General features: G+C 42.1%; 55 protein-coding genes and 8 tRNA genes (1 of these 63 running past the window's edge). 8 read left to right on the plus strand and 55 right to left on the minus strand.

The window, feature by feature from the left end:
• Positions 1 to 331 precede the first annotated feature (331 nt).
• Positions 332 to 2,254, plus strand: coding sequence for an ABC-F family ATP-binding cassette domain-containing protein (locus L1765_RS07005; protein ID WP_236405960.1), 1,923 nt, complete (start codon positions 332 to 334; stop codon positions 2,252 to 2,254).
• A gap of 8 nt (positions 2,255 to 2,262) precedes the next feature.
• Here the strand turns inward: L1765_RS07005 and L1765_RS07010 are convergent, their stop codons facing one another.
• The 7 genes from L1765_RS07010 to L1765_RS07040 form a co-directional block, all read right to left on the minus strand.
• Positions 2,263 to 4,461, minus strand: a complete 2,199-nt coding sequence (locus L1765_RS07010) for a hypothetical protein (RefSeq protein ID WP_236405961.1) — start codon at positions 4,459 to 4,461, stop codon at positions 2,263 to 2,265.
• A 433-nt stretch (positions 4,462 to 4,894) separates the two neighbouring features.
• Positions 4,895 to 5,914 carry a tRNA (adenosine(37)-N6)-threonylcarbamoyltransferase complex transferase subunit TsaD gene (tsaD, locus tag L1765_RS07015; RefSeq protein WP_407942219.1) on the minus strand — a complete coding sequence of 340 codons (1,020 nt, stop codon included), beginning with the start codon at positions 5,912 to 5,914 and terminating at the stop codon, positions 4,895 to 4,897.
• Positions 5,911 to 6,384 carry a ribosomal protein S18-alanine N-acetyltransferase gene (rimI, locus tag L1765_RS07020; RefSeq protein WP_236405964.1) on the minus strand — a complete coding sequence of 158 codons (474 nt, stop codon included), beginning with the start codon at positions 6,382 to 6,384 and terminating at the stop codon, positions 5,911 to 5,913. Before rimI ends, tsaD begins: the two co-directional genes overlap by 4 nt.
• Positions 6,385 to 6,398: 14 nt before the next feature.
• Positions 6,399 to 7,100 carry a tRNA (adenosine(37)-N6)-threonylcarbamoyltransferase complex dimerization subunit type 1 TsaB gene (tsaB, locus tag L1765_RS07025; protein ID WP_236405965.1) on the minus strand — a complete coding sequence of 234 codons (702 nt, stop codon included), beginning with the start codon at positions 7,098 to 7,100 and terminating at the stop codon, positions 6,399 to 6,401.
• The gene (gene tsaE, locus L1765_RS07030) at positions 7,081 to 7,557 is read right to left on the minus strand and encodes a tRNA (adenosine(37)-N6)-threonylcarbamoyltransferase complex ATPase subunit type 1 TsaE (RefSeq protein ID WP_236406032.1); all 477 of its coding nucleotides are present in this window, start codon (positions 7,555 to 7,557) and stop codon (positions 7,081 to 7,083) included. The genes tsaB and tsaE overlap by 20 nt, the downstream gene beginning before the upstream one ends.
• Positions 7,558 to 7,568: 11 nt before the next feature.
• The gene (gene thiL / locus L1765_RS07035; protein WP_236405967.1) at positions 7,569 to 8,564 is read right to left on the minus strand and encodes a thiamine-phosphate kinase; all 996 of its coding nucleotides are present in this window, start codon (positions 8,562 to 8,564) and stop codon (positions 7,569 to 7,571) included.
• Between the two features lie 173 nt (positions 8,565 to 8,737).
• The gene (locus L1765_RS07040; protein WP_236405968.1) at positions 8,738 to 10,243 is read right to left on the minus strand and encodes a Na+/H+ antiporter NhaC family protein; all 1,506 of its coding nucleotides are present in this window, start codon (positions 10,241 to 10,243) and stop codon (positions 8,738 to 8,740) included.
• Between the two features lie 366 nt (positions 10,244 to 10,609).
• Between L1765_RS07040 and L1765_RS07045 the strand changes: the two genes are divergently transcribed.
• The gene (locus L1765_RS07045) at positions 10,610 to 10,801 is read left to right on the plus strand and encodes an H-type small acid-soluble spore protein (protein ID WP_236405969.1); all 192 of its coding nucleotides are present in this window, start codon (positions 10,610 to 10,612) and stop codon (positions 10,799 to 10,801) included.
• Positions 10,802 to 11,002: 201 nt separating this feature from the next.
• On the opposite strand, the gene L1765_RS07050 is transcribed toward L1765_RS07045, so the two are convergent.
• The 10 genes from L1765_RS07050 to L1765_RS07095 form a co-directional block, all read right to left on the minus strand.
• A tRNA-Arg gene (locus L1765_RS07050) sits at positions 11,003 to 11,079 on the minus strand.
• A 150-nt stretch (positions 11,080 to 11,229) separates the two neighbouring features.
• Entirely contained in the window at positions 11,230 to 12,243 is a 1,014-nt protein-coding gene (locus L1765_RS07055; RefSeq protein ID WP_236405970.1) for an anthranilate phosphoribosyltransferase, read from the minus strand.
• 204 nt (positions 12,244 to 12,447) lie between these two features.
• Positions 12,448 to 12,533 (minus strand) — tRNA-Leu (locus L1765_RS07060).
• Between the two features lie 55 nt (positions 12,534 to 12,588).
• Positions 12,589 to 12,664: transfer RNA gene (locus tag L1765_RS07065), tRNA-Lys, on the minus strand.
• Positions 12,665 to 12,839: 175 nt separating this feature from the next.
• A tRNA-Asp gene (locus L1765_RS07070) sits at positions 12,840 to 12,917 on the minus strand.
• Between the two features lie 17 nt (positions 12,918 to 12,934).
• Positions 12,935 to 13,010, minus strand: a tRNA-Val gene (locus tag L1765_RS07075).
• A 38-nt stretch (positions 13,011 to 13,048) separates the two neighbouring features.
• Positions 13,049 to 13,123: transfer RNA gene (locus L1765_RS07080), tRNA-Glu, on the minus strand.
• Positions 13,124 to 13,136: 13 nt separating this feature from the next.
• A tRNA-Ser gene (locus tag L1765_RS07085) sits at positions 13,137 to 13,227 on the minus strand.
• Positions 13,228 to 13,231: 4 nt separating this feature from the next.
• Positions 13,232 to 13,306 (minus strand) — tRNA-Asn (locus L1765_RS07090).
• 151 nt (positions 13,307 to 13,457) lie between these two features.
• Positions 13,458 to 13,928 carry a SprT family protein gene (locus L1765_RS07095; RefSeq protein ID WP_236405971.1) on the minus strand — a complete coding sequence of 157 codons (471 nt, stop codon included), beginning with the start codon at positions 13,926 to 13,928 and terminating at the stop codon, positions 13,458 to 13,460.
• A gap of 89 nt (positions 13,929 to 14,017) precedes the next feature.
• On the opposite strand from L1765_RS07095, the gene cmpA reads away from it, so the two are divergent.
• Positions 14,018 to 14,137 (plus strand): cortex morphogenetic protein CmpA, encoded by a 120-nt coding sequence (cmpA, locus tag L1765_RS07100; RefSeq protein WP_236406033.1) that lies wholly within the window; start codon positions 14,018 to 14,020, stop codon positions 14,135 to 14,137.
• A 29-nt stretch (positions 14,138 to 14,166) separates the two neighbouring features.
• Here the strand turns inward: cmpA and L1765_RS07105 are convergent, their stop codons facing one another.
• From L1765_RS07105 to L1765_RS07215, 22 genes are all read right to left on the minus strand, one after another.
• On the minus strand, positions 14,167 to 16,374 hold the full coding sequence (locus L1765_RS07105; protein ID WP_236405972.1) for a methyl-accepting chemotaxis protein: 2,208 nt from the start codon (positions 16,372 to 16,374) through the stop codon (positions 14,167 to 14,169).
• A 53-nt stretch (positions 16,375 to 16,427) separates the two neighbouring features.
• On the minus strand, positions 16,428 to 18,593 hold the full coding sequence (locus L1765_RS07110; protein WP_236405973.1) for a Tex family protein: 2,166 nt from the start codon (positions 18,591 to 18,593) through the stop codon (positions 16,428 to 16,430).
• Positions 18,594 to 18,642: 49 nt separating this feature from the next.
• Complete coding sequence (locus tag L1765_RS07115; protein WP_236405974.1) at positions 18,643 to 19,104, minus strand: hypothetical protein; 462 nt, start codon at positions 19,102 to 19,104, stop codon at positions 18,643 to 18,645.
• A 37-nt stretch (positions 19,105 to 19,141) separates the two neighbouring features.
• Complete coding sequence (locus L1765_RS07120; protein ID WP_236405975.1) at positions 19,142 to 19,744, minus strand: PP2C family serine/threonine-protein phosphatase; 603 nt, start codon at positions 19,742 to 19,744, stop codon at positions 19,142 to 19,144.
• Between the two features lie 7 nt (positions 19,745 to 19,751).
• Positions 19,752 to 20,528, minus strand: coding sequence for an RNA polymerase sigma factor SigB (gene sigB / locus L1765_RS07125; protein ID WP_236405976.1), 777 nt, complete (start codon positions 20,526 to 20,528; stop codon positions 19,752 to 19,754).
• Positions 20,494 to 20,976 carry an anti-sigma B factor RsbW gene (gene rsbW / locus L1765_RS07130; protein ID WP_236405977.1) on the minus strand — a complete coding sequence of 161 codons (483 nt, stop codon included), beginning with the start codon at positions 20,974 to 20,976 and terminating at the stop codon, positions 20,494 to 20,496. Before rsbW ends, sigB begins: the two co-directional genes overlap by 35 nt.
• A complete protein-coding gene (locus L1765_RS07135) occupies positions 20,969 to 21,304 on the minus strand; it encodes an STAS domain-containing protein (RefSeq protein WP_236405978.1) in 336 nt (111 codons plus the stop codon). Before L1765_RS07135 ends, rsbW begins: the two co-directional genes overlap by 8 nt.
• A gap of 53 nt (positions 21,305 to 21,357) precedes the next feature.
• Positions 21,358 to 22,362, minus strand: a complete 1,005-nt coding sequence (locus L1765_RS07140; protein WP_236405979.1) for a PP2C family protein-serine/threonine phosphatase — start codon at positions 22,360 to 22,362, stop codon at positions 21,358 to 21,360.
• Positions 22,363 to 22,372: 10 nt separating this feature from the next.
• Positions 22,373 to 22,774 (minus strand): anti-sigma regulatory factor, encoded by a 402-nt coding sequence (locus tag L1765_RS07145; RefSeq protein WP_236405981.1) that lies wholly within the window; start codon positions 22,772 to 22,774, stop codon positions 22,373 to 22,375.
• Between the two features lie 3 nt (positions 22,775 to 22,777).
• The gene (locus L1765_RS07150) at positions 22,778 to 23,143 is read right to left on the minus strand and encodes an STAS domain-containing protein (RefSeq protein WP_236405983.1); all 366 of its coding nucleotides are present in this window, start codon (positions 23,141 to 23,143) and stop codon (positions 22,778 to 22,780) included.
• The gene (locus L1765_RS16110) at positions 23,144 to 23,974 is read right to left on the minus strand and encodes an STAS domain-containing protein (RefSeq protein ID WP_329609997.1); all 831 of its coding nucleotides are present in this window, start codon (positions 23,972 to 23,974) and stop codon (positions 23,144 to 23,146) included.
• Positions 23,975 to 24,140: 166 nt separating this feature from the next.
• Entirely contained in the window at positions 24,141 to 24,491 is a 351-nt protein-coding gene (locus tag L1765_RS07165; protein ID WP_236405984.1) for a type II toxin-antitoxin system PemK/MazF family toxin, read from the minus strand.
• Positions 24,492 to 24,494: 3 nt separating this feature from the next.
• A complete protein-coding gene (locus tag L1765_RS07170) occupies positions 24,495 to 24,746 on the minus strand; it encodes a CopG family ribbon-helix-helix protein (RefSeq protein ID WP_236405986.1) in 252 nt (83 codons plus the stop codon).
• A gap of 356 nt (positions 24,747 to 25,102) precedes the next feature.
• The gene (gene alr, locus L1765_RS07175) at positions 25,103 to 26,230 is read right to left on the minus strand and encodes an alanine racemase (RefSeq protein WP_236405987.1); all 1,128 of its coding nucleotides are present in this window, start codon (positions 26,228 to 26,230) and stop codon (positions 25,103 to 25,105) included.
• A 109-nt stretch (positions 26,231 to 26,339) separates the two neighbouring features.
• Positions 26,340 to 26,768 (minus strand): hypothetical protein, encoded by a 429-nt coding sequence (locus L1765_RS07180; RefSeq protein ID WP_236405988.1) that lies wholly within the window; start codon positions 26,766 to 26,768, stop codon positions 26,340 to 26,342.
• A gap of 233 nt (positions 26,769 to 27,001) precedes the next feature.
• Entirely contained in the window at positions 27,002 to 28,045 is a 1,044-nt protein-coding gene (locus L1765_RS07185; RefSeq protein ID WP_236405989.1) for an outer membrane lipoprotein-sorting protein, read from the minus strand.
• A 34-nt stretch (positions 28,046 to 28,079) separates the two neighbouring features.
• Complete coding sequence (locus L1765_RS07190) at positions 28,080 to 29,633, minus strand: NAD(P)H-hydrate dehydratase (RefSeq protein WP_236405990.1); 1,554 nt, start codon at positions 29,631 to 29,633, stop codon at positions 28,080 to 28,082.
• Between the two features lie 83 nt (positions 29,634 to 29,716).
• Positions 29,717 to 30,097 carry a holo-ACP synthase gene (acpS, locus tag L1765_RS07195; protein ID WP_236405991.1) on the minus strand — a complete coding sequence of 127 codons (381 nt, stop codon included), beginning with the start codon at positions 30,095 to 30,097 and terminating at the stop codon, positions 29,717 to 29,719.
• Between the two features lie 56 nt (positions 30,098 to 30,153).
• Positions 30,154 to 31,263 (minus strand): ABC transporter permease, encoded by a 1,110-nt coding sequence (locus L1765_RS07200; protein WP_236405992.1) that lies wholly within the window; start codon positions 31,261 to 31,263, stop codon positions 30,154 to 30,156.
• A complete protein-coding gene (locus L1765_RS07205; RefSeq protein WP_329609998.1) occupies positions 31,264 to 32,160 on the minus strand; it encodes an ABC transporter ATP-binding protein in 897 nt (298 codons plus the stop codon). It lies immediately after the preceding gene.
• A 184-nt stretch (positions 32,161 to 32,344) separates the two neighbouring features.
• On the minus strand, positions 32,345 to 32,500 hold the full coding sequence (locus L1765_RS07210; RefSeq protein ID WP_236405993.1) for a gamma-type small acid-soluble spore protein: 156 nt from the start codon (positions 32,498 to 32,500) through the stop codon (positions 32,345 to 32,347).
• A gap of 136 nt (positions 32,501 to 32,636) precedes the next feature.
• Complete coding sequence (locus L1765_RS07215; RefSeq protein ID WP_236405994.1) at positions 32,637 to 34,247, minus strand: gamma-glutamyltransferase family protein; 1,611 nt, start codon at positions 34,245 to 34,247, stop codon at positions 32,637 to 32,639.
• Positions 34,248 to 34,447: 200 nt separating this feature from the next.
• Between L1765_RS07215 and L1765_RS07220 the strand changes: the two genes are divergently transcribed.
• The 3 genes from L1765_RS07220 to L1765_RS07230 all read left to right on the plus strand — a co-directional run bounded on the left by L1765_RS07220 (position 34,448) and on the right by L1765_RS07230 (position 36,491).
• The gene (locus L1765_RS07220) at positions 34,448 to 34,648 is read left to right on the plus strand and encodes a CDGSH iron-sulfur domain-containing protein (protein WP_236405995.1); all 201 of its coding nucleotides are present in this window, start codon (positions 34,448 to 34,450) and stop codon (positions 34,646 to 34,648) included.
• Positions 34,649 to 34,847: 199 nt separating this feature from the next.
• On the plus strand, positions 34,848 to 35,933 hold the full coding sequence (locus L1765_RS07225) for a type III polyketide synthase (protein ID WP_236405998.1): 1,086 nt from the start codon (positions 34,848 to 34,850) through the stop codon (positions 35,931 to 35,933).
• An 18-nt stretch (positions 35,934 to 35,951) separates the two neighbouring features.
• Positions 35,952 to 36,491, plus strand: a complete 540-nt coding sequence (locus tag L1765_RS07230; protein ID WP_236406035.1) for an isoprenylcysteine carboxyl methyltransferase family protein — start codon at positions 35,952 to 35,954, stop codon at positions 36,489 to 36,491.
• A 42-nt stretch (positions 36,492 to 36,533) separates the two neighbouring features.
• Here L1765_RS07230 and L1765_RS07235 read toward each other — a convergent pair whose 3' ends face one another.
• From L1765_RS07235 to L1765_RS07285, 11 genes are all read right to left on the minus strand, one after another.
• Positions 36,534 to 37,976, minus strand: a complete 1,443-nt coding sequence (locus tag L1765_RS07235; RefSeq protein ID WP_236405999.1) for an FMN-binding glutamate synthase family protein — start codon at positions 37,974 to 37,976, stop codon at positions 36,534 to 36,536.
• Between the two features lie 9 nt (positions 37,977 to 37,985).
• Entirely contained in the window at positions 37,986 to 38,252 is a 267-nt protein-coding gene (locus L1765_RS07240) for a hypothetical protein (RefSeq protein WP_236406001.1), read from the minus strand.
• Between the two features lie 207 nt (positions 38,253 to 38,459).
• On the minus strand, positions 38,460 to 39,434 hold the full coding sequence (trpS, locus tag L1765_RS07245; protein WP_236406003.1) for a tryptophan--tRNA ligase: 975 nt from the start codon (positions 39,432 to 39,434) through the stop codon (positions 38,460 to 38,462).
• Between the two features lie 27 nt (positions 39,435 to 39,461).
• On the minus strand, positions 39,462 to 40,970 hold the full coding sequence (locus L1765_RS07250) for a leucyl aminopeptidase (RefSeq protein ID WP_236406005.1): 1,509 nt from the start codon (positions 40,968 to 40,970) through the stop codon (positions 39,462 to 39,464).
• Between the two features lie 153 nt (positions 40,971 to 41,123).
• Positions 41,124 to 41,897, minus strand: coding sequence for a DODA-type extradiol aromatic ring-opening family dioxygenase (locus L1765_RS07255; protein ID WP_236406037.1), 774 nt, complete (start codon positions 41,895 to 41,897; stop codon positions 41,124 to 41,126).
• A gap of 140 nt (positions 41,898 to 42,037) precedes the next feature.
• Entirely contained in the window at positions 42,038 to 43,033 is a 996-nt protein-coding gene (locus tag L1765_RS07260; protein ID WP_236406006.1) for an agmatinase family protein, read from the minus strand.
• Between the two features lies 1 nt (position 43,034).
• The gene (hutI, locus tag L1765_RS07265; RefSeq protein ID WP_236406007.1) at positions 43,035 to 44,315 is read right to left on the minus strand and encodes an imidazolonepropionase; all 1,281 of its coding nucleotides are present in this window, start codon (positions 44,313 to 44,315) and stop codon (positions 43,035 to 43,037) included.
• 13 nt (positions 44,316 to 44,328) lie between these two features.
• Positions 44,329 to 45,996 carry a urocanate hydratase gene (gene hutU, locus L1765_RS07270; protein WP_236406008.1) on the minus strand — a complete coding sequence of 556 codons (1,668 nt, stop codon included), beginning with the start codon at positions 45,994 to 45,996 and terminating at the stop codon, positions 44,329 to 44,331.
• A gap of 252 nt (positions 45,997 to 46,248) precedes the next feature.
• A complete protein-coding gene (locus L1765_RS07275) occupies positions 46,249 to 47,814 on the minus strand; it encodes a helix-turn-helix domain-containing protein (protein WP_236406010.1) in 1,566 nt (521 codons plus the stop codon).
• A gap of 10 nt (positions 47,815 to 47,824) precedes the next feature.
• Positions 47,825 to 49,465, minus strand: a complete 1,641-nt coding sequence (gene hutU, locus L1765_RS07280; protein ID WP_236406012.1) for a urocanate hydratase — start codon at positions 49,463 to 49,465, stop codon at positions 47,825 to 47,827.
• Between the two features lie 125 nt (positions 49,466 to 49,590).
• Entirely contained in the window at positions 49,591 to 50,889 is a 1,299-nt protein-coding gene (locus L1765_RS07285) for a YjiH family protein (protein ID WP_236406039.1), read from the minus strand.
• A gap of 462 nt (positions 50,890 to 51,351) precedes the next feature.
• On the opposite strand from L1765_RS07285, the gene glnA reads away from it, so the two are divergent.
• Together glnA and L1765_RS07295 are read left to right on the plus strand one after the other, a co-directional pair.
• Positions 51,352 to 52,704, plus strand: coding sequence for a type I glutamate--ammonia ligase (glnA, locus tag L1765_RS07290; protein ID WP_236406013.1), 1,353 nt, complete (start codon positions 51,352 to 51,354; stop codon positions 52,702 to 52,704).
• A 77-nt stretch (positions 52,705 to 52,781) separates the two neighbouring features.
• The gene (locus tag L1765_RS07295) at positions 52,782 to 53,594 is read left to right on the plus strand and encodes an alpha/beta fold hydrolase (protein WP_236406015.1); all 813 of its coding nucleotides are present in this window, start codon (positions 52,782 to 52,784) and stop codon (positions 53,592 to 53,594) included.
• On the opposite strand, the gene L1765_RS07300 is transcribed toward L1765_RS07295, so the two are convergent.
• The 5 genes from L1765_RS07300 to rbsD form a co-directional block, all read right to left on the minus strand.
• Entirely contained in the window at positions 53,591 to 53,893 is a 303-nt protein-coding gene (locus tag L1765_RS07300) for an antibiotic biosynthesis monooxygenase family protein (protein WP_236406016.1), read from the minus strand. The genes L1765_RS07295 and L1765_RS07300 overlap by 4 nt on opposite strands.
• A gap of 295 nt (positions 53,894 to 54,188) precedes the next feature.
• On the minus strand, positions 54,189 to 55,136 hold the full coding sequence (gene rbsB, locus L1765_RS07305) for a ribose ABC transporter substrate-binding protein RbsB (RefSeq protein ID WP_236406018.1): 948 nt from the start codon (positions 55,134 to 55,136) through the stop codon (positions 54,189 to 54,191).
• 55 nt (positions 55,137 to 55,191) lie between these two features.
• On the minus strand, positions 55,192 to 56,121 hold the full coding sequence (locus L1765_RS07310; RefSeq protein ID WP_236406019.1) for an ABC transporter permease: 930 nt from the start codon (positions 56,119 to 56,121) through the stop codon (positions 55,192 to 55,194).
• The gene (locus L1765_RS07315; RefSeq protein ID WP_236406020.1) at positions 56,118 to 57,629 is read right to left on the minus strand and encodes a sugar ABC transporter ATP-binding protein; all 1,512 of its coding nucleotides are present in this window, start codon (positions 57,627 to 57,629) and stop codon (positions 56,118 to 56,120) included. Before L1765_RS07315 ends, L1765_RS07310 begins: the two co-directional genes overlap by 4 nt.
• A 7-nt stretch (positions 57,630 to 57,636) precedes the next feature.
• Positions 57,637 to 57,671, minus strand: partial view of a D-ribose pyranase gene (gene rbsD, locus L1765_RS07320; RefSeq protein ID WP_236406021.1) — the end only. The gene runs 358 nt beyond the window's last position; 35 of the gene's 393 nt are visible here — the last part of the coding sequence; the start codon falls outside the window, past its right edge; the stop codon is at positions 57,637 to 57,639.

Raw genomic sequence — 57,671 nt, forward strand, 5'->3', positions numbered from 1 at the left:
GATCAGAGACAAACAGTAATTTGATATTCGTGCTCGCAGCAACAGGAATTTGTGCTCAATGATCGATGCTGTCCGTTTAGTTCGCGGGGTCTGATATTGCTACCACCATAAAGATTTACGACTTACCCATTCCCCTGTTCAATTTCAATTATGGAAAGATAACGATGATACAGTAACTAGGTATGGAAAGATAACGATGATACAGTAACTAGGTAACTACTGGATGGAATTATTTTCATGCGAATTTGTGACCCTGCGGGTCATGTAAGTTTAGTTCCTTTAATTTAGAGACAAAAAATCTCAGGTGACTTTAAAATAGCAGGTGACTATTATGATTGTATTACAAATAAAAGATATGACAAAATCATATATTGCAGATCCCGTTTTATCCCAGATTAACTTAGAAATACAAGCAGGTCAGCGGATAGGCCTTGTTGGCCCTAATGGCGCTGGTAAATCAACTCTTTTAAGATGCATTGTCGGTCAGCTTCAACCGGACCAAGGGGAAATCATTTGGGGAAAAGGAACCACCTTTGGTTACTTGGCACAAAACAGTGGATTGGATTCCCAAGCCACCATGTGGGATGAATTGTTAACGGTTTTTTCCCATTTCCTTGAAGAGGAGAAAGCACTTCGTCAAATGGAGAAACAGATGTCAGACCCAGCCATTCTCCAAAGAGAAGAAGAATACCGCGCCCTATTAGAACAATATGCCATGCGTTCTGAAAAATTTAAAGAAGACGGGGGTTATGCTTTTGAAGCAAAAGTACGGGGAATCTTATCCGGCTTAGGTTTTTCCGACTATGACCCACATACGACACGAATTACTTCGCTAAGCGGTGGACAGAAAACAAGGCTGGCCCTGGGGAAACTTCTCTTAACCGAGCCGGACCTCCTTATTCTGGATGAGCCCACTAACTATTTGGATATCGAAACTTTGTCCTGGCTGGAACAATATTTGCAAAATTATCCTGGAGCTATTTTGGTGGTATCCCACGATCGTTATTTCTTGGACCGGCTGGTGACGATCATCTACGAAATTCAGCAAACCAAAATTACCCGCTACAAGGGGAACTATACCCAGTTTATCAATCAAAAGGAAGCCAATTTGGCCCAAAAAATAAAGTCCTATGAAATGCATCAGCAAAAAGTGGAAGAGATGAAACAGTTTATACAAAAGAATTTGGCGAGGGCTTCCACCACCAAGCGTGCCCAAAGCAGAAGAAAAATGCTTGAGAAAATGGAACCTGTAGACAAACCAACCACCCGTCAACCTACGGTTTCCATTAATTTTCAAATAAAGAAGAGAAGCGGTTATGAAGTTCTTCATGTCAACCGTCTCCGTCTAGGTTATGAAGCAGAGCCCATATTAGAAGATATTTCCTTTTCCGTTTTTCGGGAAGAAAGAATCGCCCTCGTTGGTCCCAACGGAATAGGCAAGTCTACTCTCCTGAAATCGGTAACCGGACAAATAAAGCCCTGGAATGGGGACATTCGATTGGGTGCCAATGTAATGGTTGGCTATTACGATCAGGAACAAAATGAATTGGACCCGGAAAAAACCGTGTTAAACCAATTGTGGGATCTTTACCCCCACCTTAACTTAACCGATGTTCGAAATGTGTTGGGCAGATTTTTGTTTCGTGGAGATGAAGTGGAAAAAAAAGTAGCAGAATTAAGCGGAGGAGAAAAAGCCCGATTGTCATTATCTATCCTCATGCTCAAGGAGGCTAATTTCCTTCTATTGGACGAGCCCACCAATCATTTGGATATCTACAGTAAGGAGGCCTTGGAAGAGGCTCTTCAGGATTATCCTGGAACCATTCTGTTTGTCTCCCATGACCGATATTTCTTAAACAAAATGGCCACCCGCGTCATTGAACTATCTTCCAATCAAGCCACAAGCTACTTAGGCAATTATGATGATTATATCCAAAAGAAATCAGATCTACTAGAAGAAAACCTTTCCTCAGCAGAACCACAATCGAAGGTAGATGAAACCGATTTTGAATTGCAAAAAAAATTGAAAAAGGACCGGCGCAAAAAGGAGCGGCGATTGGAGGAAGTGGAAAAAGAGATAGAAATCCATGAACAGCAAATCAGCAAATTGGAGGAGGATCTCTGTTCTCCCGAGGTCTACCAGAATCACCAGCTGTCCATTGAAAAAAATGAGCAGTTACACATTCTCAAAAAATCACTGGATGAGCTATATTTAGAATGGGATAACCTGCTATCTGAACTGAATAAAGGGTGAAAAAGGGTCTACTCATGGAGTCCCTTTATTCTCCTCTCCAAATTTACATAGAGAATGGGTACTGCTGCAAAGATAATGGAAGTAGCTGCCGCAACAATTCCTGAATCATTTAAGATAAGGGCTGAAACAGCCCCCGTGAGGATCACGACCGAACCCTTCCAAATAAAGGGATAATCCTGATTTAACCATTCCATAAACCGACTTTTTCGACAAACAAATAATAACGAGATAAGTAATGAAACGATAAATACCTTGCTCCAGGATGAAACTCTGAGTAATTTCAAATTCATCTCAACTTTCCTTTTTATCAGTTGGCTAATTTCTGTCCAATCCCCTTTCAACAGATTGGAGGCTGCTCTTCCAATATGAGTTTGTTCTGAAGGATCAACCACCACATTCATCACAAGCAAAGACAACAATCCAATGGCAAAAATCATGAAGAGACCTACCCCAATCTGTTTTTTACTCCAATTGGGAAAGAAAAAGAAAATCATAAAAATGGTAAAGGTAACGGTGGCCGACAAAGCCCCGCCGGCATTGGTTCCTAAGCCAGGATAAGCAAAATAAAATATCCACAAAAGGAATAAAAGAGGAGCTGAATATCTTAGCCATTTCTTCCACTTCGGTTTCCATTCAACCAGGGCTGATACAGAAAGAATGACACTTCCGATCACAACCCCCATATATTCATTTCCTATTCCATAATAACGGGCACCTATAATCGGATCATATCCCATAAAGGAGCGCTTCATCCAATCAGCCCCATTCCATCCGTCATACAAAACCAATACCCAGTTGGATAATCCCAACAATGCTAGCATAGGAGGAATAGGAAGAATGGAAATCAGCCAACTAAGAATCAACCCCACCAATAAAAGCAGAAATAATGTCCCCCATTTTCCCAAGGAAAACGGAAGGGCAGGAAGAAGCAACATCATGAATGGAGTGAGTAAAATCGTTAACGTGATTTTTTTCACAAAGGACAAACCATCCCTATTTTTCATAAAAAAGAAGGCAAGAATAGCCGTTACTAACAGAATCACCTGATAGGTTACATAGCTGTATAAAATATCCGGTCTCTGTATATAGACCTCTTTGATCCTTTCTATTTCTCCCCAAAACTTCCCTCCTGTCAAATGTCCAGTCATCAACGGTGTCCCTACCATATTTTCGGGAACGGTCAAAGAAAAAAATGTGAGTACCGTTGGGGCAATATCCATGCTAGCTATCACTCCATCTCTCTTGGTGGTCAAGGATGTCATGGAAACAGAACTCGGATTTCCGATTTTCGCCCCATTCTGTTGATACCAAATGACAGGAGCCAATTCATATCCCCTATTCTGGGCATCCTTATTCATCAATGGTGACAAAAACAAAACCGCATCTTGCTTGGATAGTTGGCTGAGTAGTTGAAAAATAAACTGATCCATTTCTTTCAGGGACTTTTGTTTCAATTGCTCAAATCGGCCTGGCTCCATTTCATTTTTCCACTGAAACAAACGATCAAAATCTCCCAATTCCACAACAATAAATGCGGATCCCTCCATCTGTCGGATTTTTTCCAGTATCAATGGATAGTTAGTTTTTACTCCAAATGGACGGGTTGGAGCTGATAATAATACCCCTTTTCCGATTTGTCCTTCAGGGGTTCTCCCTTCCAGATCCATCGAAATCAACGGGGCCAATCGAATGATTTCTTCACCTCTATCAGCGTTTCCAAAGGCTGCCCGATGGATGCCTTTCTGTTTTAACTGTTCTCCCAACAATCCAGGAACAGCAGAATAAGGTTTTGCCCCATTGTTGTATGACAAGCGAAAAATATCAGGAACTACTACTTCCTCAGTTTTTGGATGAATTCCTGTCCGCTGTGGATAAATCCCTTCGCTACCTTCCTCATTTTTCATGCCCGAATCTGAGCCAACGGCCAAAACCCCTGTACCAATGGTCATATAACTGTTGATCTCTGTTTTTCCGCCACTTGTCCTTAGACTCATGCCTCCGATCAAACCTGACTTTAGCAGCTCTGACATGCCAGGCCATTCAGTCATCTGTTGCAGCTCCAAAAATGAAAATCCATCAACAGTTATTAAAATCAACTTTTTTCCCTGTTGATGATTTCCCTGTCCATGATGATTTTCTGTCAATCCTTCAAAAGGAATACTCATAAGAAAAAGGAAAGCTATAATGGTTATCCACAGTTTTTTCATCATTGATCCCCTGTATATCCACATTATCAACATTTTTATCCACAACAAAAGGGTGATATTCCCCGTTTTTACTGTACTTATTCACATTATTCACAAGTCAGCTCCTCATTTATCCCCAAACCATGTGGACATAGATAAATAGTTATCCACATCTTATCTAGATAATATCCACAATAGACAAAGAAAAAAAGGTATCTACTTTCCAATCTATATGGACGGAACTAATGAATTCACTAAGGACAGCCTTCGAGTTTGTACTCAGCGAAAAAGTCTAAAGAACGGGCATTAGCCCTCAAACTGACTCCACCTTTGAAATACCCAGATGTTTTTGAGAGCTCCGTTCTTTAGACTTGAAACGGACCTGAATCACTCTTGCACAAACTCGACTAGCGGACGTGTGAATCTTTAGTTGCACTTCTATAGATGAATGGACCTAAACACTTTCTTCTTCCAAAGAAATAACAGGACGGGCATTTAAGTCTAGTGAAGCAAATTTCCCTTTCTTGTATTTAGTAAAGGCTGCAGCCGCGATCATCGCCGCATTATCAGTACATAAGGAAAGGGGGGGAACTAAAAATTCAACCTTCTCTTTTTTCATTCGGTCAGTCAATGCCTGACGTAATCCTTTGTTTGCAGCAACTCCCCCTGCCAATACCACCTGTTTTACTTGATACTGCCTTACAGCCCTTGCCGTTTTTTCTACTAATACTTCTACTACTGCCTGTTGGAAACTGGCAGCCATCACTTCCCTTGGGACATCTTCTCCCCTCTGATTTGCATTATGGAGGGTATTTATTACCGCAGATTTTAGCCCGCTAAAGCTAAAGTCGTAAGAGTCCGGCTCCAGCCAAGCCCTTGGCAAAGCAAGGGATGGCTCCCCCTCCTGAGCCAATCGGTCAATATGAGGCCCCCCTGGATAAGGAAGCTTGATGGCTCGCGCCACCTTATCATAAGCTTCACCTACTGCATCATCCCTAGTTTGTCCTAAAATTTGAAATTTCCCGTCATCCTCCATATAAACCAGTTCCGTATGCCCTCCTGATACAACCAGAGCCAATAAAGGGAACTTAAGGGGAGAAACCAATTGGTTAGCATAAATATGTCCAGCAATATGATGAACTTGTATGAGAGGAATCCCCTTGGCAAAGCTTAATGCCTTGGCTGCAGCAACACCAATCAATAGGGATCCAACCAGACCAGGACCATAGGTGACCGCAATGGCAGAAAGCTCTTCAAGGGAAATCCTGGCTTTTTTTAAAGCTTGTTCAACAATATAAGTGACTCCTTCCACATGTTTTCGGGAGGCCACTTCCGGCACGACCCCTCCATAACGGGTATGTATATCCACCTGGGAAGAAATCACATTGGAGCATACGGTATCACCATTTTTTACAACGGCGGCAGACGTTTCATCACAACTGGTTTCAATTCCTAATATATACACCGTTCTTATTCCAACCTTTCATTATTCACTTCATCAAAATTGACCCACATGATGATAGCATCTTCTTGATTATCTGAATAATATTTTGGCCTTATCCCCTTTTTCTCAAACCCCAAACTATGGTATAAATGCTGAGCAATCCTATTGGAAGTCCTAACTTCAAGGGTCATTTTGGTTGCCCCCAACATATCTGCTAAAAGAATCATTTGTTTTAATAACTCTTTTCCAATTCCTTTCCCCCTCATATTTGGGTGAATGGCAATATTTGTAATATGGGCCTCATCAATAATGATCCACATGCCGCAATAACCAACAATCTGGTCTCCCACGATGGCAACGCCATAATGGGCAAACTGATTGTTTGTCAACTCATTGATAAACGCTTCCTTAGTCCACGGCACAGTAAAAGACAAGGATTCAATCTCCATAATTCGCGGCAAGTCTGACAGCACCATTTTCCTAAACTTTACTTCCTCCATCACCTGTTATCCCTTCACCCTTGTCTTTCCATCCATTTCATTTCTACCTCTGCCAATTGCAGGTACCTGGGAGCAAATTGATAAACATCTTCCCCCTGATCTCCCCCTTTACTATAGGCCAATTTTCCTAACACGGAGGGTCTGGGAACGGAGTAAAAAGAAGATAAAAAAATAGCCCTGTGATTCATTTTTTGCTGGATCAGATTTTTATGAAGAGGAAGATCCAACCCCAGAAAAACAACAGGGCCTTCCAAATCATGTAATTCATCCAACCAATCAGATAAAAGAATAATCCGATCTTGCTTTACCAAATGGATGTTTCCCATAGAATCATTTTGATACAATCCTGTGTATACTTTTCCTCTTCGGGCATCAAATATAGGAACGATATATCCCGAAAACATGGGAACATTATGGCACAGAATTTCCAAACTGGAAATCCCAATAAGCGGGATTTCCAATGCCCAAGCCATCATTTTGGCTGTGGTAACTCCGATCCTTACCCCGGTGTAAGATCCTGGACCTTGGGCAACGGCAATGGCCCCCAATTCCTTCGGAGTCACGGAGACATCCTCCATCAACCGTTGGACGGTTGGCATCAACTGAACGCTATGGTTTCTCTTTGTATTAATAATCGTTTCTCCTAAAATTTTTTCGCCCTCTGTAATGGCAACTCCTAATGGTACATTTGATGTATCAATGGCTAATATTTTCATCTTGCAACAACTCCTTAAGAAGTTGAATATATCGTTCACCCTTTGGTGTGAAAATAATTTTCCTCATATTTTCTCCTAAATGCCGAATGGAAACCTCCAACCTTTCTTGAGGAACCAGATCTTCAATAAATGAAGCCCATTCTATGACAGAAACCCCATCCCCATAAAAATATTCATCAAATCCTAAATCATCAAGGGTATTTTCCAGACGATACACATCCATATGGTATAGAGGAAGTTTCCCCTGGTATTCTTTAATTAAGGTGAAGGTTGGACTGTTCACCACATCTTTTATGTCCAACCCCCTAGCAATACCTTGGGTAAAACAGGTTTTCCCTGCTCCCAAATCCCCTTCAAGGGTGATGACATCCCCAGACTGCAGATAGGATGCCAACCTCTCCGCCAAACCCTTTGTTTCCTCAGGTGAATGTACAAGAACCCGATACTCCTTATTCATACTTTTCTCCTTCATTCTGAAAAATGATTATACCCTCTTTTTTCAATCATGTTTTCATTTCCATTCCTATCTATTAAAACGACCTTCATAGGTCCTTCCTTTACTTCCCCTACAATGAACAGGTCAAATCCCGCTTGCTGAAACTGATTCACAAGAATTTTCTCCAAGCAAGAAGGAAATGTGCCCACCAGCTGATAATCCTCTCCGCCGTAAAGAATACAGTCCAAGGGAGATATTCCATACGTTTTGCCATACGTCTCAAGCAAGGGGGATATAGGGATTTGATCTTCATAAAGGATCAGAGACACTCCGCTGGATTCAGCGATTTCCCAAGATTCGCTGGCCAAACCGTCACTGATGTCATTTAGCGCATGAATCCCGGTTTGTTGTAAAATTCGTCCTGCGATCAGTTGAGGAAACGGCTGAGTGTGTGCCTTGACTAATGGATAGTATTTGTCATCGATTCCGACATTTTTTCTTCCGTGGGCCAAAAGATAGTGCAATCCGGCGGCAGATTCACCCAGATATCCAGTTATGAATAATTTATCTCCTGGTCTTGCAGTAGAACGAAGAAGATATTTATCCTTTTCCACTTCACCTGCCACAGTGACGGACAGATGTAAATCCTTCGTGGTTCGAATCGTATCTCCTCCTATAACTGATATCTTAAATGCTTGAGCCAAATCAAATATTCCCTCATATATTTCTTCCAGCTCCTTCGTGGACCATGCTGGAGGCACAGACAAAGTGACTAATGCAAATTTAGGGATTCCTCCCATGGCAGCAATATCACTAAGATTGGAGGCCAAAGCCTTGTATCCGATTTCCCGCGGAAGCATGGTATCCCTTTGAAAGTGTATGTGTTCTGACATCCCATCACAGCAGAGAATCAAATCATGCCGAGGGTGAATAGAAACCACCGCAGCATCATCCCCAATTCCCACTTTTACCTGGGGATCACTTTTTCCCCTTGAAGTTAACCTTTTAATCAGGCTAAACTCGTCCATTTCGCTTCCATCCATTTCACCTGTTCCAATTAATTTTCCATTCCATTATATGCTCCGAATACAACAATATCAAATGTCAACGTGAAAAAGCGGCACTCTTTTCCATCTTTAGAAAGAATCGCCGCTTTTTATTTTTTCCCTTTTTCTTTATTTTTTGTTTGAATCATTTTTGTTTATTTATCATTATTTTCTATCTTTTTTTCTTCTGGTTTTATTTCTTCACCGTTTTTGCCTGTAAAACGAAGTCCCCATCCTGTCAGGGCGGCAATCAGCATCACCAGAACCAGGAACCAACCATGGAATACATAGGGGAATGCTTCTGTTGGCATCACCACGGGCAACCATGAATAGGAGGTTTCTTGAAGCTGGCCAATGGTGGACCATCCTAACAGCAATGCCGCACTCCACGGGAAGATATACCCGAGAGCTGAAGAAATAGCATCTAACATGTTGGCTCTCCGGTATGGGTGAATATCGTATTGCTTCCCAATTTCCTTGACAAATGGTGCAGCTGCAATCTCTGCGGCAGTATTGATCGTGATAAATACATTGAGAACAGAAACAATGCTCCAAATGGTAAGCTCAGCCCGACGAACGACCCCTTTGATCCAGCGAAAAAATACCTGTTTTAAGGAATTCATCGTTCCTCCAAGGGCCATTAGATGGGAAGCAGCCATAATCAGGAGAATCAAGATGGCCATATTCATGTATCCCATAAATCCATCTACCAACGGACCTTTAATCTGGCCTTCTTCAAAATAGATAAAGTCCCTTAAATCAGCCAATCCGACAAGCACCATCAGGACAATAGCGGACAATATCCCCCAGGTAAGGGTGGTAATCAAATGTTTTCCTCGTAATGCAAGGTAGATGACAAGAATAAATGGAATTAACAAAATAAGGCCATCAGGACTCGCAGATTGAGCCATAATTTGGTTTGCTTCAGCTTGAGACAATCCAATATCCTGTCCGCCGCCGCCAAAAATCAGAAAAAGAATAAGTGCAGGAACCGCAGCTATGATAGCATATTTAAAACGTGACCTTACCACTCCCGGGATATCTGCATCCTGAGTAACAGCGGATACAATCGTTGTATCCGAAACGGGCGCATAATTATCACCAAAGGCCGCGCCTGAAAGAATAGCCGCAAAAAGAACAACCGGATCTGCACCCATAATCACCCCGGCCGGATACATGAGAGTTGAAAACGCGACAACAGTTCCATATCCGGTTCCAACGGCGGAAGAAAAAACAGAGGCAAGAACGAATGTAAGTCCAACAAACATGGCTCCAGTCAGTCCTGTTACCGATCCAATCCAAACCAATCCTTCAACGAGACCACCAGTTTTCAATATTTGAGCAAACATACCCGCCCAAAACCAGGCAACAATCGCCACAATTCCAACGGGTTGGGCCATTCCGTCAAAAATTCCCTGGGCATAGTCAGACCATTTGGATTTACTAAAAAACATCCCTAAAGCCAGTCCGATTAATGCCCCCATGATTAAGGCCGGCTCACTAGATATGTTTAACAAACTAATCGTGATGGCCCAGACTACGAAAAATAACATTGGAATCGTAGCTCCCCATGCCCCCATATAGAAAGACAAGGATTTGATTTTCTTATTGCCTACCGCTTCGTCCACTTGCTCCTGTAAATGACTATGTTCTTTATTCATTTGGTTCCTCCATTTGTTTACTTTTTTCACATCCCATCTTACTACAAAAGATTATGGATGTTTATATCTAAAATACAATAGTACATTCATAGGGAACATTATTTTAAAATTTGTTTGTATTTCGTGGACAAAACAAAAAATATTTTTATTTTGAATATTTTAATTATAAATAAATAATTTTATTTATCAATGAACTCACGTGGTGTTTATTCAATTTTGGCCATCAGCAACCTTATTGATCTGTAAATCCTTTGAATAATTCATAAAAGAATGCAAAAAATTGATAATAGAAAAACTTGCTTATGCCAAGTCCTTGGGTAATGGGTGTAAGCCTTAGTTTTATCCAATGAGAAAGGAGGCTTTCCTATGAACGTTTCCCGCGCCAAAGAGATTCTGGAATCAAATGAAAAATTTAATGTTAAATTTGAGGGAGTACCTGTTTGGATTGATTCGATTGATGAATTAAGCAAAACCGCAAGGGTACACACAGAGGACAATCCAGAGGATCAAAAAACTGTGGCAATTGATGAACTAAAGGAAGTTGGAAAAATGTATTGAAAAAAGCGCCCTTTGGCGCTTTAATTTACGTAATGGTAAATTTTCATCTCTCATCGGTCTCTCAATGAAGCTGGCGTGCCCTGAGAGATACGCTCCTTCGTCGCGACTCCGACATCGACTCGCTTCGTCGCTTTACTCCTAGCTTGTCGTGTCTCCGACGAACTCCACCGTTCTCATCTCTCATCGGTCTCTCAATGAAGCTGGCGTGCCCTGAGAGATTCGAACTCCCGACCTTCTGATTCGTAGTCAGACGCTCTATCCAGCTGAGCTAAGGGCACGCGATGTTAAAAATATATATGTGCGGCAACGGCACAAATCGAATTATAAAGCAAAATGGCCTTGTCTGTCAAACCCCAAAAAATGCGTAAATACCAAGTCCCTCAATACCAAATATTTCCTCTGTCCTAAGTTATTTATTTCCGTCCCTGTCATTGCTCGCCTTTCCACTGCTTCAACTTATACCAACCTACTTTCGAATCGAGCAGTTCTTCGGCCATTTTCATCGCTGAAGTTAAATTGTTTGCCTGTTCACCAAACCATAGGCGTAATCCAGTATTTAAAATCACCATGTTTCGCATTGGACTTTCTTCACCGAGGAGAATCGACTGTATTATTTGGGCTTGAATCGATGCAGGAATCATTCCGGTAGGCATTACGTGATCCAATCCCCATTCAGCGGGCTCGATGATCATTTTTTCAACTTTTTCACCATCAAACAGTGAGATGGATGATGGGCGGCTGGTCGGTATATCTTCTGAACCGTCGATGCCCTGCACAACCATTCCTTTTTTGTACCCGAGTAGCTGAAGGAGCCCTATCGTTTTTTCTATTGCAGTATTATGAAATACACCAACGATACATGCAGGTGCATGTGTTAAATTGATAAGTTTTTCAACCGTATTAAGCAGCGTACGAACACCAAGCTCTTTTCGAATTTTTCGCAAATCGTGCAACGGTTTCACAAAATTCTCGGTTTGAATATAGGCAATACCTAATTGCCTCACATCTTTTTTGACATCTTCCATATTTTTATTGATATTTATACCTAGTTCTTCTAAAATATCGGGCAATACCACACCGTATTTCGGCGGTAAGGATGCTGCCCCGTGCAAAACTACTGGCAGCCCCGCAGCCGCACACAACAAAGCTGCAGGTATGGTCACAGCCAGTGATTTCCCCCGTCCATCGTAAGGACCGGAACAGTCTAAATGAAAGGGGATGTCTAAAGGGATCGTAATAGCATTTTTACGAAAAACGCGAATAAATCCCAATATTTCATCAATGCTTTCCAACTTCATCCGCTCCGCCAATAAAAATGCACCAACCTGAGCTTCCGTAGCTTCCCCCGTCAAAATTTTAACAGCAGCATCTTCAGCTTGCTGCAAGGTTAAATCCTTTGCCCCTTTTTTTCCACGACCTACTTCTCGTAAATAGTACTGCATTCTTTCTCCTCCTTCTGACCCGACTTTTTCCATCAAAACGTCACAATCATTCTCAACATTGGCTAATTCAGATTATCGTTCCAGTATAACCGATATTTATGGTGAAAATGTGGAGGACACTAAAACTCTCAGCTATTCATTCTTAACTATATCCAGAAAAAACAAAAAACCCTTGTGTTTCAAGGGCTCTCAGATTGTTATGTATGGTGCGGTCGGCGAGACTCGAACTCGCACGGCCAAGGGCCACTACCCCCTCAAGATAGCGTGTCTGCCAGTTCCACCACGACCGCATAATTTAATACCTATTTAATTTTTATAAGGAACAAAAAGATGAGGTAATAAAAATGGTGAGCCATGAAGGACTCGAACCTTCGACACCCTGATTAAAAGTCAGGTGCTCTACCAACTGAGCTAATGGCTCACATCACTACTTCGCACCACCTTAATGGGTGTGTGATGAAAAAAATAAAAGGGACACGAAGGATTTCATAGATGGCGGAGCTGACGGGATTCCGACGCGCTAGCTAGTCCCGCTTCCTCCTAGTTTCACTCCCCGTTGCGGGGGAACCCTTGGGTGAGAATCCGCATCATTGAAATGGCGGAGCTGACGGGATTCGAACCCGCGATCTCCTGCGTGACAGGCAGGCATGTTAGGCCAACTACACCACAGCTCCATAGAATTTGGAATAAATGGTGGACGGTGACGGGATCGAACCGCCGACCCCCTGCTTGTAAGGCAGGTGCTCTCCCAGCTGAGCTAACCGTCCATAGTTTATGAAACCTACTCGGAAGATTTTAATGAAAGTGGTGACCCGTAGGGGATTCGAACCCCTGTTACCGCCGTGAAAGGGCGGTGTCTTAACCACTTGACCAACGGGCCACAGGATCTATAATGGCGGAGAGAGAGGGATTCGAACCCTCGCGGGACTTGCGCCCCCTAACGGTTTAGCAAACCGTCCCCTTCGGCCTCTTGGGTATCTCTCCATATTGGCTCCGCAGGCAGGACTCGAACCTGCAACCTACCGGTTAACAGCCGGGTGCTCCACCATTGAGCTACTGCGGAACAATCGAGAACATTTCATATTCTAACATAAAATTTACCTTAGTTTCAATGGTCATTTTTGGGTAAGCAACAATTTCTTTTTTGCCATTTGCTTGACCCACTTCTTAATTTCACGCGACTTTTAAAAAATATCATAAAACCCTCATTAAAGTCAAGAGCCATTTTGGGGATGGATTGATCTTTGAACCAATTTACCTTTGCATTTTCCACAAACATACTGATCTACATTCATTTTTCTCTTTCGCTTATATTCTGCTTTGCAATCTTTGCATATGACAATATATCGATAAGGTTCTCTTTGTTTCTTCCCTATCGGTTTACAATATCTGCTTCCACCGACTTGTTGAAGCAATTCCTTAAAATCTTTGTCTTTATGACGATAACCTTTGCCTGAAAGGTGAAGGTGATAATGGCATAGTTCGTGCTTAATAATTCCTTCCAGCTCCATTAAACCGTACATGTCCAAATGTTTTGGATTCACCTCAATATGATGTGAATGTAATAAATATCTTCCCCCAGTACTCCTCAGCCTCTGGTTGAAATAGACCCTATGATCGAACGTCTTTCCAAAGTACTTTAGCGAAATGTCTTCTACCCATGCCTGAAGATCTTCATTGGTCATTTCCTTCACCCTTTATTACATAATTGGAACCCATTTACCTTTCCCCTCATATCATAGAGTAAATTGCGGAAAGGGAGGGATAGCCTTTGATGCCTACTTGGTTAAGAAAGCAACTGAGGCGAGCCTTCATCGGAAAAGATTCAAGACAAATAAAAATTTTGAATGAATGTTGGTTTCTCTACTACCAAAAACAAAGCCGGTCATTATGACCGGCAGTTTATTGTTTTCTCATGATATCCTATACTTTAAACCGGCTTACCAATTTCTTCAGGTCCTCTGCCATTGACAAAATAGTATCTACATTGGCCACCACTTGCTGCATCATGGCTAATGACTGTTCAGAAGAAGCAGCCACTTCTTCGGCTCCTGCTGATGTTTCAGCGGCAACAACTGCAGTTTCTCTCGATTGCTCTGCAATTTCCCCTGTTGTCGTTCTTTGCTTCTCTACTACCTGTTCAATCTCCTCGACAGACGCGATCACTGTATTCATATGTTCCTCGATCGCCTTAAGAGCTTCCCTTGATGTCTCTGCTGCGTCATTTTCCCTTTTGGCAGTCATAATACTTTCTTCCATCTGACTTACAACTATTTGGATGGCTTCTCTTACCCTTTGTATAATCTCCTCAATTTGCTTTGAAGCAGCTGAACTTTGTTCGGCTAATTGCCGAACCTCGTTGGCTACCACCGCAAAACCTTTTCCATGTTCTCCTGCACGGGCCGCCTCAATGGCTGCGTTTAATGCCAATAAATTAGTTCTCTTGGCAATTTCATTGGAAGTCTCAATAATGGAGACAATTTCCTCGGTATGGCTTTCCAAATTCTTTACATGGTTTGCTGAAGTAATGGCACTTTCCGACAAATTCCGGATACCTGAAACCAGACGCTCGAAAGCAACATCGCTTTGTTGAATGGTTTTTTGTGTCAACTCCGCATTGCTAGCCACCTCTTTGGACTTTGAGGTAATCACCGTGACTAACTCCTGAAGCATTTGAATTCCCTCATCTGTTTTTTGGCTCATCTGCGCCTGCCGCTCAGATCCCTTAGCAATTTCTTCAATGGTTAAAGCCACTTGCTCTGAGCTGCTTGACACTTCTTTGGCAATGACAGATAAGTGGGAGGCTCCATCTCTGGTTTTATCGGAAACAGTGGTTACATCCACCGCAATTTGATTCAATTGCAAAATCATTTGATCAAATGCTTCAGCTAATTGACCAATTTCATCTTTTCTCTTAATTCCTGTTTTTTGAGTTAAATCTCCCTCGCCTACCTTTTTCATCACGGCAATCAATTGTTTCATTGGATTCCCAATGATGCGGGCTAAATATAACCCAATTAGGGAGGTGATTATTGCTCCAATGAGTACAACCGTCAAAGCGATGACCTGCATATTTCTTACTGGTTTTAAAGCAATATCAACCGGAGTCTCCACAAAAATGGTCCAGTTGTACAGAGCATCATGGGCATATGCTGTTTCCTCTTGTATTCCATTATGGTCCTTATAACTATTCACATTGGTGTGAATTATATCTTTTCCCAGGTCATTCTTCATGGCTTCTTTCATTTTAACCAAGTACTGAACCGCCTCATGGTTAAGCATGGTTCTATTCAGCTGTCCATCAGGCAATTTATTGCCCTGTTTATCCAGCCACTGCTTCTCTACTTCTTCATAATTATCATGGGCTACAAGGATGCTTTGATCATTTAACATCCAAATCTTTGTTTCGCTATCTGCCGTTTTCCCCCGCATACCTTCCCACAGGTATTTCATATTAATCCGGGCGACAATGATACCTTTGGGTTCTTTAAAAACGTCAGTAACTAGATAGGCAATATCAAAATAAAACATGTTGGTGAATTTATCATTATATTGAATCGGACTAATATAATAGCCCTTCTCCAGGGTTTCTTTAAATATCGGAACATCCTTTAAATTTGTCATTTGGCTTGAAAATAGTCCTGTTTTAACAATTTCCTGTCCGCTCATATCCACATACGAGAGTTCTTTAAAACGCTCCGTCTTGTTGCCCATTTCCAAGAAGATTGAACGGATGGTGTTATCATCGTCAGCCCTAACCGTTTTAAGGGAACTGGAAAGGACCTTCAATCCCTCCATCGTTCCATTGATAAACATCCGAACATTTTGAACAGTGCTTAAAGCAACGACTTCTGATTGTATGCCAATATTTTCCGTAATGGTTTTGGAGGCATAGGGAATTAATATACCGCCTAATCCCCCGGCTAAAACAATGGTGGAAAGGAGAAATGATAAAATGATTTTCGCTCCAATACTTCTTTCAGTTTTCCTATTCTCCATATTATCTTGGTTCTTTTTTTTTGCTTTTTTGCCATCCTTACCTTTCTTTCTCTTTTTCCCTTTTTCAACATGATTCTCTGGATTTTCATTATCTAAATGAGCAAATTCTTTTACCTCCAAGTCCTCACTCATTTTTATTTCCTCCTCTCTTCCCATTGAGATATAAGATTCTAATCCAGTTATTTTTATTGTTCCTTTGGCGGAATCATAGTTAGACCTACTCTTCCCCTTTTTGTATCAATTTCCTTTACCCAAACTGTCACAATCTCTCCTACGGATACTGCATCCATTGGATGACGGACAAACTGACGACTTAATTGGGAAATATGAACAAGACCATCATTTTTTAAACCGATGTCCACAAAAGCCCCAAAATCCACAACATTTCTCACGGTTCCTTCCAGTTTCATACCAATGTATAAATCCTCCAATTTCAATACATCTGACAAAAGAAGAGGCTTCGGCAAATCATCCCTGGGGTCGCGTCCAGGTCTCTGCAGACTGTCCAAAATATCACGTAATGTCGGAGTACCCACTTTCAGTCGATCTGCCATTTCCTGAACATCAATTTGTGAACACTTTTTCTTTAACTCTTCCGTTCCCATTTGATCATAAGACAAATCCATGTATTGGAATAAGCGTTGAACGACATCATAAGATTCAGGATGAACGGACGTTGCATCCAGCGGATGATTTCCTCCAATGATACGAAGGAAGCCAATGGCTTGTTCATAGGTTTTCGGACCTAACCTGGGAACCTTTAATAAATCTTTCCTATCTTTATACCCACCAATCTCTTCACGATAGATAACAATCTGTTGAGCGACTGATTTATTTAAACCGGATATGTATTGCAAAAGGGCAACAGAGGCTGTATTCACATCCACTCCCACCAAATTTACAGCCGATTCCACCACCTGAGTTAGACTGTGTGAAAGTTTGGATTGCGTCACATCATGCTGATATTGACCAACTCCAATAGATTTGGGATCAATCTTCACTAACTCTGAAAGGGGATCCTGTAATCGCCGGGCGATAGAAATGGCACTTCTTTCTGCAACATCCAAATTCGGGAACTCTTCCCTCGCTAGCTCTGAAGCTGAATAAACACTGGCCCCTGCTTCATTCACAATGATAAAATGAATGGGTTGTTCTACCTTTTTTATCACATCAGCAACAAATTGCTCTGTTTCTCTGGAAGCGGTACCATTCCCAATGGCAATAATGTGTATTCCATAGGTATTTATCAACCGAAGAATGACTTTTTCCGCCTCTTCCTTTTTGTTCTGGGGGGGTGTGGGGTAAATCACCCCAATATGTAATACTTTCCCAATCTCATCAACCACAGCCAATTTACAGCCTGTCCGATATGCCGGATCAATACCCAAAACCACCTTGCCCCGCACCGGTGGTTGCAAGAGCAAATTCCTCAAGTTTTCGGAAAATACAAGAATCGCTTGATGTTCCGCTTTTTCAGTTAATTGATTGCGCAACTCTCTTTCAATGGCTGGGGCAATCAATCTTTTGTAAGCATCTTTAATGGTTTCAGTCAACAAATCGGCCACGATGGTCGGCTTACGTATCACCTGTTTCGTCAAATACTTGAAGATACGATCTTCATCTATTCGAATCGTTACCCGAAGAACTCCTTCCCTTTCACCCCTGTTCATAGCCAGAATACGATGGGGAACGATATCCTTTACAGGCTCTTCATAGCTGTAGTACATCTCATAAATTCCTTCAGGGTCCAAGTCTTCTTTTTTCTTCTCTGCCTTAATTTTACCATAATGGTGGGTAGCTTCTCTGATCCATTGGCGGTAATCACTTTTTTCGGATATCCATTCGGCAATAATATCACACGCCCCCTGGACCGCATCCTCTGCTGAAGTCACCCCCAGTTCTTCATTTATGTATTGGTGAAATTGTTCTGATGGCACACCCTCCTGGGGAAGAGAAATTAACCATTGTGCAAGGGGTTCCAGCCCCTTTTCTTTGGCAATGGTTGCTCTTGTTCTCCTCTTGGGCTTATAAGGAAGATAAATATCCTCCACTTCCTGAAGCTTTTTTGCTTCTGTAATTTTTTTGATCAGTGCTTCTGTTAATTTCCCCTGTTCATCAATGCTTTTGATAACCTCTTGTTTTCTTTGTTCCAAAGAACGGAGATATTTCAACCGTTCTTGGATTTGACGAATGACAGTTTCATCCATTTCCCCGGTCATTTCTTTTCGATAACGTGCAATAAATGGAATGGTATTTCCTTCATCTAACAATTGTATAACTGCCTGTACCTTATTTTGGGGCTGGTTAAGCTCCTCGCCAATCCAACCGGCCAATTGCGTTTCCTGGTTCATATACCCGCCTCCATTTATATCATAGAAAAGTACTGCCCTTTGACAGTACTTATTGATGTTTCTTCTTTACAATCCGCTTTGTTTTTCCCGGTGAGACAGAACCCCCACAATGGGGACATTTTAGCTTGGTGACGTCATAATCCAAGTCATCTATATAAAAATAAAAATCACATCCCACACAATTCAAACGTAAAATCCGATCAATGACAATTGTTGCCGCTGGGCCTTCCTGTTCCGTATCAATGACCTCTACATGCATATTATGATATGAATCATCCTCAGAAATCATCTTTCCTTCTATCTCGTCTTCCGTACGCCAACCATGTCCAAGTATGTGATGCTCCAACTCACTCAAGGATGCATTAGACAACATGGAAACAGCAATTTTCATCAGTTGATCCGGTGTAAGGGAATCAAAGTCAATTTCTTTATTTTCCTCCTCCCAGTGGCTTCTCAACTGATTTTCAGTAAAAATATACTGCACCATCTTGTTAATCGCTACATTCCTCATTCCATGCACTCCTTTTTTAATGATTCAGTTTATTTTATCATATTGTGTATCGGGCAACAATGAGAGTCAGATCATCCTTTTCATTTATATTTTTGATCAGTTCATAAATGAGTTCGGATACAGAATGTAAACAGCAGACCAGTTCTTTCCAACGGCTGGGCAAAACAAATCCATCAGAATACATCAATAAAGTATCTCCCCTCTCAAAGGTAAAAACATCTTCCCGTCCCATAACAGGGAGACCTGCCAAAAAACCGGGTGAAGGAATGCCATGCATGCACTGCGCATCATTTTTCAATATGATCAGTTGAACATTTCCAATTCCGCAAAAAGAGAGTTCCTCTTTCTGAGGGTCAATGCTGACCATGCTTAAAACCGCCCCCCTGGTCCCCTTAAGCTTCTCATTACAGTGGCCCAAGATATCTTTCGGCTTACCATCCCAATGCTTCCTTAAATGGGAAATCGTCAATACCGATGCTTTCCTGGCCATTTCCCCGCTTCCCAAACCATCAGCAATGGCAATCACGGTTCTTTCATTATATTCTCCTGCCAAAAAACTATCTCCACAACAGGGTCTCCCGTTTTTAGCCCTTTGGTAAATGCCAATTTGCAAATCTCTTAAGTTTTTCTCAATAATCATAGGGGCTTCACTCCGATGATTTCACTTTAATAGCTGATTTTAATTTTTCCAAAGCTCTTCTCTGTAAACGTGATACATGCATCTGAGATATCCCCAGTCGATCACCGGCCTGCTTTTGACTTAAATTCTCAAAAAAAGTAAGATAAATAATCTCCTTTTCCCGTTGGGTTAAAACCTTAAAAGCTTTTGACAGCAACAACTGCTTATCAACGATTTCATATCCCTCTTCTTTTTGACCAATTAAATCCAAAAGGGTGATCGTCCCGCCCTCACCATCCGCTTCAATAGCACTATCAACAGATAGAGCTTGATAACTTTTTCCCATCTCCATCGCTTCCAATACCACTTCTTCAGACAGGTTTAAATAAGAAGCAATCTCCTCTATACGCGGGGAATGTCCTAACTCTGTGGTTAAATCCTCCACTGCCCTTTTAATCTTGGGCCCTAACTCTTTAATCCTTCTTGGAACGTGAACACTCCATGTTTTATCTCGGATATGCCTTTTGATTTCTCCAATGATGGTAGGAATGGCAAAGCTCTCAAAATTTTTCCCTAAAGAAGGGTCAAATCTATCAATTGCCGAAAGGAGACCAATCATCCCTACTTGATATAGGTCCTCTTTTAATTCTTTTCCTGAGGCGAATCGAAAGGCAATGTTATCCACCAAATCAGAATAATAGGTGACAATCCTGGTTTTTATTTCTTGGCTGGGGTGGCGATGGTAATTCTCAAGCAGCTGATGCAGTTCATTACCGCCTGGGACTGGTTGCGAATGAACAGACATCACCTTCCACCTCATCCCTCCTGAGATACTTTCTCATTAAGACGATCACCCCGGTATCATGGAAAATTTCCACTTCATCCATAAGGGTCTGTATCAGAAATAGTCCCAGACCGCCTTCTTTCAGCTGATCAATAGCTGTATCCGGGGATATGGGCCCCACCAATCCTTTCACTTTCTCATAATCAAAGCTTTTTCCATGATCAATTACAGTGATTTCCAACTTCAGTTGATCTATGGCACACCCAACAATAATGGTTCCCCGTTCTGTTTCATAAGCATGACTGACTGCATTGGTGCAGGCTTCTGCAACAGCAATTTTTATATCTTCAATATCATCGTAGGAAAACCCCATTCTACTCGCTATACCAGAAATCATTAACCGAACAACCGCAATATATTCTGGCAATGCAGGAATTTTTAACTCTACAAAATCTGACGACTTACCCATTACCTTGCTCTCCCTCATCTTTAATTTCCATAACCTCCGTTAAACCGGTGATAGAGAAAAGCCGCTTCAGCCTGGCATTTAAGTTGATTAATTGGAATCGAATCCCATGTTGTTTAGTATGCTTTAACGCACCAATTAGGACTCCCAAGCCTGTACTATCCATATAGTGAACATCTCCGAAGTCTAAAATGACGTGTGTTGCTTTCTCCTGATAACAGGATTCCAGGCCTTCTTTTAATTGTGTTGAAGTAAAAGCATCTATTTCCCCTGACATATAAAGGGTAATCCGATGATCATCCTTTACCTTTTTTAATGTTAGCTGCACCATTAGCTCCACCCTCCACTTTCCGTACTTATTCCCCTTCTGACATGTGGTCAAACTTACACTGATCGTCCCATAACGATCAGTGTAAAATCATCCCTTAATTTATAGTCTGACAAATGAATCAATCTTCGGTAAATATTTTCAGCCATTTTTTGCATAGATGAATCCAATTCTTCCTTGAATATTGCGGCAAGTTGACTTCTCTCCAGATAATCCCCGTTCCATTTTATGTCAAGAACTCCGTCAGTCATCAATAAAATCTTATCCCCAGGATGAAGCTGCAAAGCAAACTCTGGATATTCCGTTTTCGGATCAACTCCGAGAACAAGCCCTTTGGTTTTCATGTCATAAAAAGAATCATCTTTCTGACAATAATAAAATCCCGGCTCATGTCCAGCTGATGCATAATGAAAGATGTACTGTTCCATATCGTAAACGCCATAAATCATCGTAATGAACATCCCAGGGTCCACGTTTTTGACGACCAATTCATTAAGCCTTTTTAATAATGCCCTTGGTTGAAATTGTCTTTCTTTCAGCCCATCAATCGCATATTTAATCATCGACATACTGAGTGCTGCAGGAACCCCTTTTCCTACAATATCAGCAACGGCAACTCCCAAATGACGAGACCCATGATAAAGAAATTGGTAGAAATCACCGCTCATTTTCTGGGCAGGCTTGCTAATGACTCCAATATCCAATCCCGGGATCACAGGAACCTCTTTTGGCAGAAGGGTCCTTTGCATTTGGGCGGCCCATTCGATTTGCATATTTAATTGCTGCTGATTATTTCGCAAACTTTGATGCTCCCGGTATGCCATTCCATATCCAACCATGACTTCAATAAGAAACGAAAAGGAATCAGATACCTTTTGAGGCAATTCCTCTTCAAAGGACTTCATGGCTTCCAAGTGCATGTGAATGATTTCTTCAGGGGTGATTTGTTCATCCATCATCCATCTGCTTAGCTTTTGTCCCATATAAAGGTGATTTTCTTTTTTTCCATGAAGATAAGACAGAAGCAAGTCCCTATATTGATCCATTAATGACCACGCCATTTTTCTCCCCCTAACTTCGCCATTTCGTCACGGAAATTTTAGTTCCTTTTCCCCGTTCAGAATGAACAGAAATGGTATCCATTAAACGCTTTACACCGGGGAGTCCGGCACCTAATCCTCCTGATGTGGAGAACCCATCCTCCATTGCCCTTTGAATATCATCTATTCCTGGCCCATTATCCACTGCATCAATCGTTAATCCTTGTCTACCATCCTCAGCAATCTGATAAATACAAATGGTTCCTTTTCCCGCATAAAGATAAATGTTCCTGGCTAGCTCTGAAATCGTCGCCGCAATCCGAGCTTGATCCACCTCGCCAAATCCCATTTTTTTCGCTAAATCTCGCCCGATTTTCCGAGCAGAGACGATATCCATTTCCGATTCAATTTGGACACAAGATGTCATTTCCATAGATTATTCCTCCACGGATTGCTTTAACTTCGCTAATCCCTGTTCCAAATTGAGTGCAGTTTTTATGTTATTCAAAGTAATTCCCAGTTCAACCAGGGTGATGGCAACGGGGGGTTGAATTCCGGTAAGTACGACATCAGAACCCATGAGCTTAGCCATGCTGACGATATCACTTAACACTCGGGCAATATAGCTGTCTATGCATTTGACGGATGTCAAATCAATGACCACTCCCTTTGCTTCCGTCCGATGGATTTCCTTTAACAAATCTTCTTGGAATCTTAATGCCGAATCATCATCCAATTCAATTTGAATGGAAGCCAATAAATAATCCTTCATCCTTAGAATGGGCATACTCTTTTTTTCCATCTACTCTCGCCCCCTATCCACAATACTTTTTCCCGTCATTTGAAGGGCTAAAGTAATTCCGTTCCTCAAAGAGCTACAGGTCATAAATTGCTGCAAGTTAATGCCTGAATGAATGATTGTCTGGGCAATTTCCGGCCGAATTCCCACCAAAATGGTCATGGATCCTATCAAACGGGCAGCCTCTGCCGCCCTAATAATATGATGAGCCACCATCGCGTCCACCATGGGTACTCCTGTTATATCAATTAACACCACTTTGGTTTCATGTCGTATAATCCCATTCAGAAGATTTTCCATAATTTGCCTAGCTCGTTCTGTATCAATAGATCCAATTAATGGGAGAACACTGATTCCTTCAAAAACCGGGATCACCGGAGCAGATAATTCCCTTAAGGCAATCTGCTGTTGTTTTACGGTATGTTCCCATGAACCAATATATTCTTTCATCAGAAGATGGGTTATAGTCCCCACCCAATCATCCACTTCATTAAACGTTTTTAGGGTAAGAGAACAAGAATTATCATCTCCTTCATCAATGAGGCGGATAAATACTTTTTTGAATAAATGCAGCCCTTGTGTCAGGTAAATAATGGGCCAGCCAAGAATAATCTTTTTCTTCGCAAAATCTTTAATCAATATATTTCTCTCTTCTCCACTTGTTGAGAGGGCCTTAATGATTAAACGAACAAATTCTTCATTACTGTTGCCAAAGTCCTCATCGGATGTGTTTTGAAGCTGTAGTTCTCCCCGATGGATGGTCATCTGTTTATTCCACTCTGAAATAATTTGTTCGGTATTTTTTTTCACTAAGGATATCAGTTGAGTCTCCATCCATAATCCCTCCAGATCACAAATCTGAAATCAGACTTCCTCCAATCGTTCCTCTTCTATAATTTCTCTATTTTCTTTCTAATCTCCTGTCTATATTACAACAAAATCGTGATCACGATTTTGTTGTAAATAAAAAAAGCCCTTACTTCTTTGTAAGGACGTCCGGTCAAAAATCAATAAGCCCCAGGCTGATTTGTAGGGCTTCATTCACTCTCATCATGATTTCATCATCAAGATGTGTAATTTTGTCAGTCAACCTCTGTTTATCAATGGTTCGAATCTGTTCAAGCAAAACAACAGAATCCCGATCAAAACCATGGGCCTTCGCGTCGATTTCTACATGCGTGGGCAGTTTTGCCTTTTGAATCTGAGCTGTTATCGCTGCGACGATGACCGTGGGACTAAATCGGTTACCGATATCATTTTGGATCACTAATACTGGTCGTACTCCACCCTGCTCAGAACCAACTACAGGTGAAAGGTCCGCAAAGTATACATCGCCACGCTTAACTATCAAGTGTTACACCCCACTAACCAAGCGGGTTAACGTGCTCTCAGCCTCTTCCTCTGCCTGAAAAGCTTCAGATGCGATGTTTAGATTAATATTTGCCATCTCCATATAACCCTTTTGCATTGTTTCACGGATAAATTTTTTCTTTCTTTCCCGCAAATACATCTTCATCGCCTGTCGAATGAGTTCACTTCGATTTGATTTTTCCTTAGCTGCTAAACCATCAACCTCTTGAAGTAAGTTTTGCGGTAAGCTAATCATAATGCGTTTCGTGTTAATGTTTGACACCTACATTGACACCTCCAACACTTCTCCATGCCACCAATCACAGAGTAAAAGAAACCAATGATTCTAATAACATTATGTCGGTTTATTTTTCAAATTATACTTTTTTAGCAGATAAGAAAGTATAACTTCACTGATACACATCACTGATACCATATTATTCGCCATTTTTAGCGAAATTCCTCCATTTCAGTCGAAGGAAAAAGTTAGCAATGTCAAAAATGCAGTTCTTTTTTACCTCTGTTGATTCTACCATGTCACTGGGACTCCTGCAACCATCATATATATCTTTTTCATGAAAAATACACCATCCTACCGGTTTACTGATCCTGTCAATAAGAATGGGTATAAATGCGAGGGACTCTTCCCGTAATGACACAGGGAATCTCATAATTTATGGTCCCTATCATCTCCGCCAATGTATCTAATGACAACAATTTATCCTTTTGATAACCAAAAAGAACCACTTCATCCCCAACCTTGACATGAGGAATATGGGTGACATTGACCATCATTTGATCCATGCATACTCTGCCCACAATGGGAGCCTCTATTCCATCAATCAGCACTTTCCCACGATTGGAAAAAAGCCTTGAATAACCGTCTCCATAACCAACCGGAATAGTGGCAATTTTTTCTATACCCTTGCTCTGATAAGTGGCTCCATAACTGATTGGAGTTCCCTTTTCCACTTCCTTGATATGAACTACTCTACTCTTTAAGGTCATTGCTTGCTTAAGGTGAAAGTTCAAACCTTTCATTACCGGGGACGGATATAAACCATACATGCTAATTCCTAGCCGTATCCCATCATGACTCCATTCGGGAAAAGCCATTGCAGCCGCACTATTTGAGCAGTGAATGATTTTAGGAGTGATTCCTTCTTCCTTAGTCCATTCAATAAATTGTCGAAACCGCTCATATTGCTGATAAGAGTAACTCTTGTCCTCTTCATCAGCACAAGCAAAATGAGTAAATAATCCTTCCAACTGCAAATAGGGTGATTGTTTGATATCTTGGAGGAGAGATAGTAATTCCCTCTTATTTGTCACACCGATTCTTCCCATCCCTGTATCCACTTTTAAATGAACAGGAATGATCTTTCCCCGTTTCTCCCCTTCTTCTGATGCCTGTTTTAACACATCCCTGTCGAAAGCGCAAGCAGACAAGGAAAACTCAGCTACTTCTCCCATTCCTTCCGGAGGAGTATATCCGAGTATTAAGAGGGGAACCGATGGAAACGTTTTTCTTAATTCTTTTGCTTCTTCCAATGTAGCAACCGCCAACCACGATGCCCCACTTTGCAAAGCGGTCTTCGCTACTTCAGCGGCTCCATGCCCATAACCATTTGCCTTTACCACAGCCATAATATTTGCTTCTTTAGGGATATGCTTGCGAAAAAGGGTAATATTGTGAGATATCGCAGACAAATTGATTTCTGCCCAGGTTCTCATCTGCATCCTTCCACTTCCCATCTTATCTTCAAAGTAAGTATAGCGGTGGAACTAAACATCCATGACTCGAAGGGTCACAAATTGATATGAAAAGTATTTTCATACTGATGTTATATTATTTTTTCCTGCGATTTCTCTTTTCAATTTCCTTCGTCAGTTGAGAAATAAATTGATCGGATACCATAAGGGGCGTCTTTTTCCCATCTATAAGAAAGAAATGTCGTAAATCATAGCTTGTATCTACCTTGGATAAAGGGATTCTCATCTTCTTATTTCTGGTTTCAATAATTAGTTCTTTCCTCGTTAGGGTATATACCGGTTTCAGCCAATAGCGGTAAAAAAATGGTGCAAGCCCTACGACCAAAGCGGCAGCTACAAACGCACCAATCTTATATGTTGTAGAATCACTGTTTAGAATGAGTCCAAGGGCAAGTAAAGCAAAGATAAAAAATAAGGTCTCACCCATCTTCATTCTCCAGCTCTTTCTAAGCAATAATGCTTTATAGGATGACTCCTCCCTGATGATGATCTCATCATTTTTCAAATGAATCACCTGCTTTTATCAATATACATATATCTAAAATCTTAGACATCCCTTTATTTTTTGTCAAACATGGAAATAGACATGATCCCTCAAACTGACTCCATCTTTCAGTTACCCAGATGTTTTTAGGACTCCGTACTTTAGTCTTAGTGTCACTTCGCCATCGGACAAAGGAACATTAAAAAAATAAAGGACAGGCGTCTCCTGTCCATTTCACTTTATGATTTACCGGACTATTTACCCGTTTGCCCAAACACGGATTTGGCGATACTCACCATCTCCACTTCAGGAAGGTCTCCTGATAGCAAATAATCTACTCCATCATAGGTCCAGGTGAGTGACGGTTTCCCGTTTAGTGACATCACTCCAATGACCGGCCCTAAATCCACAGGTGTTCCGTATGGCAAACTGACCGATATAGATTTTGGTCTTTCTTCAACCAAGGAGTAATTATAAACCCCTTTAAATTTCAAAACAACGGATGGTTCCCCGTCTATCGTCACTTCTTTTTGCTCTACTAAATCCACCCCGTCCGGTGTATAAGAGGGAATAATCACTCCAAAACTGCCCTTTGGTTTTTCCTGGGCCATGGCAGGAACAGAGCGAAGTAATCCACTGGTCATATTTCTTTCGTTGTCAAACGAATCCTTCTCAAAATCAGAAGTGAATTGAAAATCATTAAACTCTAAACCTACCAAAACATTACCATCCGCATCCATAATTTCTACTTTTGCGGGAGTTAGTCCGTCTTCATTCAACCAAATTTTCTGTTTGACCAAATTCCTATTTTGATAGTTTGCATTTACCTCGAAGGAATATACGTTACCTTCGGGTAAAAACTTTCTTTCTCCGTCATCAAAAATACTTTTTACCAGAGATTGATATAAATAAACCTGACCTTGATTGTCCGGCCAGTCACTTTGAAAACGGAAACTTTTGTTCAGATGCGGAGTTAATACAAAAACCCCATCTTCATTTTTTAAAATAATTTGGGTAATTTCCCGTTCCTTGTTATTTAAAGCAATTCGGTAAAAATCTGGTTCCTTATACCAGATTTCCACATCATATTGTTGTGGTGTATTCCCGGTATTGATGGATAACAAGGCATTTGCTTTGTATCCGTCTAATTCATCCATTTTTTTCTCCAAAGATTTAAGTATATCGGCTTCATCCTTTGTTCCACAACCTGCCAACAGGAGTGTAAAAACCAACAACAGTATAAAAACGAAGCTAAGTCGTTTCAACGAATCATCATCCCCTTCGTCTGATTTCGACAAAGGAGGGACCCATGTCAATTTCCTGGGAAATGTGTCAGCCCTGCCGTCCTTTTAAGGACAATTTTTGCATTGCTCGACCGATTTGTTGAATAAGGTCAGAAGCTACTGGCGAATATAAGGACTCGCGGCTGCTTAGCTCTCCGGCAATTCCATGAATATATGCAGCACATAACAATCCTTTTTCTACATCAGCAGATTGTGCAATCAAACCGGCAATCATACCTGTCAAAACATCTCCGGAACCACCTTTTGCCATCGATGAGTTTCCCGTATGATTTAAAAAAATTCTCTTGTCCGGAGTGGTAATCAGGGTACGATGTCCTTTTAGTAAGACATATACTCCAAATTTTTCGGAAAAATCCAGGGAAACTTCCCGTCTGTTCTCTTCTACATCCGTGACCGTGCATCCAAGCAAACGGGACATTTCACCGGGATGAGGGGTGAGAATCACAGGTCCCTGCTTCTTTCTAAGGATCGAAGGGTTTCTGGCAAGAATATTGATTCCGTCAGCATCCAAAATAAGAGGAATCTCGCAGGTTGACAGAATTCTCTCCAACCATTCCTCCGCTCCGTCCCACACCCCGATTCCAGGCCCTAGGGCCACACACCGATAACGGGACAATCGCTCCCTTAAAACCTGTGAGCTTTGCGGAGAAAAATGATCTCCTGTGGATTCCCAGTCCCATAGAACCGGTTCCATGATCTTCGTGCCAATCACATCCAGCATAATTCGCGGAACAGCCAAGGTAACCATCCCTACACCTGTGCGTAAAGCTCCTTGGGCAGCCAATACAGGGGCTCCGACCATCTGCCTGCTGCCTGAAATGATGCAGACATGGCCATAGGTTCCTTTATGGGAATCCCTTTTTCTTGGAGGGATATAGGAAGAAATCAACTCGTCCTCCAACAGCACCCCTGCACTTGCTGACCATTGTTTAGAAACCATGGGGGGAATGGAGATGTCGGCAACAATTAACTGTCCGGTATGCATAATTCCCCTGCCCAGAAAATGCCCCCACTTTGGATAAGCAAAAGTGACGGTTTTATCAGCATAAACTGCTTCTCCCTTTACGCTTCCTGTATCGCTGTCCAGGCCGCTGGGAATATCCGCTGAAATGACAGTCCCTTTTCTGTTCCGGTTGACATAGGATATGACCCCCCTGACAGGCTCCCGTAATTCCCCTTTTATTCCAATTCCCAGCAAGGCGTCCACAACCACTTCTGCCCTTGCAAGGTGCTCCTGGAACAATGCCCAATCCGACTCCATCCGATAAACAGGATATCCAGCCCTTTTCAAGGCTTCATAATGAAGCTTTGTTTCTGGACTCATTTTATCCGCAGATCCCACAAGCCACGTGAATACCGGATGTCCATGGTTTGACAAATGCCTTGCAGCAACAAAACCATCTCCCCCATTATTACCATGGCCTGACAAGACAAGAATCGTTCCCCTGTGGTTAAGGTTTTTTTCCACCTCATTCGCCACTGCCACTCCGGCATTTTCCATGAGAATCTCCGCCGGAATCCCAACCTTTTCAATGGTGAATCGGTCCATTTCACGCATTTGCTGCGCAGTCACCAACAACACATTTTTCCCTCCTAACCGCGTTATATATGTATGTCCTTACCTGTCCATTTATGCTGACTAGGTGCATTCCGATTGATAAAAGTTCACGAGTCTTCTAAAATGACCTGGGCAATGGCATATTGCTTGCCATGGGAAATGGAAAGATGAATTTTCATCCGGCTGGTAAAGGACAGCTTTTGTATCATTTCCTGGCTTAACCACAAATAAGGCTTGCCCGAATCATCGGGGATAATTTCAATATCCTTCCATGAACATCTCCTACCGATTCCCGTCCCTGCCGCCTTGCTGAAGGCTTCTTTTGCCGCAAATCTTCCGGAAATATACTCAATCCGCCGCAGGCCGTTACTGGGGAATAAGGCGATTTCCCTTGGAGTGAAAATCCGATAGATAAACCGTCCCTGATTTTCTATTATTTTTTTGATCCGACTGATTTCCACCAAATCAATACCGATTCCAATAATCATCTGATCATTCTCCTATTCATGTTCAGGTATATTGGGAGACCTCCCGCCAAGTCTTTTTATTGCCATCGAAATGTTTTGCTTGAAATAATAAAGCTTCCAATCAGCCACAACAGAAGGACCAATAGATCAGTCCACACATCCTGAATTAAAGCTCCCTCATTCATCACCCTTCTCATGCCCTCTGTTAAATAGGTAATCGGGATGATCTTAATAATGGGAGTAAGAAAGGCTGGCAAATCTTGAATCGGAAAAAATACCCCTCCGAGAAAAAGCATCGGAAATGAGATAAATCCTGCAATGGGGTTTGCACTTTCCGGTGATTTAGCCAAGCTGGCAATCATAAATCCGATGGCCATAAACGCCGCTGTTCCAACCAGGATAAATAGAATTAGTATCATCCACGAACCATAAACATGGGTTCCGTAAACAAAAAATCCAATAAGCAAAACAATGAAAGCTTGTACGCCATTCAACAACAGACGAGCCGATAATTGGCTTCCAATAAAAACCCAACTAGGCAAAGGAGTAACTCGAAATCGGCGGAGGATTCCCCTTTCCCTCCACGAAGCAATGGTTCCTGCCACTCCGTTTAAGTTGGTATTCATAATCATCAAAGCCAAAATTCCGGGAATTAAAAAATCAATATATGATAGCGGAAGAATGTCTATCTGCTCTTTTTCCACAGTTAGAAGGGGGGTATACCCCAACCACTCTTTATTTAATTGGTCGACCGTTCCTTCAACGATTGCGATTAGCATTTGGGTAAGCGTCATATTGGAAGAAGTATATCTTAACTTGATAGGATGATTTGCCTTGGTTCCCTTGCCTTTTAAATCTTCATCAATTTGATTCCCCATCCCCCTTTGAAAGAGGATATAAAAGGAGATTTCTCCTTGCTGTAGTTGGCTGCTCGCTTCTTTCTCATCCGTCAGCGGAATCAAGGTGATTCCTGGATTTTCTGCTAAACGGGTGATGACCTGCTTTGAATATTTCGACTGATCAAAATCAATCACTCCTCCTGTTACGGTAATTCCTCCCCTTTGGCCAACAAAGGAACCAAAGAGAAACATCATAAATAAGGGAAATAGCAGGGTCCAAAAAATAACCTGCCTATTTCTCATAAATAACCTGAGTTGGGCCAACGTTAATTGTACATATGATTTCATTTAATCCCTCAACCTTCTTCCCGTTAACTGGAGGAATACATCTTCCAAAGTAACAGAATGGGATTGAAGGTCATGGATGATTACCCCCTGGTCAATGATATGAAACAAATTCTTCAGGGTTTGATGGATGTCCCTGGAGAACAGAATGACTTCATCCCCATTCTTTTGAACCAATTCTACTTGATCTAAATACCAGTTTTGGCTTTCCAGATCAGTTTTAGGAGTACGAAAATGAATTGTTCCTGAAAACCCGATCCTCTTCTTTAGATTACCAGGGGTATCAAGGGCGATTATTCGGCCTTGATCCATAATGGCAATCCGATCACAAAGATGATCAGCTTCTTCCATATAATGGGTGGATAACAGGATAGTTTTCCCCTGCTCCCTCAGCTTTTGGATAATATCCCACAACCCTCTCCTGGCCTGAGGATCTAAGCCGGTTGTCGGCTCATCTAAAAAAATAACTTTAGGCTGATTTACCAGCGCAGTGGCGATGGCCAGCCGCTGCTTTTGTCCACCAGATAATTCCTTAACCAGATTTTCTTTTTTTTCTTCTAAAATGAGTTCCTTCAGCAGCTGATCTACCGGCTCTCGTTTCTGGTAAAAGCTAGCAAATAGCGAGAGGATCTCTTTAACCTTCAAAAGTTCGAATAACGAAGTGGATTGAAGCTGAACGCCAATGATTTCCTTTATTTTGGCGCTATCCCTCCAGAAATCCAATCCATCAATGAAAATCTGCCCTTTATCCGGTTTCCTCAGACCCTCCATCATTTCCATTGTCGTGGTTTTTCCGGCTCCATTAGGCCCCAATAATCCAAAGATCTCCCCTTCGAAAACCGAGAATGAAATGTCATTCACCACGGGAGTTGATCCGTAAATCTTGGTTAATTGTTCCACTCTTATCAACAGGAGGACCTCCTCATCATGCGAAACGGTAACCATATTGTACCATATAATCATTAGAAAAACTTGGCTTATCGCCAAGTCCTTAATAGCGAAAACCAATGTATAAAGAAAAGGGATTGGTTTATCCAATCCCTGTCAAGCATTTAAATCATTCACGTGCTTTCTTTATCGCTTGTTACTTCTTTTTTGCTGCAGATTTTTGATTTTGCTGGCGCACTTTTTGCGCATCAGTATCAGAAGCAAATTCTACATCACTGTTTCCTGCAGCAGATGCTTGATTTTGAGCACGAACCTTGTTTACATTGGTTCCGGCCATGGTTTCTTTCGGCATATCGATCACCTCCCAGGGTTAGTTTTGGCATTTTGATTAAAAGTTATCCATTTTGCCAAAATAACTGGGAAAATTTCCTACCGGAGTCTGTTCAAATTCGACAGCAATTTTTTCCGGATTTTTTGGACTTCCTCTATTACCATGCTGCTACTGTTCCATCTGCCCTCGGTTCAGTGGCTCCAGCAAGCACCCCTGACTTCTGGTCTCTCCAGATGATCTGTCCCCGTCCAAAGCTCCCTGAATCCGCTGCCACCTGAATCTGATGTCCTCTTCTGCCTAAAGCTTCAACGATATGTGGCGGAAAAGAAGGCTCCACTTCCACTATTTTCCCATCTAACCACTGCCATCTGGGGGCATCCAGAGCCGCTTGGGGATTTAAATGAAAATCAATGGTGTTCATGATGACTTGAAGATGACCCTGGGGTTGCATAAATGCACCCATTACACCAAACGGCCCAACGGCCTCATTTTCTTTGGTTAAAAAGCCAGGAATAATGGTATGGTATGTCCTCTTCCCAGGCTCCAACCGATTATCATGGGAAGAGTCTAGGGAAAAATTATGTCCCCTGTTTTGCAAACTTATCCCTGTTCCCGGCACCACTAATCCAGAGCCAAATCCCATGTAATTGCTTTGAATATAAGAGACCATGTTTCCATCTTGATCCGCCGTGGCCAGATATACCGTTCCTCCCTTTGCCGGTGAGCCTGCTTCCGGCATGATCGCCTGATCCTGAATCAGGTTTCTCCTTTCTTCTGCAAAACCGTCGGATAATAAATCTTCAACTGATACCTTCATTTTATCGGGATCAGTAATGTATTTTTTCCCATCGGCAAAAGCAAGCTTAAGAGCTTCAATCTGTTTATGAATGGTATCTAGGGAATCTCTCTCAGCAAATTGAAACCCCTTGAGGATGTTTAAGGCCATCAGGGCCACCAATCCTTGTCCATTGGGAGGGATTTCCCAAACATCATAACCACGGTAATGGATTCCGATAGGGTTTACCCATTGAGGTGAATACTCAGCCAAATCCTCAATGGTTAAAAAACCCCCATATTTCTGAGAAAATTGATGAATTTTTCCAGCCAATTCTCCCTGATAAAAGGAGACTCCTTTTGTCTCGGCAATGGATTGCAATGTCCTCGCATGATCTACCGAACGCCAAACTTCTCCAATTTCAGGAGCCCTGTTATTTGGTGCAAAGGTTTCAAACCAATACTTAAATTCTTCGCCTTTTAATTCTTTATAAATCCGGTATGCTCTATTCCAAAATTTCCCTAGTACCGGAGATACGGGATATCCGTTTTCCGCATATTCAATGGCTGGCTTTAACACTTCCGTCAAAGGAAGCTTGCCAAATCGATCGGACAGGGCTGCCCATGCAGCCGGTGCTCCAGGCACCGTAACAGGAATCCAACCGTATTTGGGAATTTCCTTATACCCTGCTTTATGTACGGCCTCAATGGATATGCTTTTGGGTGCCGGACCGCTGGAGTTTAAACCATGCAGCTTGCCATCGATCCAAACCAAAGCAAAAGCATCTCCCCCTATGCCATTTGATGTAGGCTCCATAACAGTTAAGCATGCTGCCGTTGCAATCGCTGCATCGACGGCATTTCCACCCCTTTTCAGCATATCTAATCCTGCCTGGGCAGCCAATGGCTGTGAGGTTGCCACCATTCCCTTTTGTGCAAATACCGTCATTCTGCGAGAAGAATACGGATAATATAACGGATCGAAATTGAACATGCCTTCACCCCTTTTTTGAATGATATATTCGAGTTCTAATATACCATGATTATACGCCAACCCATTTCTGACAGGTAGTCACATTTCATTTTTGCTTGACAAATATATCCTGGTTGATTTAATATAACTAATAAAGTTACTGATTTTTCGTAACTATCAAACAAAAAATAAAGTCGATGGACCAAAAGGGGGGGAATTATATGTCTGATGTGGTTATTAAAAAACTGGATGATGGCCCGTTTCTTGTGACTGGCCCAGTTCGGTTGGAAGATGGGAAGGGTAATGCTTATGATGTGAATGAGCAATTTGCGATTTGCCGTTGCGGTGCATCCAAAAACAAGCCCTTCTGTGATGGATCTCACAAACAAGTGGGATTTAAAGATGATTCAACTGCAAAATAATTAAATTACAAACATCATCGATGAAAATTTGCCTCGGAAATGTCCGAGGCTTTTTTCATCGTATGTTATCTCTTCCCATCCACATAAACCTTAGATTTATACGCCGTTCTTCATCGATAAAAGGGGGGCGACCGAATAAAAATTCTCATGTTAACAAATCCTAAAACTGGATTAAATCATCTAGCTGGGAGGTCACGTCGTGTCAACTATTTCATCCGTAGGAGTGGCTGTTCCTCCTTACCGCATTTCACAGGATTTGGCCAAACAATTGGTAAAAAAATTATTTAATCACTCATTCCGGGATATTGATCGATTGTTAACGGTATTTGAAAATTCCCAGATTGAAACCAGATACTTTAGCGTCCCTCCGAAATGGTTTGAACAGGACCATGATCAGGAAGAGAAAAATCGTCTATATATAGAAACTGCAGAACGATTAGGGATGGAAGCCATTAACAAATGTTTAGACCCTATAAATCTCCATCCTTCGGAGATTGACTATTTTATTTTTGTTTCAACCACTGGTTTTGCCACTCCCAGCATGGATGCCAGATTGATCAATCTCCTGAACATGAAGCCCCAAATCAAACGAACACCGATATGGGGATTAGGCTGTGCAGGAGGCGCCGTTGGACTGACCCGGGCCTATGAATACGCCCGAGCCTTTCCCGACAGCATCGTGTTGGTACTTGCGATAGAGTTATGCGGACTTACCTTCCTTCAAAATGATCATTCCAAAAGCAATTTGATCGGAACCAGCCTTTTTGCCGATGGAGCCGCAGCTGTCCTAGTTATGGGACATGAAGCCCTGCACCAGAGGAAAACCAATCTGGCGGAAATACATTCTCCAATGCCGCAAGTCGTGGATACCATGAGTACCACGTGGAAGGATTCTCTGGATGTGATGGGATGGGATATTACCAATTCAGGGTTAAAGGTCATCTTTTCCAGGGACATCCCATCCATTGTCAACAAGTGGATGAAGTCCAATGTCCTTCAATTTCTAGACAGATTTCAGCTTAGCATGGACGATATTCGGCATTTCATTACTCATCCCGGGGGGATGAAGGTGATTGCTGCCTATGAAGAATCATTGGGAATCCCCTCTCAAAAGTTGTCATCCGCCAAACAGGTATTAAAAGATTATGGAAATATGTCATCCCCCACTGTTCTTTTTGTTCTCCAACAGGTGTTAGAATCTCCTGTGCATAAAGGAGATTACGGTTTAATTGCAGCTTTGGGTCCGGGATTTAGTTCAGAATTGCTTCTTGTACAGTGGAACTGACAGGGAGATGAACGATTGATGACATTTTTTCTTATCATGATGGGAATTGTCACACTTCAAAGAATTGCAGAAATAAAAATAGCCAACCAGAACAAGGAAATGATGTTCTCAAAAGGCGGATTTGAAGTGGGAAAAGAACATTATAAATATATTGTGTGGCTACATATCTTTTTTTTCGCTGCAATGATCGGAGAAGCCGTATGGTTTGGAGTCTACCCCCCGGTTTGGTGGACTTTGCCATTGGTCATTTTCATACTTGCCCAGGGACTTCGTTACTGGTGTATACGCTCCCTTGGCCCCTTTTGGAATACCCGGATTATTGTTCTGCCAGGCTCTCAGCCGATATGCAGCGGACCTTACCGTTTTTTCCGTCATCCCAATTATTTGGTGGTCTCCATAGAATTGTTTACCCTTCCCCTAATTTTTGGCCTATATATTCCCGCTTTATTATTTCCCATACTGAATGGTTTGCTGTTAACCATGGTTCGCATCCCCATAGAGGAAAAAGCCCTAAACGAAGTATCAGAAAAAATACCCTCATCCACTAAGGTAAATTGAGGGTATCATTGCTCTTATCAATGGTTTTGATTTCACCCACTCTTAATGGATTGGGTTCTCCAGTTGAGATGAGTAAACCGCAGGATCGACCATATCGGGTGGGTAAACCACGGGAAGGCGGGAAAAATCTTTGAAATATTCCTGCTGTTCCTCATGGGAGACAAATCCAAGATCCACTCCGATTGCCCGGGAGAGAAAAGGGTCCAATGTACATAAGTCCAATCTGGAAACATCGGCAACACTTGTTTTCCCAAGGGAATAACAAATCAGTTCCATTTCACGGACCGCTGCATTCAAAAAGTTAAATACATTGGTAGCACCTCGGTCAATATCCAGTCTCTCAGTCATCTTGGCGTTATATACCACCAAATCGGTTGGAGGTTCAAATGGAGCGGCTTTTGCCATCTGATCCCCCACCAGTGCCATAATAGCAGCCGTTCCAATGTATACGGCATTTGCGCCAAGGGCTATTGCCTTCAAATACTCGCCAGGTGTAACCAATCCTCCCGTTGCAATGAGGCTCACATCCTGATCGATTCCTTTTTTCGCCAGAAACTTGGACGCACGGGATACAGCAAAAAGAGTGGGAAGTCCCAGATCATCTTCCAAACTTGGAGCCGCTGCATGGGTTCCTCCCTCCGCACCATCCACGGTGATAAAATCAACGCCTGCTTCAATGGCGATTTGCAATTCATGTTCTAAGTGATGGGTGGCGGCAATTTTTAATCCAACGGGAACCTCGGTTTCATCTTTTAATTTTCGAACTAGAGTCATAAATTGCTCTTTGGTATCTATCCCCGGCAAACGAGAATGAATGAGGGCATCTCCTCCTTCAGGAATACCGAAAACTTCTCTATATTCAGGACCTATATTTTTGGTAGAAGTCCTTTGGGGGCTTGAACCCTGTGCCCCTTGTCCCAGTTGGATTTCAATAGCATCCAAACGAGCATATTTTTCCTTCGTATTTAACCATCCACCCCGATTATATTGACCAATGAACAAAGCGGCAGCATCCCTTTCCTCTCCCATAAGCCCAGCCTCCCCGCTATTGGTGGCTGTCCCAATCTTAGAAGCAGCTTTGGCAAGAGCTATCTTGGCATTTTTGCTGAGCGCTCCCCCAAAGGACATTCCCGCGATCATGATGGGAATAGAAATGGTTAATGGTTTTCTTGCTCTAGGGCCAATGGTAACAGCTGTGGTTATGCTGACATTTTCCGGTGTCGGAAAAAAGTACAGGTGAACGGGATTAAACAGAAGTTTATCCCATGGTGAAAATCTAATATGGCTCCCTAAAGGTCGTGTTGGCGGCTGACCTTGACTTGACCGCATGACAATTTCCATGAGGTTGACTAGACCCACTTTTTGTGTGACAGGGACCAACTCAAATAAATTTTCCGTATATTGATCCCTGGCTATGCGTTCTATCGCTTTATCTACCGCTTCATTGACGATGCTTCGGGCAAAATTGCTTAAAAATTTAAACATGATGTTCACCTACTGAAGCGTCTGGCCATCATTTTTTTGCAGCTCGTCTACCTTTTGCGCCATCGTTAAACACATTTGCTTCACTTGTCCCAATTGTCTGGCCGCATTCTGCTCTTCATTGGCCATTTGATTCAACCGGTCATCCCCCATATTCAACAAATCCCTGTAATGCCGATTTTCAATGGTTGAAAGGGTTCCGGCAATGGTTTGAATCCGATTCAGCTCAGAGTAAATATAGGTTAAGGTATTTTTTAAATCCTCCATTTGATCTGCCATAGATCATTCCGCCTTTCCTTTTCATGTATTTTGGATCTGATGTCATCTGATAGTTTGCAAACAAATACCACTTATTATTCAAAAAGAGAGGATGGGAGACATATATTCACATATTAAAATAGATGAACAGGAGTGCTTTGCACAAAAAAACTCCGATGATATCTACATCGGAGATTATTTGTATTATCCAAGATTATTCGATTCTGATCATTGATCCCAATAATCCAGTCCAACTTGGCTTCTGGCTTTGTCCAGATAAATGCGAGCAACATTCCGAGCCTTTTCAGCACCCTTTTTCATGGTGTCAATCACGTATCCTCTGTCAGCTTCTAACTTTTCCCGTTCTTTCCGGTAGGGAGCAAAATATTCCCAGATAATGGCAAACAGCTCTTTCTTCACATCTCCGTATCTTAGCCCCGGAGTTAAGAAACGTTCCCTCAATTCTGCTTTTCCCTTGTCATCTAGGAACAAGGAATACAATTCATAAAGAATATTCCCCTCGATGGGCTTCGGTTCATCAACTGGGGTAGAATCGGTCTTAATGGACATCACCTTGTTCCTGAGGGTTTGTTCATCGGAAAAAATTTCAATGGTGTTACCATAGGATTTGGACATTTTTTCTCCGTCAATCCCCGGTACAACAGCCACATTTTCTTCAATATCCGCTTCAGGAATGACAAAGGTTTCGCCATAGGTTTGGTTAAACCGAATGGCGATATCCCGGGTTACTTCCAAATGCTGCTTCTGATCCTTTCCTACAGGCACCCTTTCCCCGCCAAAACAAAGAATATCGGCAGCCATGAGAACCGGATAGGAAAAAAGGCCAAAGTTAGCAGCAATCCCTTTCGCCACCTTATCTTTATAGGCATGACAGCGTTCCAAAAGACCAACTCCGGTTACATTGGAAAGCAGCCAGGTTAACTCGGTTACTTCCGGAACATCCGACTGAATCCAAAAGACCGTTTTATCGGGGTCAAGGCCCAAGGCAAGAAAATCACAGGCGGCTCCAAAGGTCTGTTTGCGCAGATACTCACGGTCAAAAACAGAGGTTAAGGCATGATAATTGACCAGAAAGCAGAATAATTCATGATTCTCCTGCTGATCGATCATTCGTTTCATCATTCCGAAATAGTTCCCCAGATGCAAGTTCCCTGAAGGTTGTATACCTGAAAGAATGCGCATGACAATATCTCCTTTAAATAGTGGTTATTAATGAGAAGCGTAGCGAATGGCCAGTTTCAACAAGGTCCGAACTCCCACTCCGGTTGCCCCTTTGGGATGATGTCCCTTATCTTTTTTTGCGGTGGCTGTCCCGGCAATATCCAGATGAACCCAAGGAGTATCTTCAGCAAAGGCTCCAATAAATATCCCCCCCTGAATACAGCCTGCGGCTGGACCGGCATCATTCTTGATATCCGCAATTTCGCTCTCAATATATTCCTGATATTCTTCATAATTGGGCAGCTGCCAAACCTTCTCCCCAGCGATCCGGGCAGCTGTTTTCACTTCATTGGCCCATTCCTCATCATTGGTAATCAATCCGGTCGCTTCACGCCCCAGGGCAGAAATCACCGAACCCGTCAAGGTCGCAACATCGACAAGCTTGGTTGCCCCAAGATGCTTCGCATAGGCAATGCCATCTGCAAGAATGAGTCGCCCTTCAGCATCCGTATGAACAATTTCTATGGTTTTCCCTGAGAAGGAAGTGATCACATCAGCTGGCTTCAGATTATTGCCGGAAATCATGTTTTCACAGGCAGGCACCACGGCAATGACATTCACATGGGGGCGAAGTGCACCAATTGCATCCATAGCACAAATCACCGCTGCTGCCCCTGCCATATCCGTCTTCATTTCGCCCATTCCTTCGTCCGGTTTCACCTGAATTCCTCCGGTATCAAAGGTGATTCCTTTTCCAACAAATCCAAGAACTTCTTTGGTCTCAGGGGCACCGATATATTTCAATACAATCATCTTGGGCTCATTGGCACTGGCTTGGCCTACCCCAAGCAAAGCTCCCATTCCCAATTCTTCTAAATCTGCTTTATCTAAGATATGAACCTCCAGATTCCGTTTATGTGCGATTTGTTTGGCTCGTTCTGCAAGGATGGCAGGGGTCATTTTATTCCCCGGCTCATTGACAAGGTTCCGAGCTAGCTTTGTTGCATGGGCCGCTACCTTTGCACGCTCTAATCCAACCTCAATAGCCTCTTTTTTTAGAGCAGAATCAACAACAAGTATAAATTCCTGGATAGAGACTTCATTTTCCTCTTTCTTTTTATATCCTTTAAAGGTATAGGTTCCCAATTCTGCTCCTTCAACAATCCCCTGAATAATATCTACGGGATTCCAGAGTTTTTTCTCAACATAATAATTGGAAACTCCAAAGGTTAGGTTCTTAATACCCACTTTTTGTGCGTGTCGAGCTGCAATTCCCATGGCATCCCGTACTTTTTCAACGGTCAGTTTGCTTTCCTTACCCAATCCAATGACAAGTGTCCGCTTGGCAGGGATCTTCCCCCAATTATGCAGCAGGGTTACCTCTCCAAATTTCCCTTTGATCTCTTTCTCGGCAATTAGCTGTGAGATCCGATGTTCAAGGGCTTCATCTACGGCTTTGGTAAAACCCTTCACATTATCCTGATCTTCGCAATAAGTTACAATCAGACAGTCAGTTGCAATGGTAGAAATGGCCTCCGTTGAAATTTTGATATTCATTTCAATCCACCCCTTATTCTCTCATATAGGGTAATCATACCAAGATTTAGGGCATTTGCCAAATCAGTTGAGCCTCCTTCTTACAAGCCTCCCCTTGTCTTAAGACGGGGGGCATATCAAAAAATAAAACGATCCGTTTGGTGCTGGATCGCTTTACTCGAATTTCATGCAAATGTAGCTTAATGTTCCAAAATCGTAGCCTCGGTAGAGAAGCCTGGCCTTTCTACTCTTATCTCCGCTTCCCATGGTGATAAGCAATGGAACAAAATGTTCTTCTCGCGGTACGGCAAGACGGGCATGGGGAGCTAGATCCCTATATGAAAATATGGACTTTACATCCCAATTTTCTACTTTATCGATCAACCAGTCATCAAATTGAACTGCCCATTCTTCAGAAGCTTTCATGTCCCATTTTAAAGTGCCCAAATTGTGTACGGTGGCGCCACTTCCAATGATCAACACATTCTGATCCCTTAAATCCGCTATGGCTTCACCGATTTTATACTGTTCTTTTGGTGAAAGGGTAGGATTTACAGAAATCTGAACCACAGGAACATCCGCTTCGGGATACATTAATTGAAGGATTACCCAGGAGCCGTGGTCTAATCCCCGCTGAGTATCTTTCACCGTTTTAATTCCCTTGGTTTGAAACATCTCCTGAAGCTGCTCGGACAATTGAACAGAGCCCTTCGCCGGATATTTGATCGAATACAACTCTTCTGGGAAACCATAAAAATCATAAATGGTTTCATAGGGACCTTTCAATGAGGAAATTTTCATGACCTCACTTTCCCAATGGGCCGTAAAAATGACAATTGCTTCAGGTTTGTTTAATTTCTTTGCCAGATTCTTTAGAAATCGAGTATATTCGTTATCTTCAATAACAAGCGACGGTGCCCCATGGCAAACAAATAAAGTGGGAACCATATGAATCACCCTTCCTGACATATTATAGATGCGTCCTTAGTGAACTCTTTAATTCCGTCTATGTAGATACCTGTTGCATGATCATTTTTATCATTATGCTCAAATTATATTATAGTTACTATAAAATGTAAAGTTTTTGCTCACTTTCTTGAAAGGTACCCACACAAGGAGTTTAGAATCACATGGGCTCCCGTTTTAACAGTTGCCAGGTTCCTCAGGTCCCGATGAGGGTCTAAGCAAACGACATCCATGCCAATCACTTTCTCTTCTTTCCCTGCTAAATAGACGGCTTCAAAGAGTTCCCAGGTGGTTAAACCTCCCGGTGTAGAAGCTGGAGCTGCAGGGGCAAACGCAATATCAAGAACATCAATATCCACCGTCACATAGATAAAATCCACTTTTTCCTTAAGGTACTGAATTGCTTCTGAGATGATCTGTTCAATCCCTTGTTTGCGAACTTCTCTTATTGTGTAATATTTGACCCCGTTCTCGTCAGCATATTTTTTTAAGGAGTGCGTATTAAAATAGCCATGGAGTCCAATATTGACCACATGCTGTCCTTCAATGACTCCCGATTCAATCAACCCGCGAATCGGGGTGCCGTTGCTTGGCCCCCCATCCTTTAAATCACGCAAATCAAAGTGAGTATCAAATTGCAGGATTCCGATCTTCCCATCCCTTCCCATTCCTTGTACTCCATAAAATTTCTTTAATCCCTTCACAATGGGGCAGGTGATGGAATGGTCTCCTCCTATGAAAACAGGAAGGAAAGAAGGATTAGCTTCCAAAATTTCAACAACCCCATTTTCTATATTCTGATGACAGCGAAGGATATCCGTGATATGCATCCTAATATCGCCGATATCTGCAATCTTTAACCGATTAAGGTTAATATCATAATCGATGTTATAGGTTGAAAAGGACCTCCAAATCCCTCGGATGGTATTGGGATTCTCGCTGGCAGCCGAAGGACTGATGGATGACCTCGAGAGGGGAACACCAATCAGCCCGACATCAAAGGGGTTTCCCGGTTTGTGTTCCTGAATCAATTGATCCATTTTCATCTCATCCAGAGATCCCGGCTTACCTCTGTATATCACCTGTGGCGGATCAATAAACTGGTAAGGATAAGTCATCTTATTTTCTCCTTTCAACTACAAGGTTTCCGTTCTTTACAACGGAATCTACTAAGTTGACTCCAAAATTATATTGAAGATATTGATAGTTGGGAGCATCAAAGATGACGAGATCCGCCTTTTTCCCCACCTCGATACTGCCAATTTCACCAGCACGTCCAATGGCATGGGCTGCATTGATAGTACAAGCTGCTATCACCTCAGCAGGTGTCATTTTCATGGTGAGACAGGCCAGGTTCATGATGAGGGGGAGGGATTCTGTCGGGGAAGAACCAGGATTTCGATCCGTTGACAAAGCCACGGGAACTCCCGCTTCAATGATTTTTCTGGCATTGGCCGGTTCCTCCATGAGGAAAAATGCCGTTCCAGGAAGTAAAACAGCCACCACTCCCGCTTCTGCCATCCTCTTGATACCCTCATCCGATGCCTTCAGAAGATGATCGGCTGAAATGGCTCCCACTTTAGCCGCCAATTCCGCTCCGCCAAACTGGACAATCTCATCGGCATGGATTTTGGGGATCAGTCCAAACCTTTTCCCGGCTTCAAGGATCCGTTCCGACTGTTCCACGGTGAAAACCCCTTCTTCGCAAAATACATCACAAAATTGTGCCAATCCTTCTTCCGCTACTTGAGGGATCATCTCCTCAATGACGATGTGAACATAATCATCGGGATTCTCCTTAAATTCCACAGGGACGGCGTGTGCCCCCATAAAGGTGGAAACAATATCAATAGGATGGGTTTCATTTAATCGACGGGCCACCCGAAGCTGCTTCAACTCATCCTCCACAGTTAATCCATAGCCACTCTTGGCTTCAATGGTGGTTACCCCATATTCCAGAAACCGGTTGAGCCGCTTCAGGGATTCATCTAAAAGCTGCTCCTCTGAAGCCGCACGGGTTTGGGTGGTCGTATATAAAATTCCCCCGCCCTGCTTCAGGATTTCAATATAAGTGGAGCCCTGAAGCCTCATTTCCAGTTCCTTTTCCCGGCTTCCGGCAAACACCACATGGGTATGGGGATCAATTAACCCGGGAGTAACGATTTTACCGGAAGCATCAATGAGTCGTATATTTTCTTTAACATGACCAAATTGATCTTCGACAAATTCTTCCGCATCTTGATCTGAACCAACAAATAGGATACGGTCATCCTGAACAACCACACCGCCGTGATGGATTATCTGCAACTCTTCCATCTTCGGTCCTCTTTTCGGGGCTCTACTGGCCCCTGCGACTGTTACAACCTGTGAAGCATTCCTGATATAAATCACTGAATTCATGATATGAACTCCTTTATTTCAACATCGGCATGTGGATTCCTTTTTTCCTAGCCGTTTCAATGGCTAGATCATAGCCGGCATCGGCATGTCTGACGACACCCATTCCAGGATCAGTGGTGAGTACCCGTTCCAGACGTTTCGCGGCATCTTCAGTTCCATCCGCAACAACCACCATTCCTGCATGAAGGGAATATCCCATTCCTACGCCGCCACCATGATGAACCGATACCCAACTGGCACCTGCTGCCGTATTCACCAGTGCATTTAAGATGGGCCAATCGGCGATGGCATCACTGCCATCCTTCATCGATTCGGTCTCACGGTTTGGAGAAGCCACTGAACCCGCATCTAAGTGATCCCGGCCAATTACAATAGGGGCAGAAATTTCTCCGGAAGCCACCATGTCATTGATGATTTTTCCAAATTTAGCCCTTTCTCCGTAACCCAACCAGCAAATACGGGCAGGAAGTCCTTGAAAGGCAATGCGCTCCTGGGCCATCTTGATCCATTTGCAGAGGTGGGTATTGTAGGAGAATTCCCTTAAAATCACCTCATCGGTCTTGTAGATATCTTGAGGATCTCCAGATAAAGCCACCCAGCGGAAAGGACCCTTTCCTTCGCAGAACTGGGGTCTGATATAGGCTGGAACAAACCCCGGGAAATCAAAGGCATTTTTTACCCCTTCATCATAAGCCACTTGACGAATGTTGTTTCCGTAATCAAAAGCAACAGCACCGCGCTTCTGCATGGACAGTATCGCTTGCACGTGGACAGCCATGCTGGTTTTTGAACGTTTCACATACTCCTCAGGATTGTTCTGCCTTAGTTCTTCTCCCTCTTCCAAAGTCATCCCTGCGGGAAGATAACCGTTCAACGGGTCATGGGCAGAGGTTTGGTCTGTGATGATATCAGGAATAAAATTGCGCTGAATCATTTCCGGAAGAACCTCCGCTGCATTTCCTAGAAGCCCAATAGAAACGGCTTTCCCTTCTTCCTTTGCCTTTTGGGCAATTTCAATCGCCTCATCTAAGGATTCCACCATCATATCGCAATATCGGGTTTGAATCCGTTTTTCAATTCGGGTGCGATCCACTTCAATGCCGATGACCACGCCGTCATTCATGGTTACAGCCAAAGGCTGGGCGCCACCCATCCCTCCCAATCCTGCGGTAACGGTAATGGTTCCCTTTAAGGAGCCCCCAAAATGCTGCCTGGCACATTCAGCAAAGGTTTCGTAGGTCCCCTGAACAATCCCCTGACTTCCAATGTAAATCCAGCTACCGGCCGTCATTTGGCCATACATGATTAATCCCTTTTTATCTAATTCATGGAAGGTATCCCAGTTGGCCCATGCCGGAACAATATTGGAGTTGGCCAAAAGTACCCTTGGTGCATCCTTATGGGTGCGAAATACCGCGACTGGTTTGCCGGATTGAATTAAAAGCGTTTCATTTTCTTCCAGTTTCTTCAGCGTTTCTACAATTTTATCGAAGGCTTCCCAATTTCTTGCCGCTCTTCCGATTCCTCCGTACACCACCAGTTTCTCCGGGTGTTCTGCCACGTCAGGATCCAGGTTGTTCATCAACATCCGAAGAACAGCTTCCTGAATCCAACCTTTTGCATTTAACCGGGTTCCGCGGGGTGCCCGAACTTCTCTTGGTGTTGACACTGATTTGCTCATGATATTGTTCCTCCCTTGACAAATCGTTTATACCAATGTACTTTCTATTTCTATCTTAATGGGAATTCCTTTAAATATCCCTAGACTTTCTTAAGAATGTTCGCAACATTTTGCCACGTCGTAAACTGACAGGTCGTATACTGACAAGTCGTAAACTGGCAGTTGGTTAACTGTTGAGAATAGGGGGACTACCGTTTAAACGGAAGGCCGGGAAAGGTCCACGGCGGCCACATACCTTGTGCCGGCGTAAGTTCAATTTCTTGTCCTTTCTAGATTTTTTTGCGTTTTCCACTGCTTGGGTGAATCTCCGCTGATAGCCTTAAATACCCGGCTGAAATAATTAGGGTCCTGGTATCCGACCATCGAAGCAATTTCACCAACCGTTAAATCATCTTCCAGCAACAGTTCCTTCGCTTTTTTAATTCTTAAATGGGTCAGATACTCCACAAAGGTCATGTTCATCACTTTTTTAAACAGATGGCTGAAATAATATGGACTGCGACTTACTTCTTCAGATACTTCATCTAAGGTGATACTTCTCATATAATTTTTATGAATAAACTCCAAGGCCCTTTCAACGACTAGATGATGAATATTGAACGCTTTGGAATCGGAAAGCTCCATAAAATATTCCTTGATCGCTGGAAATATTTCATCAACCGATTGACTATTTAGAATATTTTCGCTATATTTCAAAAATGATTTAAATCGTTCTTTTTCACTCTTTTGATACTTATTTAATAGTTCCTTAAGAATAAAAATAAGGGTCAATTTGTAATATATGGGGTTAACCCCCTTCATTTTCCACTCCTTTAAGTTCCTCTCAAGGTGGTGAAAGAGAAATTGAATGTTATCATCCTTTACCTCATCGCTAGTCAGAGGTACTTCAGATTGTTCTACTACTTCTTTGCGAAACAGGTCCGGATAATCTGAATAGTGGCTTACTTTTCCCTGAGAAAAATAAAACTGCAAGGACTGCAATTGCTTGGCTTCATGATACGAATGGTATAAATTCATCGGATCTTTGTACTCACTTCCAATCGCTATATACAATGCATGACCGGATTCATTTTTTACCCACTCCAGCAGCTGATTTCCCAAGCTTTTTACTATATTTATTGTCTCTTTCTTTTGCTCCCCTTTTTTGGGGATGTAAAGGATGACAAATTCATCATTAACTGATGCAGAGATTAATCTGTGACTCTTGCAAAATCTTTCAATCAGCCCATACAGCTGGGAAAGAACTTTCTTTTTCCACAAATCACTTTTATTTCTCATCTGTTGGTTTAACCGACTGATTTGGGCCGTTATGACCACGGTAGGAAGGGACTGATAGCCCAATTGAAGGGCTTGATCCCATATTTCTTTAAGATGGGTAACCTCACCTGAAATGAGCTTTTCTACCCAGTGTTTCTTCGCCTTTTCCATTTCACTTTGGGTGTCTTTCATTGTTTCTTCTTTCTTCTTTTCTACAAGTTCGTTTAACGTCTTCATTAAATTTTGAATATTTATCGGTTTGATAAATAAGCGGGAAAAACGGACCTCCATACATCTTACTGCAGTTTGAAAATCCTTTATTTCCGTTGTCCCGATGAGGATAGAGTTATCAGTAATCGAGGAAAGTTTTCTCCAATCATTCTCCCTTAACATATCCACATCAATGATCATCAGGTCATACTGGCCCCTATTTATTTCTGTTATGAATTCGTCGGCTGTGGAAAGCTCTGTATATTCATCAATGGCTAGCCCGGAGTTATGCAGCATCCATTTTAGTCCATTGCGATGAAACTCACTTCTTTCTGCAACCAAAACATCCATAGCTTCCTCCTCATTGATGCTTTATATCAATCCCAAGTTCTTCCGCTTTTTTCTGTGCAATATCATATCCGGCATCGGCATAGCGGACAATTCCCAAACCGACATCGCCCAGGAATACTTGATGAAATTTTTCGGTCATTTGTTTACTTCCATCAGCCACAATGCTCATTCCGGCATGGAGAGAATAACCGATTCCGACGCCGCCTCCATGATGGAAACTGACAAAAGTTGCCCCATTCGCCGTGTTTAACAGAGCATTTAAAATGGGCCAATCTCCGATGACGTCGCTGCCATCTCTCATTCCTTCTGTCTCCCTTAAGGGAGATGCCATAGAACCCGCATCCATATGATCACGGGTGAACACCACCGGTGCTTGAATCATCTTACTGGCAACCATCTCATTTACTTTTTCGGCGAGGAAAATCCGATCCTCAGCCTTCAACCAGCAGATTCTAGCGGGAAGTCCCTGAAAGCGGACATTGGCCTGGGCAAATTGAATCCATCGCTTAATTCTATCATTTCCCGATAGACGATTTAGTATAAATTGATCAATCTTATAGATATCATTTGGGTTACCGGATAAAGCAATCCAACGGAAAGGACTATACCCTTCGCATTGAAGATGCCGAATATAAGCCGGAATGAAGTTGGAAAATGAAAAAGCTTCCTCTAATCCTGCCATATAGGCCTGCTGTCGGATATTATTTCCATAGTCAAAAACAACTGCGCCTCTTTTCTGAAACTCTACCATTGCCTTTACGTGCTGCACGACCGTCCGTTTGGCATCTTCCAGGTACATTTCTGGAACCTGTTGGCGGATACGGAACGCATGTTGGACCGTGTAGTCTGAAGGGATATACCCGTTCAGCAAATCATGGGCAGACGTCTGATCCGTCACCACATCGGGAATGTTGCCTCTGTACAAAAGCTCTTGGTACACATCCGATGCATTCCCGATCAAGGCGATGCTTAAAGGGGTTTGACGGCGTATCGCCATTTTCACATCATGCAAGGCCTCGTCAAGGGAGTCGGTAGCTACATCACATACATTATATTTAATACTTCTTTCTACCTTTGCAGGATCCACTTCCACCACCAGGGAAACTCCTCCATTCATCTTAATCGCGATGGGCTGTGCACTGCCCATCCCACCAAGACCGCTGGTAAGAATCCATTTCCCATTCAGATTCCCCTGAAAATGCTGGGCCGCTACCTCATGGAAGGTTTCATAGGTACCCTGAAGGATCCCCTGCATACCAATATAGGCCCAGGCACTGGCTGTGGATTGTCCATACATGGTTAGCCCTTTCTGTTCAAGCTGGCGAAATTTTTTCCAGTTTGCATAGGCAGGAACCACTACCGAATTTACCGCAATTACCCTTGGGGCATTCTCCGAGGTCCGGAAAACCACTGCCGGTTTTCCCGATTGGATGAGAAGGGTTTCATCTTCATTCAATTGTTCCAATTCTTCAATTATTTTGCGAACGGCTTCCTGGTTTCTTGCTGCTTTGCCCGTCCCATATACAATCAGCTGATCCGGATCCTCTGCCACATCAGAATCGATGGTATTGATCAGCATCCTCATGATTCCTTCGATTTGCCAGTTCTTACAACGCAGGTCTTCTGAAGGAAGATGGATCAAATTCCGCACAGTAACCTTCCTCTCAATATCAAATTTTATTTAATTTCATTATTTAGAAAAGGAACCATCATTTTTCTTGGTTCCTCATCAATTATTTTATATGTTCATATTAAGCGAATCAAACAGGATATATACTATAGCAATGAAAAAGCAACAGGGGTTACTAAAATTAAAGTAAGGAGTGTTCTCTCAAGCCATATTATCACCAGCTCTGAAATACGAATTGGGATTTCTGTAGATAAAATACAGGGGATTGACGCTGAGAAAAACAATATAGAAGATACTGAAACCACTGCAATAATAAATTTAGTAACCAGAGGTGCACTTACTACTAACAAAGAAGGTAAAAACATTTCTGCGATTCCTACCGATAATGCTTTAGCTGTTAAGATTGGTTCCGGTATTTGCAGGACCCAAGTAAACGGGTAAAACAGATACCCTATCCCATCAAATAGAGGGGTATATTTTGCCAATACTAGTCCTATTAATCCTACAGACATGATTGAAGGAAGTATACTCATTGTCATTACAAAACCATCTTTAAGGTTTCCCAAAATATTTGACCCTAAACTTGGAGCAACCTTGACTGCTTTTATAGCTTCATCCCATGCTATCTTAAATAAATTACCTTTAACTTCAAATTCTGGAGCACCTTCTGTAATATACGCATCACTTTTTTTACTTAAAGGTCTAATCCGAACGGTAATCGCAGTTACAAGAAAAGTAATAATCAGAGTAGTCCAAAAATATAAGTTCCATATATTCATTAAGTCTAACGTTTTTGCCACTACAATCATGAAAGTTGCAGATACCGTCGAAAATCCTGTTGCTATAATACATGCCTCTTTAATCGTATATTTACCTTCTTTAAATACTCGATTAGTAATCAATAGACCGATTGAATAACTTCCTACGAATGAAGCAACCGCATCAATGGCTGATCTCCCGGGTGTTTTCCATATTGGCTTCATAATGGGCCTAAATAAAACACCGATAAATTCTAGGAGCCCATATCCTACTAACAATGCTAAAAATACTGAACCGACAGGAACGAGTATTCCAACAGGGATAACAAGTTTGTCAAACAAAAATGGCCCTAAATCTTTTTCAAATAGCCATTGCGGTCCAATTTTAAAGTACAACATGATTGCAACAATAAATCCTAATATTTTTAAGAATGAAAAAATAAGATCAACATTAGTTTTATTCCATGTTTTCTTTACGAAAGGATGAATACTGCCCAGAAAAATAACAATTAATGCATATATTGGTGCTAAGGATGGGAATGTTGATTTAATAAACGTTACAATATGATCCAGTGGAATTGTTGACTTGCCACCGATCGTGATTGGTATAAAAAACATAAATATACCAATCAAACTAAAAAGAAAAAATTTAATAACATCCTTATTACTTTTAGACTGTAATTCCATCTTGTTATTTATGCCTGTGTTTAATCCGGTCATATTCTATATACCCCCTTATATATTTTTATGTATTGACAATTTTTATCATAAATAAATACCCTTTAGCACACACTAGAATCAAATGCGAATTTTCGTACAATTTTGCTTATTGAAAATTCGAATGTCTTATCTATCTTCCTTATTTTGCTCTACCTAGACTTTATTGCGATAAAGAAATATTGTGACTAAGAAACATATTCACATCCTGTAATCCATAAACATGAAACGATGGGATTGGAATTATGAGGAAAACCGATAAAGCAGGTGAATTTGGAAGTTCATAAACGTTCATGATTCCTGATGATGGTTTATGCTGATAAATACGGAAATAGACGGTTTGTTTGAAATGCCCGAGGAATGGTAAAATTTTGGAAGGGACGTCGGTGGAAACTGTCCCTGATGATGTTTAAAAAATGGGAGGGATAAAATATGATGTTGTTAACAGAATTACAACCGGATTCAAAAAAGCAATTGATCTGGGAAAAGGTGAAGGAAAATCAAATCCAGTTTATTCGTCTGCAATTTACCGATATCTTTGGCTTTGCAAAAAATGTGGCCATAACGACGGATGAGTTGGATAAAGCCTTGAATGGTGAACTGATGTTTGACGGCTCATCTATCGATGGTTTTGCAAGAATTGAAGAATCTGATATGTATCTGATGCCTGATCCGGATACCTTTCAACCCATCACTTGGCGCCCTGATGAAAAAGGGGTTGCCTATATGTTCTGCGATGTATATACCACAGACGGAAAACCCTTTGAAGGATGTCCCCGCAATATTTTGAAACGAGCTTTAAATGAAGCAAAAGAAATGGGCTATACTTTAAACGTTGGACCTGAAGGCGAATTCTTTCTTTTTTATACCGATGAAAAGGGCAGACCGGTCTTTGACATTCATGACGATGCCGGGTATTTTGACTTATCTCCTGTGGACAAAGGAGAAGACGCCCGGCGGGATATCATACTAACCATGAGGAAGCTTGGTTTTTCAATCGAGGCCTCCCATCATGAAGTTGCCCCGGGACAGCATGAAGTAGATTTTAAATATGATGAAGCACTAAGGATGGCTGATAAATGGATGATCTTCAAACAGATAGTAAAAAATATTGCCCAAGCCCATGGGCTTTATGCTTCCTTCATTCCCAAGCCCTTTTCCGGACAAAACGGAAATGCGATGCACTGCAATCAGTCCCTGGTTAAGGATGGAATAAATGCCTTCTTTGATGAAAATGATGAACGCGGACTAAGTGAAGCCGCACACTATTACATTGGCGGATTATTAACCCATGCTAAAGGAATGGCCGCCATCTGCAACCCAACCATCAACTCTTATAAACGGCTTCTTCCCGGTTATGAAGCTCCGACCAACATTGCCTGGTCAGCGTCAAACCGTTCTGCACTCATACGCATCCCCATCGGGACTCAAAAATCCACACGGATTGAACTCCGAAATCCTGATCCCACAGCCAATCCTTATCTGGTATTCGCCGTTATGCTGAAAGCAGGTTTAGAAGGAATCAAAAAGAAAATGACTCCTCCACCTGCGGTAGATAAAAATATATATGATATGAATTCAGCTGAAAGAAATGACTATCAGATTCAGCGCTTCCCCCGCAGCCTACAGGAGGCATTGGATCACATGGAGCAAGATCCGTTAATGAAAGAAACCTTAGGTGAACATACTTTCTACTCTTACCTGAACGCCAAAAGAAAGGAGTGGGAGGAATATGCCGAAGAGGTCCATACCTGGGAGATTAGGCGATACCTAAAACAGTATTAATTTTTAGGAAATCAAAGATTATTTTCTGGAGAATTCGACAAAATTCGATATAATGTAGCGTGGAGGGGATATACTTCATGCTACACTACAAGACCTATCAACTGGGAGAAAATTACGACTGGGTTGTCTTTGTCCACGGCGCAGGAGGAAGTTCTAATATATGGTATAAACAGATTAAGAGATTTAAAAAATACTTTAATCTGTTGCTTATCGATTTGCGGGGCCATGGAAAATCAAAGGACCTGATCCGACAGTCCCATCGAAATTACACTTTTCATGAAGTAAGCAAAGATGTTTTAGAGGTAGTCGATCACCTTAAGATTACATCTGCTCATTTTATCGGCGTTTCCCTTGGGACAATCATCATCCAAACCATAGCTGAAACCTCACCTTCCAAAATTCGCTCCATGATCCTGGCAGGTGCGGTTACCAAATTAAATCTTCGCTCTAATTTCCTGATCTCTATCGGAAATCTTGGAAAGTATATACTTCCCTATATGTGGTTGTACAAGCTGTTTGCCTGGATCATTATGCCAAGAGAAAGGCATACTCACTCCCGTTTGTTATTTGTAAATGAAGCGAAAAAATTGTGCCAAAAAGAGTTTATCCGCTGGTTTAAACTAACCAAGAATATTAATCCCTTCTTAAAAAATATTAGAATGAAAGAATTTCAAATTCCAACCCTCTATATCATGGGTGAAGAAGATTATATGTTCTTGCCGCCCATTCAATCATTCATTAAAGAAAAAAAATACTCCCGGCTTGTGGTGTTAAAAAATTGCGGACATGTTTGCAATGTTGATCAAGCCGAGGAGTTTAACAGAGTATCCATTTCATTTATAAAAGGTCTCCACCTTCTTGTCCAAAAAGATCCCAAATACCATGCCTAATAATCGGCGTGATGGACCACCTCATAAGTTTCTATTTTTGACCCGGTGGCAGTTGTTCCCCTTGTGCGACGTTCTTCGTGAGCTTTACGAAACGCCTCGCTTTCTGTCCAAGCCTTAAAGGCTTCCTTGCTTTCCCATTTTGTATACACAATTTGCTTATTTTCCTCTGTAGAATTGAGAAATTGAAATTCCAAGCAACCGGGTACACTTCTCATATTATCCGCACTTTTACTGAATAGCTCAATCATTTTATTCTTTCCTTCTGCGGGGACTTCAAGGATATTCATGACAACGTACATGTAAAATCGCCTCCATTTGACTTCTACGTAACCTTATAATTTTCTTTGGATGGGTAATTTATAAAAATAGCATTTAAATTATACTAATTATAATATAAAAATGCTATTGATTCAAAGATCTTAGCCTGTCAATCACTTTACGGTAAATAAAGGATGTTATCCAAGTATTTATAGTTTTTATGATCAATAACTATGTCCTCTTATTTTGTTGTTAGGAAAAATGAGAAAATGTGTTGAACCTCTTCCAATTAAAAACTGGCACCTGTTTGAGTAGGTGCCAGTTTTGATATCTCCATTACTTTTTGATTAGCTTTAATTCAACGGGAATAAATTCTTCCACTTTTTCTCCATTGAGTACCTTTTGTCCATTCTTAACGGCCAACTCACCAATTAGCTTTGGCTGTTGAGCAACCGTAGCAGCCAACGTTCCTTCTTCCACTGCTTTCACGGCATCTGCTGTGGCATCGAATCCAACAACAATGATTTGATCCTGACGGCCAGCAGCTTTAATGGCTTCCAATGCCCCTAAAGCCATCTCATCATTATGAGCAAAAACGGCATCAATTTCTGGTTGGGCCTGAAGGATATTTTCCATTACGGATAATCCTTTTGCACGGTCAAAATCGGCAGGTTGTTTTGCGACCACTTCTAAACCAGAGTTCTTTCCAACCACTTCATTAAATCCTTTGCCGCGATCACGGGCAGCAGAAGTTCCCGGGATACCTTCCAGCTCCACAATTTTTCCTTGCCCATTTAATTTATCATTGATAAATTCACCTGCTAAGACTCCTCCTGCAACGTTATCAGAAGCAATATGGGTTACTACTTCACCGCCGTCAGAACCTCTGTCAACGGTTATTACAGGAATATTTGCTTGATTTGCAGCTTCAACCGCAGTCACCACAGCTGCACTATCCGTAGGATTAATGAGAATCAAATCCACTTTCTGTTGTACAAGATCTTCTACGTCAGCCACTTGTTTGCTGGGATCATCTTGAGCATCAACGACAACCAGTTTATAGCCCAATTCATCAGCGGCCTTTTGGGCACCATCCTTTAAATCAACAAAGAATGGATTGTTTAATGTAGAAATTGAAAGTCCAATGACTTTCTGGCCATTATCTGCCGCTGGAGAAGCATCATTTCCTGTTGATTCTGTTGCTTGTTCAGATCCTCCGTTGCTGCATGCAGCCAAACTAAAGGCAAGCAATAAAACAACAACCAAACCAAACCATTTTTTCATTTTTGTGTTTCCCCCTTCATCATTTTAATGTTTATTCCATTAAATCGTCCTTTATCTAAGTAGATTTGCGACGATCTAACAGCACAGCAATTAAAATCACAAGACCTTTTACAACCTGCTGATAAAATGAGGATACATTTAAGAGATTTAACCCATTATCCAAAATACCGATGATTAACGCGCCAATTAACGTGCCTCCTAATGTACCGTATCCACCCGCCAAACTGGTTCCTCCCAATACCACAGCAGCAATCGCATCCAATTCAAAGGCGAATCCTGCTGTTGGCTGAGCGGAATTTAGACGTGAAGTTAGGATAATTGCACTTACAGCAGCCGTCATTCCGCTTATGACATAAACCCAAATTTTGCTTCTGTTTGTCTTAATTCCGCTAAGACGAGCCGCTTCTTCATTACCGCCCAGTGCATAAACTCTGCGTCCAAATGTTGTTTTTTCCATTACAATCAATAGCAGGATAAACAGGAGAAAGGTAAGAATAATCGGTACCGGAATACCAAGTAACTCGCCCCTTCCCAAAAAGCGAAATTCATCGGGCAGACCGGTAATCGGGCGCCCTTCTGTATAAACCAGTGTTAACCCACGATAAATGGTCATTGTTGCTAAGGTGACAATAAATGGAGCAAGCTTTCCTTTTGCAACCAATACACCATTGATTCCACCTAGGATCGCTCCAACACCGATCCCTGCAATGACGGCCAAAACAGGGTCAATCCCCCCTGTCATCATTCCGGCTACCAATGCACCTACCAATGCCAAGATGGATCCAACAGATAAATCAATTCCTCCTGTTAGAATGACAAAGGTCATTCCAAAGGCAAGGATGGCATTAATCGATACCTGTCTAACAACATTAAACAGGTTTGAAACTGTCAAGAAACGAGGCTCCAAGATGGATAGAATAATTCCTATTAACAAAAGTCCAAGGAGTGGCCCCAAGCGTTGGATTGTTTCCTTGTTCCATTTCAATTTGCTTTCCTCCCCCCTGTGGCACAGGCCATAATGTCTTCCTGTTTTGCTTCTTCTCTTGTAAATTCTCCGGTGATCCGTCCTTCTCTCATGACAAGGATTCTATCACTCATCCCAAGCAATTCCGGTAATTCTGATGAAATCATTAAAATGCCGATTCCCTGCTTCGTTAATTCATTCATTAATTGGTAGATTTCAACCTTTGCCCCAACATCAATTCCCCGGGTTGGTTCATCAAGAATGAGAACCTTTGGATGAGTTTCCAACCACTTGGCAAGCACCACTTTTTGTTGATTACCACCACTTAAGGACTTTACCAGTTGGTTTCCATCTGGTGTTTTAATTTTTAAACGATCAATTTGTTCTTCAACGATTGCTTTTTCTTCCGAATGTTTGATTAAGCCATTTCTGGATATTTTCTTTAAATTGGCCAAAGCAATGTTTTCCCGAACCGACAGACCTAACACTAAGCCTTGATCCTTTCGGTCCTCCGTCACTAAAGCGATTCCATTTTGGATCGCCTGATCAGGAGATTGGATCTTTATTTTTTCCCCTGAAACATAAATGTCTCCTTGATCTCTCTTATCAGCACCAAATATACCGCGAACCACTTCTGTTCGTCCGGCTCCCATCAGTCCAGCAATCCCCAATACTTCCCCCTTTCTTAATGAGAAGGAAATATCCTGGTAATCGTCGCCGGAGCTAAGATGCTTCACTTCCAGGATGACTTCGTCCTGAACAGAGGATTGTTTGGGAAAACGATCAGTTAACTCTCTACCAACCATCATTTTTACAAGCTCGTCCATGGTCGTTTCATTCATCTCTCGAGTTCCTATATAGTGGCCATCCCGCATAACCGTAACCCGGTCGCAGATTTGAAATAATTCTTCCATTCGGTGAGAGATGTAAACAATTCCTACACCCTGTTCTCTCAAATCATTCACTAATTGGAACAGCCTCTCTATCTCCCGGTCGGTTAATGCCGCAGTAGGCTCATCCATGACCAATATCTCTGCATCAAAGGAGAGGGCCTTTGCTATTTCAACCATTTGCTGTTCTCCCACACTGAGCTGTCCAACAATTTGAGTTGGATCATAATCTAATCCTAATCGTTCCAGTACAGCTTTGGCCGCTTGGTTCATTCTTTTTGTATTTACCCATCCATATCTCCCAAAATTCTTCTCTCTGCCAATAAAAATGTTCTCTGCAACGGTCAGATTGGGAATTAGATTCAATTCTTGATGAATCATAGAGATTCCCATTTGTTGGGCTTGTAAAGGGGAGGATATTTCGACTTCTTTTCCTCTCAAAAGGATTCTTCCTTGATCCTTTGTATACACACCGGTAAGAATTTTCATCAATGTTGATTTTCCGGCACCATTTTCACCTAACAGGGAATGAACTTCCCCTTTTTTCAGCTCAAATGTAACTCCTTCAAGAACCTTAACGCCCGGAAAGGATTTGTCTATCCCTTCCATTCTTAAAATTTCGGGTTGCAATGAAAACATCCCCTTTCTAAAAAACCACTCCCGCCTTTAAAATGATATTGG

The sequence above is a fragment of the Microaerobacter geothermalis genome (assembly GCF_021608135.1).
Lineage (GTDB): Bacteria > Bacillota > Bacilli > DSM-22679 > DSM-22679 > Microaerobacter > Microaerobacter geothermalis.

Excerpts from the sequence above, each read along its gene's own strand:
- L1765_RS07005 (WP_236405960.1), top strand. The coding sequence starts at position 332 with ATGATTGTATTACAAATAAAAGATATGACAAAATCATATATTGCAGAT.
- L1765_RS07010 (WP_236405961.1), bottom strand. The coding sequence starts at position 4,461 with ATGAAAAAACTGTGGATAACCATTATAGCTTTCCTTTTTCTTATGAGT.
- rimI (WP_236405964.1), bottom strand. The coding sequence starts at position 6,384 with ATGGAGGAAGTAAAGTTTAGGAAAATGGTGCTGTCAGACTTGCCGCGA.
- tsaB (WP_236405965.1), bottom strand. The coding sequence starts at position 7,100 with ATGAAAATATTAGCCATTGATACATCAAATGTACCATTAGGAGTTGCC.
- tsaE (WP_236406032.1), bottom strand. The coding sequence starts at position 7,557 with ATGAATAAGGAGTATCGGGTTCTTGTACATTCACCTGAGGAAACAAAG.
- thiL (WP_236405967.1), bottom strand. The coding sequence starts at position 8,564 with ATGGACGAGTTTAGCCTGATTAAAAGGTTAACTTCAAGGGGAAAAAGT.
- L1765_RS07040 (WP_236405968.1), bottom strand. The coding sequence starts at position 10,243 with ATGAATAAAGAACATAGTCATTTACAGGAGCAAGTGGACGAAGCGGTA.
- L1765_RS07045 (WP_236405969.1), top strand. The coding sequence starts at position 10,610 with ATGAACGTTTCCCGCGCCAAAGAGATTCTGGAATCAAATGAAAAATTT.
- L1765_RS07055 (WP_236405970.1), bottom strand. The coding sequence starts at position 12,243 with ATGCAGTACTATTTACGAGAAGTAGGTCGTGGAAAAAAAGGGGCAAAG.
- L1765_RS07095 (WP_236405971.1), bottom strand. The coding sequence starts at position 13,928 with ATGACCAATGAAGATCTTCAGGCATGGGTAGAAGACATTTCGCTAAAG.
- cmpA (WP_236406033.1), top strand. The coding sequence starts at position 14,018 with ATGCCTACTTGGTTAAGAAAGCAACTGAGGCGAGCCTTCATCGGAAAA.
- L1765_RS07105 (WP_236405972.1), bottom strand. The coding sequence starts at position 16,374 with ATGAGTGAGGACTTGGAGGTAAAAGAATTTGCTCATTTAGATAATGAA.
- L1765_RS07110 (WP_236405973.1), bottom strand. The coding sequence starts at position 18,593 with ATGAACCAGGAAACGCAATTGGCCGGTTGGATTGGCGAGGAGCTTAAC.
- L1765_RS07115 (WP_236405974.1), bottom strand. The coding sequence starts at position 19,104 with ATGAGGAATGTAGCGATTAACAAGATGGTGCAGTATATTTTTACTGAA.
- L1765_RS07120 (WP_236405975.1), bottom strand. The coding sequence starts at position 19,744 with ATGATTATTGAGAAAAACTTAAGAGATTTGCAAATTGGCATTTACCAA.
- sigB (WP_236405976.1), bottom strand. The coding sequence starts at position 20,528 with ATGTCTGTTCATTCGCAACCAGTCCCAGGCGGTAATGAACTGCATCAG.
- rsbW (WP_236405977.1), bottom strand. The coding sequence starts at position 20,976 with ATGGGTAAGTCGTCAGATTTTGTAGAGTTAAAAATTCCTGCATTGCCA.
- L1765_RS07135 (WP_236405978.1), bottom strand. The coding sequence starts at position 21,304 with ATGGTGCAGCTAACATTAAAAAAGGTAAAGGATGATCATCGGATTACC.
- L1765_RS07140 (WP_236405979.1), bottom strand. The coding sequence starts at position 22,362 with ATGGCGTGGTCATTAATGGATCAATATAGGGACTTGCTTCTGTCTTAT.
- L1765_RS07145 (WP_236405981.1), bottom strand. The coding sequence starts at position 22,774 with ATGGAAATGACATCTTGTGTCCAAATTGAATCGGAAATGGATATCGTC.
- L1765_RS07150 (WP_236405983.1), bottom strand. The coding sequence starts at position 23,143 with ATGGAAAAAAAGAGTATGCCCATTCTAAGGATGAAGGATTATTTATTG.
- L1765_RS16110 (WP_329609997.1), bottom strand. The coding sequence starts at position 23,974 with ATGGAGACTCAACTGATATCCTTAGTGAAAAAAAATACCGAACAAATT.
- L1765_RS07170 (WP_236405986.1), bottom strand. The coding sequence starts at position 24,746 with ATGATTAGCTTACCGCAAAACTTACTTCAAGAGGTTGATGGTTTAGCA.
- alr (WP_236405987.1), bottom strand. The coding sequence starts at position 26,230 with ATGCAGATGAGAACCTGGGCAGAAATCAATTTGTCTGCGATATCTCAC.
- acpS (WP_236405991.1), bottom strand. The coding sequence starts at position 30,097 with ATGATTATTGGAATCGGTATTGATTTGGTGGAAATCAGTCGGATCAAA.
- L1765_RS07200 (WP_236405992.1), bottom strand. The coding sequence starts at position 31,263 with ATGAAATCATATGTACAATTAACGTTGGCCCAACTCAGGTTATTTATG.
- L1765_RS07210 (WP_236405993.1), bottom strand. The coding sequence starts at position 32,500 with ATGCCGAAAGAAACCATGGCCGGAACCAATGTAAACAAGGTTCGTGCT.
- L1765_RS07215 (WP_236405994.1), bottom strand. The coding sequence starts at position 34,247 with ATGTTCAATTTCGATCCGTTATATTATCCGTATTCTTCTCGCAGAATG.
- L1765_RS07220 (WP_236405995.1), top strand. The coding sequence starts at position 34,448 with ATGTCTGATGTGGTTATTAAAAAACTGGATGATGGCCCGTTTCTTGTG.
- L1765_RS07230 (WP_236406035.1), top strand. The coding sequence starts at position 35,952 with ATGACATTTTTTCTTATCATGATGGGAATTGTCACACTTCAAAGAATT.
- L1765_RS07235 (WP_236405999.1), bottom strand. The coding sequence starts at position 37,976 with ATGTTTAAATTTTTAAGCAATTTTGCCCGAAGCATCGTCAATGAAGCG.
- L1765_RS07240 (WP_236406001.1), bottom strand. The coding sequence starts at position 38,252 with ATGGCAGATCAAATGGAGGATTTAAAAAATACCTTAACCTATATTTAC.
- trpS (WP_236406003.1), bottom strand. The coding sequence starts at position 39,434 with ATGCGCATTCTTTCAGGTATACAACCTTCAGGGAACTTGCATCTGGGG.
- L1765_RS07250 (WP_236406005.1), bottom strand. The coding sequence starts at position 40,970 with ATGAATATCAAAATTTCAACGGAGGCCATTTCTACCATTGCAACTGAC.
- L1765_RS07255 (WP_236406037.1), bottom strand. The coding sequence starts at position 41,897 with ATGGTTCCCACTTTATTTGTTTGCCATGGGGCACCGTCGCTTGTTATT.
- L1765_RS07260 (WP_236406006.1), bottom strand. The coding sequence starts at position 43,033 with ATGACTTATCCTTACCAGTTTATTGATCCGCCACAGGTGATATACAGA.
- hutI (WP_236406007.1), bottom strand. The coding sequence starts at position 44,315 with ATGAATTCAGTGATTTATATCAGGAATGCTTCACAGGTTGTAACAGTC.
- hutU (WP_236406008.1), bottom strand. The coding sequence starts at position 45,996 with ATGAGCAAATCAGTGTCAACACCAAGAGAAGTTCGGGCACCCCGCGGA.
- L1765_RS07275 (WP_236406010.1), bottom strand. The coding sequence starts at position 47,814 with ATGGATGTTTTGGTTGCAGAAAGAAGTGAGTTTCATCGCAATGGACTA.
- L1765_RS07285 (WP_236406039.1), bottom strand. The coding sequence starts at position 50,889 with ATGGAATTACAGTCTAAAAGTAATAAGGATGTTATTAAATTTTTTCTT.
- glnA (WP_236406013.1), top strand. The coding sequence starts at position 51,352 with ATGATGTTGTTAACAGAATTACAACCGGATTCAAAAAAGCAATTGATC.
- L1765_RS07295 (WP_236406015.1), top strand. The coding sequence starts at position 52,782 with ATGCTACACTACAAGACCTATCAACTGGGAGAAAATTACGACTGGGTT.
- L1765_RS07300 (WP_236406016.1), bottom strand. The coding sequence starts at position 53,893 with ATGTACGTTGTCATGAATATCCTTGAAGTCCCCGCAGAAGGAAAGAAT.
- rbsB (WP_236406018.1), bottom strand. The coding sequence starts at position 55,136 with ATGAAAAAATGGTTTGGTTTGGTTGTTGTTTTATTGCTTGCCTTTAGT.
- L1765_RS07315 (WP_236406020.1), bottom strand. The coding sequence starts at position 57,629 with ATGTTTTCATTGCAACCCGAAATTTTAAGAATGGAAGGGATAGACAAA.